This window comes from Psychrobacter piscatorii (assembly GCF_043641605.1).
GTDB lineage: Bacteria > Pseudomonadota > Gammaproteobacteria > Pseudomonadales > Moraxellaceae > Psychrobacter > Psychrobacter piscatorii_C.
This window is the reverse complement of record NZ_JBHZRK010000008.1, coordinates 115344-159886: the sequence shown is the minus strand read 5'-3', so window position 1 is coordinate 159886 and position 44543 is coordinate 115344. Positions and strand designations below refer to the sequence as shown.

General features: G+C 44.2%; 42 protein-coding genes and 1 tRNA gene (1 of these 43 only partly in view). 17 read left to right on the top strand and 26 right to left on the bottom strand.

Annotation, left to right across the window (positions count from 1 at the left end; all coding sequences use genetic code 11):
- Positions 1-125: 125 nt before the first annotated feature.
- Genes ACHUET_RS09340 through ACHUET_RS09325 form a run of 4 tightly spaced genes read right to left on the bottom strand, consistent with a single transcriptional unit; the run spans position 126 to position 2166 of the window.
- On the bottom strand, positions 126-446 hold the full coding sequence (locus tag ACHUET_RS09340; RefSeq protein WP_290164890.1) for a hypothetical protein: 321 nt from the start codon (positions 444-446) through the stop codon (positions 126-128).
- Between the two features lie 10 nt (positions 447-456).
- Positions 457-747, bottom strand: a complete 291-nt coding sequence (locus ACHUET_RS09335) for a hypothetical protein (RefSeq protein WP_394212349.1) — start codon at positions 745-747, stop codon at positions 457-459.
- Positions 734-1939: an Arm DNA-binding domain-containing protein gene (locus tag ACHUET_RS09330; RefSeq protein WP_394212347.1), complete on the bottom strand. Its 1206-nt coding sequence runs from the start codon at positions 1937-1939 to the stop codon at positions 734-736. The genes ACHUET_RS09335 and ACHUET_RS09330 overlap by 14 nt, the downstream gene beginning before the upstream one ends.
- A gap of 11 nt (positions 1940-1950) precedes the next feature.
- Positions 1951-2166, bottom strand: coding sequence for a hypothetical protein (locus tag ACHUET_RS09325; RefSeq protein ID WP_075107543.1), 216 nt, complete (start codon positions 2164-2166; stop codon positions 1951-1953).
- A 117-nt stretch (positions 2167-2283) separates the two neighbouring features.
- On the opposite strand from ACHUET_RS09325, the gene ACHUET_RS09320 reads away from it, so the two are divergent.
- Positions 2284-2511, top strand: a complete 228-nt coding sequence (locus ACHUET_RS09320) for a helix-turn-helix domain-containing protein (RefSeq protein ID WP_102093774.1) — start codon at positions 2284-2286, stop codon at positions 2509-2511.
- 230 nt (positions 2512-2741) lie between these two features.
- Here the strand turns inward: ACHUET_RS09320 and ACHUET_RS09315 are convergent.
- Positions 2742-2818: transfer RNA gene (locus ACHUET_RS09315), tRNA-Val, on the bottom strand.
- A gap of 313 nt (positions 2819-3131) precedes the next feature.
- Here ACHUET_RS09315 and ACHUET_RS09310 point away from each other — a divergent pair.
- Positions 3132-4109, top strand: coding sequence for a glutathione S-transferase family protein (locus tag ACHUET_RS09310; RefSeq protein WP_394212345.1), 978 nt, complete (start codon positions 3132-3134; stop codon positions 4107-4109).
- 123 nt (positions 4110-4232) lie between these two features.
- Here ACHUET_RS09310 and hemB read toward each other — a convergent pair whose 3' ends face one another.
- The 5 genes from hemB to ACHUET_RS09285 form a co-directional block, all read right to left on the bottom strand.
- Complete coding sequence (gene hemB, locus ACHUET_RS09305) at positions 4233-5240, bottom strand: porphobilinogen synthase (protein WP_394212343.1); 1008 nt, start codon at positions 5238-5240, stop codon at positions 4233-4235.
- Between the two features lie 251 nt (positions 5241-5491).
- A complete protein-coding gene (locus ACHUET_RS09300; protein ID WP_394212341.1) occupies positions 5492-7300 on the bottom strand; it encodes an efflux transporter outer membrane subunit in 1809 nt (602 codons plus the stop codon).
- Positions 7300-10527, bottom strand: coding sequence for an efflux RND transporter permease subunit (locus tag ACHUET_RS09295; RefSeq protein WP_394212340.1), 3228 nt, complete (start codon positions 10525-10527; stop codon positions 7300-7302). Before ACHUET_RS09295 ends, ACHUET_RS09300 begins: the two co-directional genes overlap by 1 nt.
- A gap of 35 nt (positions 10528-10562) precedes the next feature.
- Positions 10563-11963 carry an efflux RND transporter periplasmic adaptor subunit gene (locus ACHUET_RS09290; RefSeq protein ID WP_075107547.1) on the bottom strand — a complete coding sequence of 467 codons (1401 nt, stop codon included), beginning with the start codon at positions 11961-11963 and terminating at the stop codon, positions 10563-10565.
- 834 nt (positions 11964-12797) lie between these two features.
- A complete protein-coding gene (locus ACHUET_RS09285) occupies positions 12798-13823 on the bottom strand; it encodes a polyprenyl synthetase family protein (RefSeq protein WP_394212338.1) in 1026 nt (341 codons plus the stop codon).
- A gap of 568 nt (positions 13824-14391) precedes the next feature.
- Between ACHUET_RS09285 and rplU the strand changes: the two genes are divergently transcribed.
- From rplU to lolA, 3 genes are all read left to right on the top strand, one after another.
- Positions 14392-14703, top strand: coding sequence for a 50S ribosomal protein L21 (gene rplU, locus ACHUET_RS09280; RefSeq protein ID WP_058025937.1), 312 nt, complete (start codon positions 14392-14394; stop codon positions 14701-14703).
- 91 nt (positions 14704-14794) lie between these two features.
- Entirely contained in the window at positions 14795-15052 is a 258-nt protein-coding gene (gene rpmA, locus ACHUET_RS09275) for a 50S ribosomal protein L27 (RefSeq protein WP_058025936.1), read from the top strand.
- A gap of 506 nt (positions 15053-15558) precedes the next feature.
- On the top strand, positions 15559-16206 hold the full coding sequence (gene lolA, locus ACHUET_RS09270) for an outer membrane lipoprotein periplasmic chaperone LolA (protein WP_463556444.1): 648 nt from the start codon (positions 15559-15561) through the stop codon (positions 16204-16206).
- Between the two features lie 168 nt (positions 16207-16374).
- Here the strand turns inward: lolA and scpB are convergent, their stop codons facing one another.
- From scpB to mrdA, 9 genes are all read right to left on the bottom strand, one after another.
- Entirely contained in the window at positions 16375-16986 is a 612-nt protein-coding gene (scpB, locus tag ACHUET_RS09265; RefSeq protein ID WP_394212333.1) for an SMC-Scp complex subunit ScpB, read from the bottom strand.
- A 70-nt stretch (positions 16987-17056) separates the two neighbouring features.
- On the bottom strand, positions 17057-17896 hold the full coding sequence (locus ACHUET_RS09260) for a segregation and condensation protein A (protein WP_394212332.1): 840 nt from the start codon (positions 17894-17896) through the stop codon (positions 17057-17059).
- Positions 17897-17901: 5 nt separating this feature from the next.
- A complete protein-coding gene (locus ACHUET_RS09255; RefSeq protein WP_394212330.1) occupies positions 17902-18513 on the bottom strand; it encodes an O-methyltransferase in 612 nt (203 codons plus the stop codon).
- Between the two features lie 27 nt (positions 18514-18540).
- Positions 18541-19626, bottom strand: a complete 1086-nt coding sequence (locus ACHUET_RS09250) for a tryptophan--tRNA ligase (protein WP_394212328.1) — start codon at positions 19624-19626, stop codon at positions 18541-18543.
- Between the two features lie 116 nt (positions 19627-19742).
- Positions 19743-20831 (bottom strand): lysophospholipid acyltransferase family protein, encoded by a 1089-nt coding sequence (locus ACHUET_RS09245; RefSeq protein WP_394212327.1) that lies wholly within the window; start codon positions 20829-20831, stop codon positions 19743-19745.
- A gap of 392 nt (positions 20832-21223) precedes the next feature.
- Positions 21224-21610: a 30S ribosomal protein S9 gene (gene rpsI / locus ACHUET_RS09240; protein WP_058025929.1), complete on the bottom strand. Its 387-nt coding sequence runs from the start codon at positions 21608-21610 to the stop codon at positions 21224-21226.
- Between the two features lie 10 nt (positions 21611-21620).
- Positions 21621-22049 carry a 50S ribosomal protein L13 gene (gene rplM / locus ACHUET_RS09235; protein ID WP_201598506.1) on the bottom strand — a complete coding sequence of 143 codons (429 nt, stop codon included), beginning with the start codon at positions 22047-22049 and terminating at the stop codon, positions 21621-21623.
- 253 nt (positions 22050-22302) lie between these two features.
- The gene (gene rsmD, locus ACHUET_RS09230; RefSeq protein ID WP_394212325.1) at positions 22303-22989 is read right to left on the bottom strand and encodes a 16S rRNA (guanine(966)-N(2))-methyltransferase RsmD; all 687 of its coding nucleotides are present in this window, start codon (positions 22987-22989) and stop codon (positions 22303-22305) included.
- Between the two features lie 88 nt (positions 22990-23077).
- Positions 23078-25063 carry a penicillin-binding protein 2 gene (mrdA, locus tag ACHUET_RS09225; protein ID WP_394212323.1) on the bottom strand — a complete coding sequence of 662 codons (1986 nt, stop codon included), beginning with the start codon at positions 25061-25063 and terminating at the stop codon, positions 23078-23080.
- A 493-nt stretch (positions 25064-25556) separates the two neighbouring features.
- On the opposite strand from mrdA, the gene ACHUET_RS09220 reads away from it, so the two are divergent.
- The 6 genes from ACHUET_RS09220 (at position 25557) to adk (ending at position 32582) form a co-directional block, all read left to right on the top strand.
- Entirely contained in the window at positions 25557-26891 is a 1335-nt protein-coding gene (locus ACHUET_RS09220) for a DUF445 domain-containing protein (protein ID WP_394212362.1), read from the top strand.
- A 303-nt stretch (positions 26892-27194) separates the two neighbouring features.
- Complete coding sequence (locus tag ACHUET_RS09215; RefSeq protein WP_394212322.1) at positions 27195-29225, top strand: heme lyase CcmF/NrfE family subunit; 2031 nt, start codon at positions 27195-27197, stop codon at positions 29223-29225.
- Between the two features lies 1 nt (position 29226).
- Positions 29227-29877 (top strand): DsbE family thiol:disulfide interchange protein, encoded by a 651-nt coding sequence (locus ACHUET_RS09210; RefSeq protein WP_394212321.1) that lies wholly within the window; start codon positions 29227-29229, stop codon positions 29875-29877.
- A gap of 65 nt (positions 29878-29942) precedes the next feature.
- Positions 29943-30431, top strand: a complete 489-nt coding sequence (locus ACHUET_RS09205; RefSeq protein WP_394212360.1) for a cytochrome c-type biogenesis protein — start codon at positions 29943-29945, stop codon at positions 30429-30431.
- Positions 30428-31708: a c-type cytochrome biogenesis protein CcmI gene (gene ccmI, locus ACHUET_RS09200; RefSeq protein WP_394212319.1), complete on the top strand. Its 1281-nt coding sequence runs from the start codon at positions 30428-30430 to the stop codon at positions 31706-31708. Before ACHUET_RS09205 ends, ccmI begins: the two co-directional genes overlap by 4 nt.
- 217 nt (positions 31709-31925) lie before the next feature.
- Complete coding sequence (adk, locus tag ACHUET_RS09195) at positions 31926-32582, top strand: adenylate kinase (protein ID WP_394212318.1); 657 nt, start codon at positions 31926-31928, stop codon at positions 32580-32582.
- A 177-nt stretch (positions 32583-32759) separates the two neighbouring features.
- Here adk and secB read toward each other — a convergent pair whose 3' ends face one another.
- The 4 genes from secB to rsgA all read right to left on the bottom strand — a co-directional run bounded on the left by secB (position 32760) and on the right by rsgA (position 35682).
- On the bottom strand, positions 32760-33218 hold the full coding sequence (gene secB, locus ACHUET_RS09190; RefSeq protein WP_394212316.1) for a protein-export chaperone SecB: 459 nt from the start codon (positions 33216-33218) through the stop codon (positions 32760-32762).
- A gap of 182 nt (positions 33219-33400) precedes the next feature.
- Positions 33401-33664 carry a glutaredoxin 3 gene (gene grxC / locus ACHUET_RS09185; protein ID WP_238036782.1) on the bottom strand — a complete coding sequence of 88 codons (264 nt, stop codon included), beginning with the start codon at positions 33662-33664 and terminating at the stop codon, positions 33401-33403.
- A gap of 297 nt (positions 33665-33961) precedes the next feature.
- Positions 33962-34417, bottom strand: coding sequence for a rhodanese-like domain-containing protein (locus tag ACHUET_RS09180; protein WP_223333057.1), 456 nt, complete (start codon positions 34415-34417; stop codon positions 33962-33964).
- Positions 34418-34578: 161 nt separating this feature from the next.
- A complete protein-coding gene (gene rsgA, locus ACHUET_RS09175; RefSeq protein ID WP_394212314.1) occupies positions 34579-35682 on the bottom strand; it encodes a ribosome small subunit-dependent GTPase A in 1104 nt (367 codons plus the stop codon).
- Positions 35683-35902: 220 nt separating this feature from the next.
- Here rsgA and orn point away from each other — a divergent pair, with 220 nt between their 5' ends.
- Positions 35903-36490, top strand: a complete 588-nt coding sequence (orn, locus tag ACHUET_RS09170) for an oligoribonuclease (RefSeq protein ID WP_394212312.1) — start codon at positions 35903-35905, stop codon at positions 36488-36490.
- 118 nt (positions 36491-36608) lie between these two features.
- Here orn and ACHUET_RS09165 read toward each other — a convergent pair whose 3' ends face one another.
- Positions 36609-37478 carry a UDP-2,3-diacylglucosamine diphosphatase gene (locus ACHUET_RS09165; protein ID WP_394212310.1) on the bottom strand — a complete coding sequence of 290 codons (870 nt, stop codon included), beginning with the start codon at positions 37476-37478 and terminating at the stop codon, positions 36609-36611.
- A 99-nt stretch (positions 37479-37577) separates the two neighbouring features.
- Positions 37578-38093: a peptidylprolyl isomerase gene (locus ACHUET_RS09160; RefSeq protein WP_058025915.1), complete on the bottom strand. Its 516-nt coding sequence runs from the start codon at positions 38091-38093 to the stop codon at positions 37578-37580.
- 314 nt (positions 38094-38407) lie between these two features.
- Here ACHUET_RS09160 and ACHUET_RS09155 point away from each other — a divergent pair, with 314 nt between their 5' ends.
- The 5 genes from ACHUET_RS09155 (at position 38408) to ACHUET_RS09135 (ending at position 43916) form a co-directional block, all read left to right on the top strand.
- A complete protein-coding gene (locus tag ACHUET_RS09155; RefSeq protein WP_394212308.1) occupies positions 38408-40147 on the top strand; it encodes a glutamine--tRNA ligase/YqeY domain fusion protein in 1740 nt (579 codons plus the stop codon).
- 196 nt (positions 40148-40343) lie between these two features.
- A complete protein-coding gene (locus tag ACHUET_RS09150) occupies positions 40344-40895 on the top strand; it encodes a TFIIB-type zinc ribbon-containing protein (protein ID WP_319050636.1) in 552 nt (183 codons plus the stop codon).
- Positions 40896-41119: 224 nt separating this feature from the next.
- Entirely contained in the window at positions 41120-41758 is a 639-nt protein-coding gene (locus ACHUET_RS09145) for a peroxiredoxin (protein WP_201598466.1), read from the top strand.
- Between the two features lie 222 nt (positions 41759-41980).
- Positions 41981-42643, top strand: coding sequence for a glutathione S-transferase family protein (locus tag ACHUET_RS09140; RefSeq protein WP_394212307.1), 663 nt, complete (start codon positions 41981-41983; stop codon positions 42641-42643).
- 334 nt (positions 42644-42977) lie between these two features.
- Positions 42978-43916: an META domain-containing protein gene (locus tag ACHUET_RS09135; protein ID WP_394212305.1), complete on the top strand. Its 939-nt coding sequence runs from the start codon at positions 42978-42980 to the stop codon at positions 43914-43916.
- A gap of 143 nt (positions 43917-44059) precedes the next feature.
- Here ACHUET_RS09135 and ruvC read toward each other — a convergent pair whose 3' ends face one another.
- Positions 44060-44543 carry the 3' portion of a crossover junction endodeoxyribonuclease RuvC gene (ruvC, locus tag ACHUET_RS09130; protein ID WP_071001968.1) on the bottom strand. 101 nt of this gene lie beyond the right edge of the window, so only the last 484 of its 585 coding nucleotides appear in the window; its start codon lies off the right edge, out of view — the gene reads right to left on this strand; it ends in the stop codon at positions 44060-44062.

Sequence of the window (44543 nt, the reverse complement as noted above, 5' to 3'; positions counted from 1 at the left end):
AAAGGACTGAGTCCTGTGCAATACAGAACTCAGTCCTTGGGGTAAACTAAACCGTCCAAGTTTTGGGGGGCAGTTCACTTTGAGCTGAGGCTTTTTTGTTTTTTTGATTCTAACTATTTCAAGATTTACCTACCTAGGACAAACTGTCCACCAGAAAAGCTAATACACCCCTCACAAAACCAAGAGTTCAATCTCCTTGCATGAGGAATATCTGCTGGGACATCTAATTGATAGGGACGACCACAGTATTCACAGTGTACGTCATCTAAATAAACCTGACATTTTGCAAGTGTAGCAAATAAAACATCAGTCTCCGTGTTGTGTTCATAACAAAGCAGTTCTAAATGCGCTATATAATCACTGGGCGACACATAGGACCAATACTCATGGCACAAACGCTTTGCTGTATCCTCTAGAGCTGAATCAAAGACGAAGTTCATGCTCATAATACCCTCCTTAGTATCCATAGCCAGTTTGAGGTAGAAGCTCGTAGAGCTCACTCTGTAGCTGACTACACATATCATCAAAGACATAGTCGAGATTAGTTTCTAAGCGCTTCTGTACCCATATGCGCAGTGCCGTATGATTATCAAAGCAACTATCAATACTTAGGAACCTAGCCAAACCAGTACCTGACTGAATACAGAGCTCACAGATAAGGTAGTTAGCAATATTATCTGCACCATTACTGACATAGCCACTAGGTTTAAACGTCGCATGCAGCTTATCGTAATCAATCATCTTCATGGTGAGCCCCCTTATCGGTAGATACTTGAGCAATCTGACTGCGATTGACCAATGCTTCAAATGCACTACCATCCTGGCGAGTCATATTCGGTACGTAACGGCTATACGTGTTGAATAGCATCTTGGTTGTAGAGTGTCCCATTTGACTGGCAATCCATTCAGGACTTTCGCCAGCAGCTAACCATAGCGTTGCTGCGGTATGACGAGTCTGATAAGCATTACGCTTTTTGAGACCCAAAATCTTAAGAGTAGGGTGCCAAACACGTTTGTTCACGTTGTTGTAATCAAGTGGTTCACCCGTATGCGCGCAAAATACATAGTCAGATCGCTTATAAGTGATAGCCTGCTGTTCCTTCAGAGCATCGTAGACCCAAGGTGACATTTGAATCGCACGGTAAGACTCTTGAGTCTTAGGAGGAACAATTTTGCCTTTGACATAAGCTTGTTTGATCACAATCTCACGTCGATTAAAATCAATGTTCTCCCACGTCAACCCATCAATCTCACTCGTACGCATACCTGTAAAAAAACGTACCAGATAATAATTGCGATAGTCTGCTCTCACCCCATTAATAAACGTCCAAACCTCGTTCAGTGTGAATGGTTGAATATCTGTTTTGGGCTGTTTGAGCGCATTGATATCGTAATAAGGATTATCAAACTGATAGCGTTTAGCTGCTTCTTTTAGTATCATACCTAAAGGTACCATGATCGAATTGATGCGTGCCGCTGACAGATGTTTGTTAGCTTTTCCGTAAGTCACTTTGGCGAGGGATGAACGGAAGGCTAATACATCTGTCTTTTTTATGAGATGAATGGGCTTAGACCCAAACTTAGCAATCAAGTACATATCAATAATCTCCTTTATTTTGCGCTTGTAAGTATCACGCCATTCAATTTCTTTTTCAGAAAACCATAATTTTGCAAACTGTTCAAAAGAGGGCGTATCGGTACTAATGCATTCCTTGCGATCATTTAACGCTACCATCTGTGCCGCTTTATCGCTTTTTGGAAAGTACTTAGCGTAGTTGAACAGTCCTAAGATGATTTCTGCTTCCATCTTCTCGATCACTTTTTCAAGCTTCTTCCGATTGGCTGGTGTGTCTGTCAGGTTTGTCTTCTCCCGACAGCGTATACCCATATAGTAAAAATCTACAACAAGCTTGCCGTATCTACTTCTGATACTAGCCATTCTATTTCTCCTTATTGAAGTGCCATGGCATTGACGCTACCGGCGATACCAGTGCGCATATCTTTTTCAATCTCCTCCCAAATATACAAAATCTTACGACCACCAAATGGACGTATGTAATGAATACCCTCGATAAGCACACTATCCTTGAGTTCATTGCGGATAGTACGAGGGTTGTATTTGATAAGCTCAGAAAGCTCTTGGGTAGTTAGGTAGGTATGTGACATAATATGTTCCTTATATAAAGTTTAACCATAATGGTACTTTTAAATACCATAGTTGTAATTTACCATAAATTTATAACTATGCAAGTATTTTTTATAATTATAATTGGAGTTTTTAAGATGATAGTTAACCATCTCCCAACTTTGTTAGCTGAAAGAAGGCTAAAAGTAGCGGATGCCGTACGAGCAACAGGAGTAAGCAAAACGACGTTGCATAAGATATATAACGATCAATCATCTAGAATTGATTTTGATACTATAGATAAGCTTTGTGAGTATTTAGAAGTAGAGGTAGGAGATATTTTTGAATATGTAAAAGAGGATAAAGAGAAAAACACTAAGAAATAGGTTCTAGCTTAGAGTTTGAAGTAGAGGTCAAAAAGAGGGTTTCAATTTTAATAGTTTTTAAGGGTCGGTCACGTTTTGGTCACCATTTGGTCACCGTCACTTTTTTAAATGATTTAAATCTGATTGTATAATCATGACTATGAGTCGATGAAGACAAGTATTTTCCGCTACAGCCCATATTTCACGGACAAAAAAAAAGCCCCAATCTTAAGATTGGGGCTTTTCGAATCTGGTAGGCGTAATCGGATTCGAACCAACGACCTCTACCATGTCAAGGTAGCGCTCTAACCAACTGAGCTATACGCCTATTTAGGTTGAGCATTTTAGCAAGTTTCTCAGACTTTGCAAGCCTTTTTTATAATAATTCTATTTTATTATCATAATATTTTATGTTGCGCGCCATTATCAAATATTGCAGTATGCTTTTTATGTATGTTTTCTAAATATTTAATTTAACACGTTTAGTTTTTATTGTTAATAATAGGGTGAAACCTAATGGATCAGCGCCTATAACTGGTATTATATCTCTCTAACAAATGCGATGGTCATAATAGCAATGACGCAAAGTCATTCGTATTAAACAAGTATTTAATGAAAACTAGAATTAGTCGGAGGATAACATGGGCTTATTGGTAGATGGTAAGTGGCAAGATAAATGGTACGACACGGAAGAAAATGGTGGTCGATTTGAGCGTGAAGATGCCGGGTTTAGGAACTGGGTAACGGTAGATGGCAGTGCAGGGCCTACAGGTGTTGGCGGATTTAAAGCTGAACCCGATCGCTATCACCTATACGTATCGCTAGCCTGTCCTTGGGCACACCGCACTTTGGTTTATCGTAAGCTCAAAGGTCTAGAAGACATCATTCCGATATCTGTGGTCAACCCTTACATGGGAGAGCACGGCTGGACGTTTACGGAGGGCGAGGGCGTGATTGCTGATCCGCTTATCCATGCAGATTATGCTTATGAGCTTTATATTAAAGCAAAACCCAACTATACGGGACGAGTTACTGTTCCGATTTTATGGGACAAAAAGACCAATACGATTGTGAGTAATGAGTCATCAGAGATCATTCGTATGTTTAATTCAGCTTTTGATGAGGTTGGCGCACTAGCAGGAGATTTTTCGCCAGCATCGTTATTGCCAGAAATCGATGACATTAATGCGTTTGTCTATACGACGATTAATAACGGTGTGTACAAGGCTGGATTTTCGACCACACAAGAGGCTTATGAAGAGGCGGTGATTGAGCTGTTTGCTGCATTAGATACACTGGAAGCACGTCTGGCAGATAAGCGTTACCTCACAGGGAGTACTATCACCGAAGCTGATTGGCGACTATTTACCACATTAGTTCGTTTTGACGCGGTTTATGTTGGGCATTTTAAATGCAACCTGCGCCGCATTATCGACTATCCAAACCTGTGGGGCTATCTGCGTGATCTATACCAAGTACCAGGTGTCGCTGAGACGGTGAATATGGCGCACATCAAGCAACATTATTACACCAGCCACGCCAATATCAACCCCACTCGTATCATCCCTATTGGCCCTGCTATTGATTTTACGACAGCACATCATCGTGATCAGCTATAGACATGTTTGCTTTATACATGTGAGTGAGAAAGGCTCAGTATAAATGTAGTATCAATAAAAAACACCCCAGCGACTATGAAGCAGCTGGGGTGTTTTGCGATGTAAAAGGTATTTTAATTGATATTAAGCATTGTTTAGCTGACGGGCTGCCTCTAACGCAAAGTAAGTCAAAATACCGTCAGCACCAGCACGGCGGAAACCAATCAGAGATTCTAAAATCACAGCATCACTGAGCCAACCGTTCTGGATAGCAGCCATGTGCATGGCATATTCACCAGAGACTTGATAGGCAAAGGTTGGTACACCAAAGGTGTTTTTGACTTCACGGATGAGGTCTAAGTATGGCTGACCGGGTTTGATCATGACCATGTCAGCGCCTTCATTGATGTCCATAGCCACTTCATGCAATGCTTCTGCACGATTGCCAAAGTCCATTTGATATTGTTTTTTGTGCCCGCCTTTTAAATTGCCAGCGCTACCAACAGCATCACGGAACGGACCATAGTAAGCAGAGGCATATTTGGCTGAGTAGGCCATAATCGCGGTATTAACAAAGCCTTCTGCTTCAAATGCATCACGCATGGCTTTGATACGCCCATCCATCATGTCACTAGGAGAGATGATGTCAGCACCAGCACGGGCATGCACAAGGGCTTGCTTGACCAATACTTCGGTGGTGGCATCGTTGATCACATAGCCACTGTCGTCGAGCAGACCGTCTTGACCGTGTGAGGTATAAGGGTCTAGTGCGACATCAGTCATGACGACCATCTCTGGTACGGCATCTTTGACCGCTTTGACTGCGCGTGCGGTAAGACCATCCTCGTCGTAAGCAGCTTTGCCATCAGGGGTTTTTAATGCGTTGTCAATGACAGGGAAGATGTCGATGGTAGTGACACCCTCTGCCAAAAGCTCTTTGGCATAATCAATAAGCAAATCGATTGATAAACGCTCAACGCCCGGCATGCTCGAGATCGTCTCGCGCTGATTTTCGCCTTCTAATACAAAGACAGGCGCGATAAAGTGCTTAGGATGTAGTTCGACTTCACGAATCATTGCTCGTACATTGTCGTTATAACGTAGACGACGCAAACGAGTGGCGGGGTATTGGCGGTTAAACGTATAGCTCATAATAATTCCTTACTATCATTTTAATAGTTATGGTGTTGCTCGAGTGAAAATTATTTTATAAGTCATTTTTTATAGCGTCATGCTTTATGGCATTGGCTTCTCAAAAAAGCGACTTATAAAGCGATTTTACTATAACTAAAAGGTTCAAAATAAAGCAAAAAGCCCTACCAAGTTAAGTCGGTAGGGCTGATGATACTTATCGACTATCAACGTGAAGATACGATTACATCACGAGATTATGAACCCATCACTTAAGGCTCAACAATCTGTGTGACAGGCACTTGCTCAACGCTCGCATCATTGAAGCGAGTCTCTTCAGTCACCACACCGACAGCTGCATCTTTTCTACCATCATCATTCACATCGACGATGGCAGTGGGTTCAAAAGTGGTGGTTTTTGTCGTTTGAGATTGCTTGATTGCTAAAGCCTCTTGTGGAGACACAACAGGTGCTGAGCCAGCTGCTTGAATAGCATTTGTTGCTTTGGCTTTTGCACTTTTGGCAGATCCAGTGACGATTTGGGCTAAGTTGGTGTGCTGCGGTACAGGAATCACTGCTGGCACATCAAGGTTAGCACCGCCACCGAGGGCTTGATACAGCTCAACTTGACTGGTGATTTTCTGTAGCTCTAAATCCAATATACCTTGCTGAGTAGAGAATAGAGAACGCTGAGCATCAAGTACGTCTAGATAGTTATCAAGACCGGCTTTGAAGCGGGCATCAGCAATTTGATAAGTCTGCTCAAAGTTATCTTGCAAGCGATACTGCGATTGTAGCTGCTCACCCAAAGTAGCACGCGTAGCCAGTACGTCTGACACTTCACGGAAGGCGGTCTGAATAGCGCTCTCATAACTTGCCAATGTTTGCTTGCGTTCGATTTGCGCGACATCGTAATTGGCATCCAAGCGACCAGCATCAAAAATAGGCACGCTAATGTTAGGACCAAACGACCAACCAACCGCGCTGTTTTTGAACAAATCGCTCAGGCTGCTACTACTCACACCAACGCTACTGGCAAGGCTGATCGAAGGATAATAAGCAGCACGAGCCACTTCGATATTGGCACCAGCCGCTTTTAGGTTATATTCTGCTTGCAACACATCAGGACGGTAACGTAACAGCTCGCTTGGCAGTCCTGCGCTAAATATCTTCTGAGTCGTGATATTGCTGACCGCAGGCGTTGGGATCAGCTCATTTGGTATAGCGCCGCCCACCAAGTACTGCAAGGCATTGCGTGACTGCAGAATACTGCTTTGCGCACGTAGTACCGCCAGCTTAGCATTTTCAAGTGACGCGCTTGCTTGTAGTGACGGTAGCTTGGGATCAATACCTGCCTCAAAGCGCTTATTAGCAATAAACAGGGACTGCTCTCGGCTCTGGACGGTGGCTTCTGCCAATTTTAACTGTGCCAAACTATAGCTGAGATTGGCATAGCTTTGGGCTATATTACTAATCAGGCTGATCTGGGTGGAATCTTTGGCAGCAGTGGTTGCCAAGAAGCTTTGCAGCGCTTGATCTTTTAGGCTGGCTATTCGACCCCAAAAGTCTAGCTCATAGCTGGCAAGACCAAGCTGTACGTTATAGCTGCTGTTTGGGCTAGTGCTGACACGGTTCTGTGCCTGACGAGTATAGCCTGCGCTGCCGTTGATGGATGGGGCGTCATTGATATCGGTGATTTGATATTGTGCGCGTGCTTTTTCAATCGCCAAACGCGCACTTTCAAAGTCTTTGTTCTTCTCAAGACCTAGCGCAATCAGCCCTTTTAAGCGTTCATCGCTATAAAAGTTCTGCCAACGCTGGGCAGCAATACTTGGCTGCTCAGGAGTGCTGATTGTTTCCTCATCGAACGCACCGTAGGTCTGTTCCATGGGGATATTTGGCTCTGCTAGGACAGGACTCATATCCGCTTTTGGGATGGTGTTACAAGCTGCCATGCTCATTGCTAAGGCAGTCAGACCTAATAGGCGACTACCATTTTTGCGCAAGCGTGAGATAGCTGGCTGTGCAGCAGATACTGGTACTGCTGCTGAGTTAGTGATAAACATATTGTGAGCACTCATTATCTATTGTCTCCAAGGCTTGCAGGCTGATAGTTATCAGAAGGCATTGGGTTGTGCGAGTCAGGCGTACCGTTGCCATCATCTCTATCGTTTGGCTTGTTGTTCTCATACTTGTGCGGGAACGCGCTACGCACCCAGATATAGAACATAGGAATAAAGAAGATGCCTAATAATGTGGCAGTGATAACACCACCGACAACACTGGTACCGATAGCGTTCTGACTGCCTGAACCTGGACCATTTGCCAAGAATAATGGCACAACACCCAGTCCAAAGGCAAGTGAGGTCATAATAATCGGACGCAGACGTTGACGTGCGGCTGTCATAACAGCCTCTCTGAGACTATAACCTTCCTCTTGGTGTTCTTTGGCAAACTCGATAATCAAGATGGCGTTTTTGGCAGACAAACCAACGACGGTGAGTAGACCCACTTGCAAGTAAATATCGTTGGCAAAACCACGTAGCCACGTAAATATCACCGCACCCAATACCCCAAGTGGAATGACCAATAGGACAGAGAAGGGGATCGACCAGCTTTCATATAGTGCTGCCAAGCATAAGAACACGACTAGGATTGAAAGCGCATAAAGCATCGGCGCCTGGGCACCTGATTTTTGCTCTTCCAATGACATACCCGTCCACTCGTAACTGATGCCTTCAGGTAATTTGTCTATCATGGCTTCCATTGAGCTCATGGCTTCACCAGTACTCAAGCCTGGGGCTGCGCTACCTTGGATATTCATTGATGGTAAGCTGTTATAACGAGTAAGACGCGGTGAGCCTGACTGCCATTCACTACTAGAGAATGCATCGAATGAAATCATATCATTCGTCTCGTTTCGTACATACCACTTACCGATGTCATCAGGGTTGGTACGGCTGCTGGCTTCACCTTGTACATACACACGTTTGATACGGCCACGATCGATAAAGTCGTTGACGTAGCTTGAGCCCCACGCGGTCGAGATGACGCTATTGATGTTACTCAATGATAGGCCATAAGCGGCCGCCTGCTCTTGGTTGATGTTGACCTTGAGCTGTGGTGAGTCTTCTTGACCGTTAGGACGCACACCAGACACTTGATCGTTCTGTGCTGCCATCCCTAAGAGCATGTTACGGGCTTCAAGTAACCCTTCGTGTCCGAGGTTACCACTGTCCTGAAGCATCAAATCAAAACCACTGGCATTACCAAGCTCAGTAATTGCTGGCGGTACAATGGCGAATACTTGTGCTTCATTTATCTGAGTAAAGAAATAACCCATCGCGCGACCAGCAACGGCTTGCGCTGTGTTTTCATCTCCCGAGCGTTCCTCCCAGTCTGATAAGCGCACAAACGCCAGACCCATGTTTTGACCTTGACCGGCAAAACTAAAACCAGCAATGGTAAAGACAGACGCAATGTTGTCAGTCTCTTGAGTATCATAATAGTTTCTAACTTTATCCAGTACGTCTTGCGTCTCATCTAATGTAGAGCCCGCCGGAAGCTGAACCAAGGTAAACATAATGCCCTGATCTTCTTCTGGTAAAAATGAGCCTGGAATACGTAAGAATACAACTGCCATGATGCCAATAATGGCTGCATAGCCAATCATGTAAAGCCATTTAAAACGAATACTCTTGCCGACAAAGTTTTCGTAAGAGCGGCTAAGTTTGAAGAAGCCACGGTTAAACCAACCAAAGAAACCTTTTTGTTTTTCGGTACTGCCTTTTTCGTGACTTTTGCCACGTTTTAGCAAGGTCACACATAGCGCAGGCGTAAAAATAAGCGCGACCATGGCTGATAGCACCATGCTGGTAATCAGCGTGATGGAGAACTGGCGATAAATCACCCCTGTTGAGCCACCAAAGAACGCCATTGGTATGAATACTGCGGATAAGATAAGCGCGATACCAATAACGATCTTACTAATTTCACCCATCGACTGGGTAGTCGCGTCTTTGATAGAGATATGAGGGTCTTCTTCCAAAATACGCTCGACGTTCTCTACCACAACGATCGCATCATCGACCAGCAGACCGATGGAGAGTACCATAGCAAACATGGTCAATACGTTGATGCTAAAGCCCGCAACGTATAGCACCGCAAACGTACCTAATAGGACAACAGGTACCGCAAGCGTTGGAATGATGGTTGCACGCCAGTTTTGTAAGAAAATGAACATGACGATAAAGACCAGCACGATCGCTTCGATAAGCGTTTTTACCACTTGTTCGATAGATAGACGCACAAACGGGGTGGTGTCATAGGGAACAACCGAAACCAGACCTGATGGGAAGTTTTGCTCCAGCTCTGCCATCCGCGCACCAACAGCCTCACGAGTTTCAAGCGCGTTGGCACCACCAGCAAGTGAGATACCTAGGCCAGCTGCTTCTTGTCCATTATATAAGGACACAACGCTATAGTTTTCACTACCGATTTCGACGTCTGCTACATCACCTAGACGTACTTGCGCACCAGAGACATCAGTTTTCAGCAGAATGTTTTTAAACTCTTCAGGCGTTTGTAGATAGCTTTGGACAGTAACGGTTGCGTTGATGACCTGTTGATCGGTATCGGCAGGTGCCTGTCCTAACTGACCAGCGGATACCTGAGCATTTTGCGCTCGTATCGCATTGACGATATCAGATGGCACCATGTTATAACTGCGTAGGCGTGCAGGATCAAGCCAAACGCGCATGGCATAAGTAGAACCAAAGACCTGAACTTCACCCACACCTTCAACACGACTGATCGAATCGAGAACATTTGAGTTGATATAATCGGCAATATCGGCCCGATCCATACTGCCGTCTTCAGAGACAAAAGCCTGTACCATCAAAAAGCTACTGGATGATTTGTTGACGTTGACACCTTGACGCTGTACTGATTCAGGCAATGAGCTCATCGCAGCTTGCAGTTTGTTCTGTACTTGTACTTGTGCCGTATCAGAGTCCGTACCATTTTCAAAAGTCAGCGTGACTGATGCACCACCATTCGAAGAGCTCGATGATGACATGTACATCAGGCCATCTAGACCTTTCATACGTTGTTCAATGACCTGTACAACGGAGTTTTCAACGGTTTGCGCATTAGCACCAGGGTAGCTTGCACTGACCGAAATCGTCGGTGGCGCAATACGTGGATACTGTTCAATCGGTAGGTTAAGAACCGATAACACCCCGATGAGCATGACCAAAACAGCCAGCACCCAAGCAAAAATAGGGCGATTAATAAAAAAACGTGACATAGTATATCCCTAAGTCTTCTGGTCTTTGAATGGAATTAGTTAGCAGCGGCTTCTGTTGATTTTTCACTAGAAGTGGCATTGCTAGCTGGCTTTTTATCCATTGTTTTTGCAGCTTGCTGCGGCGTCTTAGCATTGGGTGCACTTTGTGCAGATGGCGCTGGATTTGCGCTCTCTAGTGGCTTGGCAACCACCTCTTGCTCAGGTTTAACCTTGGCACCGCCTATCACAACTACTTTGTCACCTGCTTTTAAGCCATCAGTGACAACCCACTGACCATCATAAGTACCGTTGATAGTGACTGGACGTACTTGAATCTTGTTGTTTTCATCAACGATATAAACTTGCGTCTCGCTCTTAGGCGTACGCGTGACAGCACTTTGAGGAACTAGTGCTGCGTTGGTAATGACGCTTTGAGTTAAGCGAGCTGTCACGTACATACCCGGTAGCAAAATATTGTTGCTGTTTGGGAAAATCGCACGCAAGGTAACCGCACCTGTTGACTCATCCACTTTTGCTTCAGACAGTGCAAGCTTGCCACGCACGGGATAGACTGAACCATCCTCTAGCACCAACTCAACTGAGTTCATGCCTGGCTGAGCTGAGCCGTCTGCTATTTGCTGACGTAGCTTGAGCAGCTCAGATGATGACTGACTGATATCAACGTAGATAGGGTCTAAGCGCGAAATGGTAACCAAAGGATCCGCCTGACCGGCGCTAACCAGCGTACCAGCAGTTACGCTTGAGCGATCCGTACGACCGGTGAGAGGCGCACGCACGATAGTACGGTTCAGATCCAATGTGCTAGCATCAAGACCAGCTTGCGCGGTTTGAATGCCTGCTTTTGCGCTTTCGATACCCGCTTGTGTCTGACCGACAGCAGCTGCGGCACTTTGCACCGCTGCCTGCGCGGTACGTACGGCAGTTTGAGCTTGCTCATACTGCTGTTGTGAGATGGCGTTGATACTGACCAAGCCTTGCAAACGTTGTAAGTCATTTTGCGCCTGAGCCAATGACGCTTGGCGGCTGGCAAGCTCAGCTTTTGCATTGGCATTATTTGCCAATGCTGTCTGGTAGTTCGCCTGTGATTGCTGTACGGCGGCTTGGCCACTGCTTACCGAAGAGGCATAGTTATCAGTATTAATGCGATAAAGTGGCTGACCTTTTTTGACATTGCTTCCCTCACGGAATAACACTTCGTCAATGACGCCATTTACTTGTGGGCGGACGTCGGCAGTTTGATAAGCTGCAGTACGTCCAGAAAAAGTCTGTACTTGGGGGATGGTGTCGAGAGTGACAGTCTGAACGTTGACCACCGCAGGCGGCATTTGCTGCTGTGCGGCTTGCTCACCAGCGGCGTCATCGTTTTTGTCACAGCCAACCAGTACAGCTCCAGATAGTACAGATGCTATTACAAGCGCAAGAGTAGAGTGCTTCATCAATGTCCTCGGCAATAGATATAAAATAACGACAGTATAAAAAGTTAAACAATAAATTTTGATGTACGAACTATCGAGGGTCTACTTATTCTGCACATTCATGCCAGTACGGCATACTCAACCTTTGAGTCAATGGATTTAATAAAAATCGCTAGTAAGGCAGCCAGTAGCGAGTTTGATTGAGACGCGATTTGGTAAATGTGATATTAGAAGTGTAGGCAGACCACAAAGTAGGTTAGTAAATTTAAAGAGTTATTATAAACTATTGGGGTAACCCCACAGTCAAGTGGTTCACGATAGGAAAGCTGACAAAAACTGACCGCACTGTGCTCGCTGAGTAAATAAAATCCCGCCATAGTAACCGCTACACCAACTAGCAGCTAATAAGAAGACATACAACCTACTATCGAAATTTATTGTAATTTTTTGTTATAATCGTAAAGCCTTAGTAGTATTAAGGTCTTAAAACAGCAGAAAACCTGCTTTGTAAACAATTCAACAAATTTATCAACCCCTAATTATGACCTTTAAAATATAGCGACTTAGAGCAGTCAGTAGCCTCTAATGAGCGTGGTCAAATATCATCCAACCTTCAAAAATCCTTACATGATTATAGTACTGCAAAGATTTATAAAACTTAAAGAAAGGTAACTATTTAACTGGTACGTTGGTTTTGAAGAGAATAGGTTTTTGAAGAGTGGCGCTTTTAAGTTATGGGATTGCTGTTCATTGATTGCTAAAAGCACTGCTAAAAAATGAGTCGTCTTAATCAGCTGGTTGTTTTAATTAGCCGATTGTCTTAATTAGTCGATAACACAGACGACTCATATTTAATTATACCAATCGTGCGCTAGCAAGCTCAGTCAATTGATACAAACCTGTACGATAGCGATTGTCAGGCAGTGTGCTGAGGGCTTGTTGCGCCAGTTTGGTTTCTTCCAACGCGCGTTGCTTACAATAATCTAATGAGCCTGAGCTACGTACTAACTCAATCAGTTGCTCAGCATTTGGTGTTTTACCCGTTTGCACAGCGATTCGTAGCTGCTCATAACCTTCGTTGTCACTGTCTTTTAGTAGTTCGAGTGCCTTGATAGTTGGCAGAGTAGGTTTACCTTCTGCAAGATCATCGCCTAGGTTTTTGCCCATTACGTCGCTATCGCCACTATAATCAAGGATATCATCGATAATTTGAAACGCATTACCAAAGTGCTGCCCAAAGTCGCCTAATGCGGCCATATATTCTGTTTTGTCTTGCAAAATAGCAGCACCTTGAGTCGCCATCATAAACAGGCGTGAGGTTTTGCCATCGATGATGCGCAAGTAGTCGTCTTCTGTTGCGGCAGGATTGTGCTGATGTTGTAGCTGCAATACTTCGCCTTCAGCAATATCACAAGTACCATCAGAGAAGACTTGCAACAATGGCAAGCTCTGAAAACCAACCAAAAGATTAAAAGCACGGGCAATCAGATAGTCACCGACCAATACAGCGGTGGCATTGTCCCATGTGGCGTTTGCCGTCGGCTTACCACGGCGCTGTCCTGACTCGTCGATCACATCGTCATGGACTAAGGTTGCAGTATGTAGCATCTCAGTAATGGCTGCTAGGTGCATCGCTTTTTCTGATGGATTGTCGTCAAACATACGGGCACACAATAGCGTAATCAGCGGGCGCATACGCTTACCACCGGCATTGATTACATGCTGAGAGACGCTCATGACGAGCTGTACTTTTGAGTTGAGACTACCAAATACTTGCTTGTCCATCACCTCAAAATCATTGGCCACGATACTTTGAATATCAGCATAGCTAGGGGTTGATTGCGGAATGGAATCGTTGTTACTTAAAGAGGTAATAGTCATAATAAATAGTCATATTGATAAGAGTAAAGAGAGTTTTTATAACCTTGACTTCATTTATCTATGGGTAAGGTATGGTTTCGCTTATCATAGCATAGCTGTCTCTGAAAATTGTTGGTTAAAGTACATCACAAGGGTAGCTCAGAGTTAGCTTGTGCGCCTATTATCATGCATAGAAGGCAGTACAAATTAATGAAAGCATTCAATAGTTTGATGGTAAGACTGTTAATTTACCACGAGGTTTTGTCGTCACATAAATGATAGATAAAAGGCTGTAAGTAACTGATTATATAAGTTATAATAGCCCCCATTAGGCTCAAGCCATCATTTATAACCATTGCTATGCTGCTTTTATCAGTATTGTCGTCTACGACGGTTTAATAACTTGTAGCGTATATGACAATGCAGATGATGGTGATTTAGTGTAACCACCTTGCAAAAACAAGACGCGCGGCTTGCTTTTATAAGCAAAAAGCCGTAAAATCTTGCCTTTAATTTTTCCCTGTCGTGTTCGTCGTAAAAGCGTTGGTATAACATCAGCCACGGCACACGGGTTAAACGGAGTCATACAATGTACGCAGTAATTAAAACTGGTGGTAAACAGCACCGTGTAGTCGTCGATGAATTGCTTAAAGTTGAATTGCTAAAAGCAGAAAAAGGCGAGACAATCAAATTTGAAGACGTGTTGATGGTTGTTGACGGCGATGACGTCAAAATCGGTCAGCCTGTTGTTGATGGCGCTAGCGTAGAAGTTGAAGTTGTTGAGCATGGTCGCGGCGAAAAAATCCGTATCATCAAGCACAACCGTCGTAAGCATTATCACAAAGAGCAAGGTCACCGCCAATGGTACACCTTGTTAAAAATCAAAGCCATTAATGCCTAATTACCCGTTTAGCAATGTTTGCTAAATAGCGCACTAAATGCTTAAGAGTTGTCGCATAAGCGATAAGTCACATTAACAAGGAGATTTTCTCATGGCACATAAAAAAGCTGCCGGTTCGAGCCGTAACGGTCGTGATTCAAACCCAAAAATGCTAGGCGTAAAAATCTTTGGTGGCCAAGCTATCACAGCTGGTAACATCATCGTTCGTCAACGTGGTACAGAATTCCACGCAGGCGAAGGCGTTGGCATGGGTCGTGACCATACTTTATTTGCACTAAATGATGGTGTTGTAAAGTTTGAGACCAAAGGTAAATTTAACCGTCGTTATGTAACGGTTGAAAACGCATAATTATCCGTTTAAATCATTTTATTTTTTGAATAAAATGGTTGGATAACTAAAAAGCCCTTACTGCCTGATGGTAGTAGGGGCTTTTTACGTCTATAAGAACTTATCAATTAATATTGGCTTTTGTTAGAGATTGGTTTTTGTTAGAGGTTTGGTCAGCAATTTTATATAGCATAAATACTCGTCACACTTGGCTCACTGGTTTTTTATGAGCACAGCGTTAATAATTTATCATGATAAATGCAAACTTTTACCGTGTAACTGTCTTGGTTACAAGTGTGTATGGCAGGCGTAGTAATGATTGCAAATCATGACTAGGCGCGTAATAAAAAAACTGGCACACTGTTGCCATTGCTGATTGATACCTGTTTTATAATGGTGAGATCGGCATCAATAGGAAAAATTTTAATAAGCTATTTTATTTTTAAGCAACTATTTTTAAAGCGATGATGCTTTTTTAGAGAGGATTACTGATGACTTTATCTACCAAAAAATCGACCAAACAAAAAATGATGACTGGTGCTTTAGCTGGTGTTTTAATGACGTCACTCGGCGTCGCAGCGCCTATGATAGCATTAACTCAGTCTGCTACCGCAGCGCCTGCTGATAATATGACAGCGGCCAAGCGCCTGAATAAATTACTGACCAATACCAAAAGCATGACAGCCAATTTTAGCCAGACCACCAAAGGCGCTAGTAGTGGTACGTTTACAGGCTCTATGAGTGTCCAACGTCCTAATAACTTTCGCTGGGAAACCAAGTCACCATCAGATCAGCTGATCGTTGCCAATGGTAACTCTATGTGGATCTATGACAAGGATCTAGAGCAAGCGACTAAACAAAATGTGGATAGCCAAGTAGGCAATACGCCAGCACTGTTATTATCAGGCGATCCAAGCAAGATTGATCAAAACTTTAAAATCACTCAGCCATATAGCAATAAGAACTACTATGTGTTGTACCCAAAATCTGATAATGCCAGCTTTAAGAGTCTATCAATGAGCTTTAGCGGCGGTAAACCTGTGATGATGGTATTGAACGATACGCTAGGTCAAACGACCTCTATTAAGTTTAGTGGTATCAAAATGAACCCAAGTATCAGTAGCAGTCAGTTTAAGTTTACTCCACCAAAAGGTGTTGATGTTATCAATCAATAAGGACTAGCTAATTAGTTATATTTTGCTATTTACCTAAGGTTGAAAGTATCTAAAATCGAAAGTATCTAAGATTGAAGGCACCTAAGAGTGATAGCCAAATAAAAAGGACAGATCTTATGCGATCTGTCCTTTTTTATGAGCGTAATGATAGTTTGGTCAGCAGAAAAATTAAGACATAGCTCGTATAGATTCCATATCTGGCATTGGGGGCAGCTCATCTAAATGACTCAACCCAAATGCATCTAAGAATTGTGCGGTGGTGTGAAGGAGCGCTGGGCGGCCTAAGGTCTCTTTGTAGCCTTTCTCAATGATCCACCCTTTATCAAATAGCTGGCGTAGTATATTGCTTGATAACGTCACACCGCGCACTTGCTCGATATCACTACGTGTCACGGGCTGTTTATAAGCAATGACGCTCAAAGTTTCAAGTAAGGCTTGGCTCAAACGCTCTTGACGCTGCGGAAAAACCTGCTGAATTAAGCCGCTATAGGCATCGGAAATTTGTAAGCGGTAGCCGCTGGCTGTTTCATGTAGGTTCAGCACACCAGTCTCTAACCGTCGCTCTAGCATCTCTAAGGCTTGCTTTAATGCCTTGCTAGACAATGACAAATGCTTCTTTAGCGATTGTGCTGTCAGCGGCGCCTCTGAAGCGTGTAAGAGCACCTCGATGCGCTTGCTCACGTCTTCAAGAGAGGTATGATTATCCTCAATAGAGGCAGTAGCAGCGGCACGTGTAGGTTCTGCTTTATCATGTTGCTTCGGGTCGTCAATATCTACCATCTAAAGTATGCTCTTATTTTAATATTATGTGTTCGATAACGGGCAAGCTAAGAAGTTAATGTAATACTTGCTATGCCAACCACTGTAGTGTCAGCTCTTGGGATTGATTGTCTATATCGGATGGATCGGTATCATGTTTCATTAGCGTGCTTACATCATTATCGGATTCTGTATAGACCACACCAACCAATTGCCGCTTAATCAGTTCAAGTACAGCGACAAAGCTCACGACCACGCCTATCTTACCCTGTGCTTTGTCTAGTAGCTCATAAAAGGAGCGGGCACCATCAGTACTCAGTTGCCGGCTAATACTAGCGATACGATCAGAAAGTGGTACGGCATCAGTTTTGATGGTATGCATTTGATAGTCTGGCTGTAGCTGCATTTTGAACAAGCTATCGATCAGCAGAGTAGGCGAGTAGCTAGGCAGCTCAGCATTCATAACGTCTTGACTGGGCATACTGACCATTGCTAAAAAAACATCACGCTCTAAGCGTACCAAATCATCTAAGCGCTGACTGGCCACTTTGATTTGCGCGTACTCTTCTAGGCGCTCAATCAGCTCGGCTTTTGGATCACGCTCGTCGGTTGGGGTGTCAGGAGTAGGCAATAGTAATTCGGTTTTGATTGCAATGAGCGTCGACGCCATTAGCAGATAATCGCCTGCCAATTCAAAGTGCTCAGTATCCAACTCACTGATATAAGCCAAATACTGCTCAGTAATGGGTAGAATCGGCATTTGCGTCAAATCAACGTTGTTTTTTTTGACCAAATACAATAAGAAATCTAACGGACCTGCAAATTGCTCTAGCCAAATCGCAAACGCTTGCGGCGGGACATAAAGATCGTCTGGTAGATGCTGTACTGGCGTCTGATAAATGCGCAGCGCAGTCGTGTTGGATGTATCCATAATACTTAATGTTCCTGGCGCACTGCCATAAATAGTCCAGCACCAACATCTAACGTATGACAAATATAACGAGAATCATTGGTGAATTCTGCCAAGAACTCGCTCACCTCATCACGATGAGAGATGACATTATCGACAATAAGTACACTACCGACGTCCAATGCGTTATGCAGACCTCGGATATAGTCAATATAGAATTGCCGCTCTGCATCCAAAAATACCAAGTCAAAGACATCTTCATTGCTATTTAAAAAAATAAAGGCGTCTTGTACGATTAATCTAACAGAGTCAGATAGCCCCGTATTTTGCAGATGCTGGCGAGCAGCATCACTGCGGCTTTTATCGATGTCTAACGATATAAAGTCATATTGAGCCTGATGCCGTAGACCATAAGCCAGCCATAATGTCGAAAAACCCGTTGAAGTACCAATCTCTAATACTTTATTTGGCTTGGTTATCGTAGCAATATTGGCCAAAAATTCAGCAGACTCTGGCTCTACATGGCGGTGACGATTGAGTCTGTCTACTTGCTTAGAATCATACGTACTGTCAGCCTTATATAAAGACTGGCAGTACGACAAAAAATGAGTACGCTCAAAAGACTTATGTACCGACATAAATTATATCCACCGATAACTTATGTGTTACTTAAGCTTGGCAAGTGGGCGGATACCAATAGCGCGGCGCGTCTTGTCTAATTGCTTACGACTATGGCGACGCGCTTTTTCTGCACCCATTTGTAGGATTTCTTCTAGCTCTTTTGGATTGGCCATGAGCTCTTCGTAACGCGCTCGGAACGGCGCAATCTCATCATTGATTTTATCAAATAGTGCTTGCTTAGCGTCACCCCAGCCAATACCTGCGGCGTATTGCGCACGCATATCAGCGATTTCTTCAGGCGTGGCGAATGCTTTATATATCTCAAACAGGGCAGAGTCATCAGGATCTTTTGGCTCATCAGGCAGCTGTGAGTTGGTGACGATTTTCATGATGGCTTTGTGCATTTGTGTTTCAGAGCTAACTTGCGGATTCGGCTCGCCAAACAATGGAATGGTGTTGCTATAACTCTTACTCATTTTGCGGCCGTCTAGGCCAGTAAGTAGTGGTATATCATTGTCTACCACTGCTGACGGTAGGGTAAAGAGCGTTTTATAACGATGGTTAAACGTACCAGCCATGTCACGTGCCATTTCAATGTGCTGGATTTGGTCGCGGCCAACAGGCACATGCGTGGCATTAAACATCAAAATATCAGCGGCCATCAATACAGGATAGCCAAACAAACCCATGTTAATCCCTTGATCAGCATCAACGTCTTCTTTTTCCATATTAGCATCGACTGCTGCTTTGTAGGCATGAGCGCGGTTCATGAGGCCTTTGGCACATGAGGAGCTCAAAATCCATGACAATTCTAGAATCTCAGGCACATCTGACTGACGATAAAAGGTCACGCGCTCAGGATCGAGACCACAGGCGAGCCATGTCGCGGCAATGGCTTTGGTTGACTCGTGAATGATCGCAGGATCATGGCAACCAATAATACTGTGATAATCCGCTAAGAAGAAAAACGCATCGTCATTGCTGTTTTGAATAGACTCGATGGCAGGACGAATCGCGCCAACATAGTTACCAAGGTGCGGAATGCCAGTCGGTTTAATGCCAGTTAGAATGCGCTTGGCTTCGGTTGAGTTATCAGAGGTTTGGCTGTCAGAAGTACGGTTGTTACTCATGAGAAATCCGTTATTTTGTTTATCAAATTATTATAAATGTATGATCAAAGGGTCAAAATACTAATCGCAAAGTATAGCAAATTTTTCAAGCTGTTTTCTTAGCAATCATCGTCTGCTTATTTGTAAATATCAGTACGACCATTTGGCCCATGTTTAAAGCGACGATGAAACCACATCCACTGAGTAGGGTCGATACGTATCAGTCCTTCTAAGACTTCATTAACCCGAGTGGCATCCGCAACCTCATCTTGACTTGGATAGTTTTCTAACTCCGGGGTGATGGTCAGGTGATAATGTGGGCGTTTGCCACGTGGTAGATTATCTGGTGTCTGCCGATAGGTATGTAGCGCCATCACGGCGGGCGGATGCGTTTTGCTGCCTAATTTTGCCATACGGCGTGATGCGGTAATCGTTGCTGCCGGCACCCCAAAAAATGGCGCCATGACCCCTTGTTTAAGACCATAGTCCTGATCGGGAGAATACCAAATCACATGACCTGCTTTGATAGAGGTGACTAAGCTACGCATATCACGGCTGGAGATTTGCTTACCAAATATATTGGTACGACCATTATAAATAAACCAATCGAGTAGAGGGTTATTCTGTGTACGATACATACAATCGACAGGGAAGAATTGCGCACACAGTAAGCCGCCCAGATCGAGCATCGTATAATGCGCACCCAATAGAATAACCGGACGCTGCTCGTTTTGCGCATTAACAAGATGCTGTAACCCCGAAATAGATACCGTTCTAGTAAATATATTTGGACGGAACCAAGCACATAGGGTTTCAAACACGCCAATACCTTGATTGACAAAGACTTGCTTGGCCATCGACTCACGCTCAGCTTCCGGCTTTTCTGGAAATACCAGCTTTAAGTTAATCAGAGTGTCACGCCTACGTGAGCCTACAGCGCTATAAATCAATATGCCGAGCTTACGACCTAGCCAAAATTGCCAGCGTAGTGGCAGATATATCATGGGTAATATCATCAAGAACAATAACCAGATCCCCCAATACTTTGGCAATAAAAACTGCCATTGAAAGGGCTTGTTTTCTGCTTGCGCGGTACGCTTTTGATTTTGCGTAATCGTTGGGGTGCCAGCAGGTATGGCAGGTGACTTAGTCGACTGCTTGGTACTAGGCGGTACGCTACTATTATTCGATGGTTTGCTGGGATCGTATTGTTCTGGCGCTTTCATAATATCCTTCTGCCACACCGTATATCACATTGCAGCTAATGATGAAAAGTTATTGATATGATGGGGTAGGCTCAAACGCTTTGCAAGTTAGAATTTTTAGAAGGTGTCTACTATGCAGTATCGATATGCATTACTTTTCTATAATGAAGTCTTAAAGAGAAATAGTGATAATAAGTGTCGCTATAGGGAGAGTCGTACAGTGAAAGCCGTTATATAGAAATAGCCACATGAGTAGTACGCCTTCAACAGATATAAAAAACCTTGAGACATAAAAAAACCTTATAAGCTGTGACCAGCTTATAAGGTTTTGCAAAACGCTTCTCTTACTTGAGTTTGCTACCATCGCTCCGAGAAAAAGACAACAGTAGCAAAAAGATAAGAAAGTGCTTTGATTAACGTTTTGAGAACTGTGGACGTTTACGTGCTTTACGTAGACCCAGTTTCTTACGTTCAACTTGACGTGAATCACGAGTAACAAAACCAGCTGCTTTTAGGGCAGGCTTCAAAGTTTCGTCAGCTTCGATCAATGCACGTGTGATGCCGTGGCGGATTGCGCCAGCTTGACCACTGATACCACCGCCTGCAACAGTGACATATAAGTCATATTGGTTAGCAGAGTCTAGTAGTTCTAATGGCTGACGAACAACCATGCGTGAAGTTTCACGGCTGAAGTATTCGTCTAATGGCTTACCGTTAACAACGATACTACCAGTACCTTTTGATAAAAAGACACGAGCAGTAGACGTCTTGCGGCGACCAGTTCCGTAATTGCGTTCCATAAGTATATCCTTAGATGTCTAGTTCTTTAGGTTGCTGTGCAGTATGTGGATGTTCAGTACCCGCATATAGTTTCAGCTTCTTGATCATCGCATAGCCAAGAGGGCCCTTTGGAAGCATACCCTTAACTGCTTTGTGTAGAACATCTTCAGGCTTATGTGCAATCAGCTTTGTGAAGTTGGTTTCTTTAATACCACCTGGGTAGCCGCTGTGACGATAGTACTTTTTGTCTTGCGCTTTCTTACCCGTTACCGCGATTTTTTCTGCGTTGATGACAACAATGAAGTCACCAGTATCTACGTGCGGAGTATAAGAAGGCTTGTGCTTGCCACGTAAGCGACTAGCGATTTGAGTGGCTAAGCGACCAAGGGTTTTGCCGTCAGCATCTACGACATACCAGTCATGGGTCACTTCAGCTGGTTTTGCACTAAGTGTTTTCATGATAAAACCTTAAAATTAGAATTCGTTGAGAGTTTAGCTGGGAACGGGGCTCTCAAAAAACAGACTGCACATTATAAGCAGTAGCGCCTACGCTTGCAAGCTGCATTGGGGTTTATTTTCGCCTTTATACATTAAACTGCAGCGTTTGGCCAGTTTTTAAGCGGTTTTAAACATTTTTACAGGTATTGAATGGTTTTACTAAATATTGCTTATTACACAATAACTAACGATGCTTTTAGATATTGCTGTGCAATTATGACGGTGACAGCTGATAAAGTCCAGCGACAACTTGTCCAACTTTGGTTTGTTTCAAGCATTCAAAGCGGATTGTCTGCTGAGTTGTCTCTAGTTGGGTGTCCCGATTTTCATTAAGCCTCTCTTCTAGTTGCTCAAGCTGAGGTGTTAAATCTTTATCCGCTTCTAAGTAAATCAGCGTTGATTGGTCAATCAATGCATTGGTAATCAACGCACTCAAAATAGGCTGCCATAGATCCTGAGCATAAGGTGGATCGATGAATACGATATCAAACGGGTGCTCGATCAATTGATTTTGACTCAGTATTTGCTCAGCCGTGCCAGTGATGACTTGATAAGTAGCCGGATCAAGGCGTAGCTGCTCGGCACTTTGACGCAGCATATTACTTTGCGCTGCATTGATTTCGATAAAAGTAGTATGCGCCGCACCTCGGGACAATGCCTCAAACCCTAACACACCGCTGCCCGCACAGCTATCGAGTACGCGTGCACCATGAATATCAGCCAGTAGCCAGTTAAATAATGTCTCTCGCAGGCGGTCGGGCGTTGGGCGTAGACCATCTGCATCGATGAAGCTGACAATACGGCGCTTGAACTGCCCGCCAATGATACGCACATCACCGGCTGCGGCACTTTTTGCTTTAAGGTTCTTTTTGGCTGCGCGCCCGCTTGTAGGTTTTTTCATGCTAGAGTCTCTTTTATTGTCTTTTTTCTGAGGCATCTCTACTTATTAGACATGACGTTAATGATTAGAAATGTCTATTAAAATGTCGCTATTCAGAGGTGGCTGCTGCTGTTTGTGCTTCTGCTGCTTCCTGTTCTGCTAACGCTTTTGCTTCTTTTTCACGCAATGCGTCTTTCATGGCTTTTTCAAAAGCCTTTTGACGCTTGATGACTTTGAGCTCATCGGCTGAAGGGGGCAATATCGGATCAGTTTTGCGTTGTAGCATCCAGTAATCAAATAGGGCACGGCCAATAGGAGCGGCGGTTGTACTACCACCGCCACCGTTTTCGACCAATACAGCAAGTGCAATCTGTGGATCTTCTACGGGCGCAAAGCCATTGAACCACGCATGATCCCAATGACGCTTATCGATTGCCGATTTATCATAGCGTTTGCCTTGAGCGATAGACTTCACCTGTGCAGTACCAGTTTTGCCAGCGATACGATAGCGCGGGGTATAGATGCCGCGACCTGTGCCGTTTTCTACCACGCTTTCCATCGCAGCATGCATACGTAGCCAGTCAGAAGGCTGACCGTTGTATTCAATTTTGCCATCCGGTTTGGTGATCACTTTTACCTCTGCCGCGCCGTCGCTGCTTTTTAGCAAATGCGGGGTAATGTGATTTCCTTTATTTGCGGTCATGGCTGTGGCGTTGGCAATCTGTAGTGGCGTTGCCAAGAAATAGCCTTGTCCAATACTAACAGAGATGGTTTCACCCGGTAGCCAGTCTTTATCGTAAGTGTCTTTTTTCCATTTTGGTGATGGCATAATGCCTGATTTTTCATTAGGAAGATCAATGCCTGTCTTGTCACCAAAGCCAAAGCGCACCATCCAGTCGTGCAGACGTTGAATACCCATCTCATAAGCCAGTTTGTAATAGTAAGTATCAACCGACATTTGGATAGATTTTTTCAAATCAACCGTACCATGACCCCCACGCTTCCAGTCACGGAATCGATGGCTGTCTCCTGGTAAACTAAAATAGCCAGGATCATAAATAGTACTGTTCCAATCTCGCAAGCCGTAGTGAATACCGCCTAGACCCTCAAATGGTTTGATGGTCGAGCCAGGTGGGTAAGTGCCTTGGAGCGCCCGATTATATAGCGGCTGATCAAGGTCTTCCCGTAGCGCATCATAGTCTTTGAAAGAGATACCTGATATGAAAGGGTTTGGGTCATAGCTTGGGTTACTGACAAATGCCAGCACGTCGCCGTTTTTGGGATCTATTGCGACGATTGCACCGCGGCGTCCGTCTAGCTGCTGTTGGGCGATCTTTTGCAGCCCATAATCTAAGCTCAACGTGATATCGTTACCAGAGGTAGGCGGTTTGGTATCTAATTGACGCAAAATATTGCCGTGAGCATCCGTTTCTACCGATTGGTAACCGGGCTGCCCAAGCAAAATATCTTCGTAATAGTCTTCAATACCAATTTTACCAATCAGATCAGTACCTGCATAGCGGTCCTTATCAATACGCTTAGACTCTTTATCGTTAATACGACCAACGTAACCGATCACATGAGCAAACAGCTCATCATAGGGATAATCACGCGTCAGCTTACTTTGGATAGAGACACCGCGAAAGAACGGCTTACGCTCACTAAATTGAGCCAGCTGTGCCTCTGTTAAGTCGATTTTGATGGTCACAGGGTCGTTTTTGTTTTTGCTCAAGCGCGCCAAAATATCTGTGATGTCTTCTTCTGTCAGATCAAAGATGGGGGCTAACAAGTTTAAGGTGCGCTCAGGGTTGTCAATCTCGTCAGGACTTAGCATAGCCGTAAAGACTGGCTGGTTATCCGCCAAAATGATTCCATTACGATCATAAATATAACCGCGGCTAGGTGGTGCAGATATGAGCTTGATGCGGTTGTTGTCCGCCTGCGTGGTGTACTTATCATGGGCATAGACTTGCAAATAACCATAACGCATTATCAGGCCGCCCAAACCCAGCAATATTAAAATCCCAAAGATAATAATACGGTTGGTAAAGGTACTGTTGACCTGTTCGGTATTGGGAGTTAGCGGTTTATTCATAGAAAATCAGAGCCCAATCGGTCAGTGAGTCAATAAAAGCAGGATACATGGGCGGGTTAGTTAACCAAAGTGCGGTGAGTCTAAAGGATAATACAAAGGATTTCAATCACATAGAGCTATATGATCTAAAATCAACGCGCATTGATTTGTACGTAGATGGTGTCTATCGTTTGACTACAAATTATAACAGAACAAATGAGAAGGCGCAGTACTCAGCCACTTATTTTGTTGTGACCATACGCTATATAAGCGATGAGCCATATTAATCCCTTTATTATCAGATGCAGGGCATGAAATGTGTCATCTTTAGTCACAACTTGCCAAGGGTCTACATGTGCTAATAAATGGCAAGTATGCTAAAATCAGGCGATTTATTTATAGCAGTTATTATGGGCAGAGCGTCTTTTTGAAACGTTCTAATTTTGCTAACGGCTTGTTATCGGTAACGACAATATTAGCAACGACAATCAACCTGTCAGGAACTAGAGAAGTCATGGACGTAAATTCATTGTGGCAGACGATAACTGAGCACCCAGAGTTTTTTGCCATGCTGACCATTCCACCAGTGACGGCATTCGTCACTTGGGTACATGTGTGGATGGCGCTCAAGATGCTGTTTTATCCGATTAAGTTTTGGGGTATTCGTATTCCAAACTTCCCATTCTTTGGGTTGCCGGGTATTGGCTGGCAAGGTATTGTCCCCCGTAAAGCGGGTAAAATATCGGGTGTTATCGTTGATCAGACATTGTCAAAGCTCGGTTCGCTGGATGAGTTTTTCAAAGCGATGGAACCGGAGCAAATGGCGCTATTTGTCACTGATACGGTTGACAAAAACCTTGAGCCGTTGATTGATGAGATTATGCTCGATCATTCACCCGCATTATGGGGTAACCTACCTTATGCCCTAAAGCGCCGTGTCTATGCCCAAGCCCATAAAGAGCTGCCTAGTATCATGCAGTCGCTGGTGACAGATTTGACTTATCATGTCGAAGATCTGGTCGATATGCGCAAGATGATCGTTAATACGATGGAGAACGATCGTCGCCTGATGGTCAATATGTTCTTAAAAGTCGGTCAAAAAGAAATCGATTTTATTTGGCATATCAGTGCTTTGATTGGGTTAGTGTTTGGTATTATCCAGATGTTTATATTTTTGGTGGTGCCGCAGCATTGGACTGTACCGTTTTTTGCCGCGATTTGGGGCTTTTTGACCAATTGGATTGCCATTTGGATGGTGTTTAATCCAGTGGAGCCGCATTTTATCCCGTATTTGAAACTTTTTTCGGTACAGAGCCGCTTCCCCTTTATCAAACCAGTCATGCCGCATATCGCAAGGTATTGTCTGCAAGGTGGCTTTATGAAGCGCCAAGAGGAAGTTTCGGAAGTTTTTGCTGAGATTGTGGTAAAAGATTTGGTTACTTTAGAGAACATCATGAACGAGATGATGTATGGTGATCGCTCAGCACAAACTCGTGAATTGATGAAATCACACCTATATACGGTACTAGAGTCACCAGTAATCAGCACGACATTACGTGTGGGATTGGGCCGCCGTGATTATGGGCAGCTGAAAAATACCATTATTGACAAATCGATTGTGGCAACGATGGTACCGCTGCGTGATCCTGAGCTCAATGAAAGTCGAGCCAGTAAAATATTTGGGCTGTTTCGCGATAGAATACGCGCGCTGACGCCGAATGAGTTTCAGAATCTACTGCGTCCAGCTTTTCGTGAAGATGAGATGACCTTGATTGTTTTGGGTGGTTTGACTGGATTTTTGGCAGGGTGGCTGCATCTTGTGCTAGTGTTCTTTCCCTCGATGCAGTAATACTGGTATTGTGAGTAATAAAACAATGATAAGTATTTTTAAATGGTAACAAGCAACAATATCTAATAGAGTTTGGACAAATAAAAGAATATAAAATAAACCACAATGAAGCATTTTGTATCAACCATTCAGATTGATACGTCACAATGATAGTAGCGGGTTTTAGGTGCTTCTACAGCTATCGAAACCTCAGTTTTTAACCGTAAACTATGACCGCATAAAGGACTATTTAGCGTTTGCCAGTGGCTCACAATGCCATCGGTGAACCCTTAATGGTATCTAAGGTAAACAGGGTTAGACCGTATGTTAATCACAGAATTGGGTTATTTTGCCTTGCTGGCCGCTTTTATACTGGCGATTTTGCAGGTGGTGCTACCAACCATTGGTGTCATGCGCGACCACGTCGCTTGGCAACGTCTAGCACCAAGTCTTGCATGGGCGCAGTTTGCGGCCATGGTCATATCATTTGCTGCACTGATGGCAGGCTTTTATTACAACGATTTTAGTCTCGTCTACGTCACTCAGCACTCCAATACGTTGCTGCCTTGGTATTACAAGCTGTCTGCAACGTGGGGCGGGCATGAAGGGTCATTGCTACTGTGGATGACCATTATGGCCACTTGGTGTGCGCTGGTGTCTTATTTTAGCCGCGGATTACCGCTGTCCATGCGTGCGCGTGTCCTTGTGATATTGGCAGGCGTGCAGATGATGATGCTAGCGATGCTGATCTTTACCTCGTCACCATTTGATCGTACCTTGCCCAATTTGCCAGTTGATGGCGCGGATCTAAACCCTGTCTTGCAAGATTTTGGTTTGATTATTCATCCGCCGATGCTCTACATGGGTTATGTGGGTATGGTCGTGCCATTTGCTTTTTGTATGGCAGCGTTGTGGGAAGGGCGTTTGGATGCGGTCTGGACACGCTGGTCGCGTCCGTGGGCGCTAGCGGCTTGGGGTTTCTTAACGGTTGGTATCGCACTTGGCTCATGGTGGGCTTATTATGAGCTTGGCTGGGGCGGCTGGTGGTTTTGGGATCCAGTAGAGAACGCCTCACTGATGCCATGGCTCGCAGGTACGGCATTGCTACATTCGCTTGCCGTCACTGAAAAGCGCGGTGTGTTCAAAGCATGGACGATCATGCTTGCCATTTTTGCCTTTGCACTTAGTTTGCTAGGCACATTCCTCGTCCGTTCAGGCGTTATTACTTCAGTCCATTCATTTGCTGCTGACCCGACGCGTGGTCTCGTTATTCTAGCCATTCTTGGCGTGATTATCGGCGGTGGTCTGCTGATGTTTGCGGTACGTGGTTGGCGTTTGACGGTTGAAAGCCAGTATCGACTGATCTCACGCGAGTCGTTCTTGGTGATTAACAACGTCATTATTTTGATTTCGACCTTGGTTGTCCTACTTGGTACGCTATACCCCATTATCGCTGATTCTTTTGGCTTAGGTCAGGTATCGGTCGGCCCTCCGTACTTTAATGCGCTATTTGTGCCATTGACATGGTTGCTGCTCATCGCGATGGGGATGGGCTCTAATATCCGCTGGAAACAAGACAGCCGCCCATTATTGGGTGCTGGCATGGTTATCGCTGTGAGCAGTCTGGTATTGGCGGCGATTATCGCTTATTTTACAAGTCCATCAGCGATGCTAAATATTGGCGTCACGTTGGCAGTGAGCTTTTGGGTACTCTTATGGATGGTGGTCGACTTTAGAGACAAAACCAAGAATGCACCGAGCCGTTTAAACGGACTACGCCAGCTGCGTCTAAGCTATTGGGGTCAACAAATCGCTCATATCGGGGTGCTCGTTGCGGTCATTGGTGTGGCATTTACCAGTACACTCAGTATTGAACGTGATGTGGCGCTGGGACCAAATGATAGTGTCAATGTCCAAGGTTATGACTTTACAGTAAAAGGTTTTAGCGAAGTAAAAGGCAGTAACTTTGACGCCACGCAAGCCGAGGTATCGGTGAGCAAAGACGGTCAAACGGTGACGACGCTACATCCTGAAAAACGTAACTATATTATCAGTATGATGCCAATGACCGAGGCGGCGATTGATGCCAGCCTTATGCGTGATGTGTATGTCGCACTTGGTGAGCCAATTGCTGAGGATAGCAACGAGTGGGCGTTCCGTATCTATGTCAAACCGCTGATTCGCTGGATATGGCTAGGTGCGCTTATTATGGCGTTTGGCGCATTGCTCAGCATGCTAGACAATCGTTATCGTATTAAGAAAACCAGAACACCTGCGCAAATCGCCGCCAAAAAATCAGGCTTTGCTACGGTTGCAGATTTGGAATCGCAAGCTATCAAGACAGGGGATCAGTAACATGACGACCTCAAACAATGCACCTGATAAACAGACTCAGCAAAGCAATAAGAATACCAAACGCAAAAAGTCACTCAAGTTAGGATTTTTGATTCCGCTGGTGATTTTCATTGGTCTGGTTGCCATGCTATACATGCGCTTGGGCAAACCGACGGATATCGTGACGAACACAGCACTTGAGCGTCCAGTTCCCGCTTTTGAGTTGCCATTGTTATCCGATACCAGTCGTATCGTGACCAATGATAACCTGCCTGATGAACCGTTCTTGATGAATATCTGGGGATCATGGTGTCCTACTTGCATCATCGAGCATCCTTTCTTAATGAAATTGGAGGAGCGCGGTGTGAACTTGGTAGGTGTCAACTACAAAGATGACATCGGTAATGCACTCGGATACCTGAACAAAGGCGGCGATCCCTTTTCGATGTCTATTCAGGATCTATCGGGGCAGTTTGCTTTAGATTTAGGATTAACTGGCGCGCCTGAGACTTTTGTCGTCGATGGTGAAGGGATTATTCGTCAGCATATTATCGGTGAGGTCAATGAGAGCAACTGGCAAAGCCGTATCGCGCCTTGCTTGATGGTGCTTAATAATGCCAATAATAATGGCGTTAGTTTAGATCCAAGTCAGGTTGAGGAGGCGTGTCAATGATAGCCTATCAAATAAAATCCGTTACGATAAAATTAGCAAGCTTGCTTATCGCTTGTCTATTCAGTATGGCCAGTTTTGCTGCCATCGACGTCTATGATTTTGACTCTGTACAACAAGAGGCACAGTATCGTGGCCTTATCGAAGAGCTGCGTTGTCCAAAATGTCAAAACCAGAATCTGGCAGGCTCTGATGCCCCAATTGCCCAAGACTTAAAGCAAAAAACCTATGATTTGGTCAAAGATGGTCGTAGCGATGGTGAGATTCGTGCCTATATGCAGGAACGTTATGGCGACTTTATTAGCTATAAGCCACCAGTACGTCCTTCAACGTGGATCTTATGGTTCTTTCCACCATTATTGCTCATCATCTTGTTAGTAGGTTGGTTTTGGCAAAGCAAACGACGTCAGCTTGTTGCCAGTGGTGCAAGCGGCATGACAGTAGATAGTACCGCTGAGGCGCTGTCTGTTGCTGAAAAAGCGGAGCTTGAGCGCTTATTATCACGTGTTGATAATAAAGACGATCATGATATTACACGCCTTGGGGACAAAAAATGACCATATTTTCTACGGTTGGCTTATTTATTGCGCTGAGCCTACTTACCGCCTTATTGCTTGCTGTTATTGCGATTAAACCATGGTTGAGAGCACCTCGCACGCATAGTAAGCCTTTGGACAATCAGCTATTAGATATCAACGTAGCGGTCTTTCGGGAGCGCTTAGCGGAGCTGAAAACAGATAAAGACAGCGGCATCATTGATGAGCATCACTATCAAAACCAAAAGCTTGAGCTTGAACGCCAGCTTTTGGATGCTCAGCGTGAAGTCGCGCCTATGGTCACGCCTGGTATTAAGAGTCGATTGATTATCGTCGTCTGGGTGCCTGTACTGTCTGCGATGGCGTACTTGATGGTCGGAGATCGCACGCCTGTATTTGAGCTTTGGGCAAGCGAAGACAAAGTAGGTCAAGTGGCGGATGACTTATTAACTGGCAAGATTGACCAGCCGCCTGCTTGGGCGATCGAAGATGGCAATCAGCTGATTAGTGCCATGCAGACCAATGTCTATCGCCATGCGTACGATTACAACCGTTGGATGCGCCTATCAGAGTTGTTCTTATCATTAGAGGCGACCGATTCAGCATTAGAAGCCTTATCACGTGCGTATCGTTTGTCGCCTGATAACGAAGAAATCGCCATTACTTACGCGCAGATTAATTTCTTTGCTAATAAGGGTCAGTTAGACGAAAATAGTCGCCGAGTGCTAGAAACGGTATTGGCCAAAAACCCACAGCATGAAGGCGCGCAAATGCTCATGGCAATGGGTGAGGCGCGAGCAAATAATTTTGATCAAGCACAAGGCTGGATCAAACGCTTGCGTGACAGTATTTCTGCCAAACCAGGCGATCATACGCAGGCGTTATCCAGTCTAGATGAACTCAGTGCCAATGTGACCATGCAGCAGCAACAAGCCTCTGAAGGTATCGAGGTGACCGTTAAGATCAACTCAAGCCTACTGCCACTGGTCAAAGCGGATGACGTGCTGTTTGTGGCGATTCGTGATGTGAATGGTGGCCCGCCGTTTGCGGCAAAACGATTGCCGATTACTGCCATAAAACAAGGTGAGGCGACTATTAGCCTAAGTGATCTTGATGCCATGATGCCAGAGCGTACCCTAGGATCTGCTCGATCTGACAAAGTACAGTTAGCTGTCATCGCTCGTATTAGCCATAGTGGTACAGCCATCGCAGAATCAGGAGACCTATCAGGCAATCCTGTGGTGATTAGTGCTGATCAAAACCAGGCTAATGTAGAAATTAATCAACAAATCCCCTAGTATTGGGATGTGTCATTGTCAGCATTTGTCGTATCAACGCTGTTGCCCACAAAACGGTGCAACAGTGTTATATGAACACCTAAGTCATGGCAACTTATGACCATAATCATGAAAATACTTGAGGTTTGCAAGGTCACAAGGTAAGGTATCTCTGCAATCCGCCAATCCCTAAGTTTTATTAATCCTAAAATCCCACTCAATTCAGGAGAATCGTGTAATGATGCGTATTATTTTGCTAGGTCCACCAGGCGCCGGTAAAGGTACTCAAGCCCAGTTTATTTCTAAAGAATATGATATTCCGCAGATATCAACGGGTGATATGCTACGTGCTGCTATCAAAGAAGGCAGCGAGCTTGGCAAAAAAGCCAAAGATATCATGAATGCTGGTGGTCTGGTGTCTGATGACCTCATTATCAATCTCGTAAAAGAGCGTATTGCAAAGCCTGATTGTGCCAACGGTTGTATCTTTGATGGTTTTCCACGTACTATTCCTCAAGCGCAAGCACTTGCCGATGCTGATGTTGCCATCGATCACGTGGTAGAGATCAGCGTACCTGATGATGAAATCGTGAGCCGTTTGTCTGGCCGTCGTCAGCACCCAGGGTCAGGCCGCGTTTATCATGTTGATTACAATCCGCCAAAGCAGGAAGGGATCGACGATGTGACTGGCGAAGCGCTTATCCAGCGTGAAGACGACCAAGAAGCGACCATTCGCGACCGTCTGTCGACTTACCATGAGCAAACATCTGCATTGGTTGGTTTTTATCAAGAAAAAGCCACAGAGGGCGCAGATGCACCAAACTACGATAAGTTTGATGGCACGCAAGACATCGAAGCGGTTAAGCAGCAGATTTTGTCTGCGTTAAAAGGCTAATGTTCGATTTTAGCTAATTAATTTAGCCAGTCGATATAGTCATTAAAAACCCTGTTTCATTACAGGGTTTTTTTATACCTCACAGAAAATACCCACAAAAAAACCGCTTACTCATTATAAGTAAACGGTTTTTTATCAAATATACGACTGATAAAGCTCATATATTTTAATTAATGCTTATGCGTTACCTTGAGCATCAACTTGTGCTTGCTGCTGGCTTTGTGCATACGCTTGATCAAAGTTCACAGGCGCAAGCAATAGCTGCGGGAAGCTACCACGCGTCACGATGTCGCTGATGATTTCACGCGCGTATGGGAACAGCACGTTAGGGCAGTATGCACCCAGGATTTGACCGATTTGATCTTCTGGAATGTCTTTTAACAAGAAGATACCTGCTTGATGTACTTCAGCAATGAATGCTGCTTCTTCAGCATTTTTTGCGGTTACGCTTACGGTCAAGATGATTTGATAATGATCATCATCCAGTTTTTCAGCGTTGCTAGACAAATTGATATCAAGCTCTGGGTTCCACTCTTTGGTGAATACGCTAGCGCCTGGTACTTCAAGTGACATATCTTTTACATAGATGCGTTCTAGTGCCAATTGTGGTTGTGCTTGTGCTTGTTCTTCAGCCATGATAAATCCTCTAAAATTAAATCAAGTGATGGGGCAAACGGTCATGTTAATAAAAAGTCATTGTAATATAAACTAAGCGTGTAGCTCGATATTTTTTTAACCTTACTTTTTATTACGGTTTCCAAGCTTGCCACTGTCTATCTTTACATAAATAAAGACAGACAGTAAAGCAAGGTAGCAGATTAACCCGCTAATAGCTCGTCAAGTTTGCCTTGCTGGTTCATCTGGTTGAGCTCATCAAAGCCGCCGACAAAGGTCTCACCAACGAAAATTTGTGGCACAGTACGGTAGTTATTGGTTTTTTTCATCAGTGCTTGACGATCTTCGCTGCTCATGTCGTGCATGCCGATTTCTTCGTAATCAACGCCTTTGGTTTTTAGTAGTTGTTTGGCGTTTGAGCAGTATGGGCAGATAGGGGTCGTGTAAACTTTAACAGATACAGTCATGGTAAATCCTTATTTATAAATTTATGAGATAACAAACCTATTATAGATAGCCTGATAAATTATCATAGTCTCAGTGTTGATAGAATCTGTTATCAATGAGTAAAGTGCAAATGTATTCGATTATGCTCATACTAAAGTGGGGATGAGCATGACAAATTCAAGCCGTTTTAGTTTAAAACCCTCGGCAGCAGTATAAACAGGATATAAAAAAAGACACCTAGTGATAAGGTGTCTTTTTATTTTGCTATCATTAATCAGATGCTGTTTTTAGTCAAAAGCTATATTTCAGATAATCTACTATTTGCTCAAGCTAGGCTTGGTCTTAGCTTTGTTTTTTGATTTGGCGTCTTTTACACCAACCAATGGCATACCAGCGCCTTGCCAGCCGCCAATACCGCCCTCTAAGCGATAGACACTGTCTTTACCAATCATCTGAATGGCTGCGCCTGCTTGTACGCCCATATCACAGATGATAATCACTGGCTGCTCAATCGCGCGAATCTCTGCTAAGCGGTCTTTGAGGTCAGTGAACGGTATGTTGCGGCTGCCTTGTATATAACCTGATTCAAACTTCTTCTTGGCGCGAATATCGATCAGCTGCGCGTTTTGAGAGTTGACCATCATGCCAAGGGTGTTGGGCGATATTTTTCTACCGCTACGTTTGTTTTCAATGGTAAAAAACAGGATAGCAAGTACGGCTAATATACCAAATAAAAACGGGTGGTTGCCCACAAATTCCAGCGCACGATCCAAACCATACCTCCAAAAAAATAGGTGTTCTATTGAGCTGAGAAGCCAGCCCAATGATATTGAACAAGGCGCTATTATACCGATAAGGTCATCTATAGTAAACGGGCGATGACACGGTCAATAATCAAGCCTGCATTTTGCCTTTGAAATGATGCTAACTGAACCTAGTAAGGCTTAGTATCAGCTTCCTCTCGTAGCGTCACAAGGTTTTCAACGCGGCGCTGTAATACAGTACCGTCAGCCACGGCTTGCCATAGTGCACAGCCTTTGCTGTTATGGGTGTGGCGACAGTCGCGGAATTGACAGTCGCCGGCCAGTGGCGCCAGCTCAATGAAGCCTGAGATGATGTCATCAGGCGTCAGATGCCAGATACCATATTCACGGATACCTGGGGTGTCCACGATGCCGCCTTGGGTGAGATCATCTGGATTGAATGGCAGTAGTCGACTGGTCGTTGTCGTATGTTGACCAAGCTTAGAGTTTTGCGAGATGATATTGACGCTTTGACCAGACTCTGGGAGTAGGGCGTTGATTAAGCTGCTTTTGCCAACACCAGACTGCCCTGCAAAGATGACCAGTTTTTTATCTATATAGCGTTTTAACTCATCAAGGCCTTCTTGTTCGTCACTCTCGGCGACGTTTTCAGGACAATCGACCGAAGTCAGAACACTTTCATAACCAAGTGCGGCATACTGTGCCAATAGCTCATTGGTATCGACGCCGTTTTCTTGAGCCAACAGATCAGCTTTGTTGAGGACAAGCAGTGGTTTGACACCTGCATGATGGCATACCACAAGATAGCGATCAATCAAGGTAGGCGCGGCAGCAGGTAATGGGGCAAAGACGATGGCCAGAATATCAACATTGGCGGCAACAGGTTTGAGCTTATGATAGCGGTCAGGGCGAGAAACCAATGAGGTACGAGGTTTGACGGCTTCGATACGGCCAAAGCCTGTGTTGGAGTCGGCACTCCAGCGCACTTGGTCACCAGCGGCTAGCATCGGCAAGTTAGTGCGTACATGGCAGCGCCAAATATCGCCGAGCTCGAGCATCTGCCAAAACGGCTCAGGATCATCAGGTGCAGTCTCTGGCTGCTCAGGTATTACAGCTGGCAGGCTTGTGACTTGTACTTCTAGTTGCTTACCGTAATGCGCCATGACCACACCATCCATCAAGCTATCATCAATACTATCTTGATTGGACAGCTGCTGCTTGTCGATGCGACGAATCTGTTGTTTGGTCAGTTTGCGTTGCCGGATTAATGCCATGGGTTTTTGACCTATTATAAAAATATTGCTAAGTGTAGCGTGAAAATTTGCTAACATACAGCCTAAAGCGTCTGCGGCAGACAGTGGTTTTGTAATATTGTACGACCCTGTAGGTTTTCTGAACCAAGTAGCATGTTGCAATACTGTCTGAGCACGAGTGTCTACGTGTAATACGTTTTTTAAAATTGTTTTTCCAAAATTATGAATGATAGGATATTTTATGGCTACCGGTGACCATCCCAATAAGATTAAGATCAAAAATCAAGGCAAAAAAGGGCTGGTGTGGATTGATTTAGAAATGACCGGACTTGATACCTTAAACGATGAAATTATCGAGATTGCCACCGTCGTGACTGATGAAGATTTGAATGTGCTTGCCGAAGGGCCTGTGTTTGCGATCAAAGTATCGGATCAAGTCCTAAATAAAATGGATGACTGGAATACCAAGCAACATGGCCAGTCAGGATTGGTCGATCGTGTGCGCCGTAGCACAGTGACATTGGCTGAAGCGGAAGCTGAGACCATCAAGTTTCTAAATAAATGGGTCGATAGTGGCAAGTCACCAATGTGCGGCAACTCTATCTGTCAAGATCGTCGATTTATGGCGCGCCAAATGCCAGAGCTTGAGCGTTTCTTCCATTATCGCAATCTTGACGTGTCATCAATTAAAGAGCTTTGTTTCCGCTGGCGTCCTGATATCTTAAAGAACTTCGAAAAAGGTGGTAGTCATTTAGCCCTAGATGATATTCGTGACTCTATCCGTGAGCTAAAGCACTACCGTCAGCATTTCTTTAAGCTAATACCTTAAATAGCTAGCAAGCGATAAGCTATTTAAAAGTGTAGTAAAAGAATTGTAGTAAAAAACAAAAGGGTCTGTTGATATTTCAACAGACCCTTTTGTTTTTTAGATAGATTCAACGATAAAATCAAACAAGCATTGTAAACTCAAACAATTCAAACCCAGCATCATTATTGCTTAAATCGTTACTACTAAAACCGTCATTTGAATGCTCGTCATCTGTCACTGCACCAATCACTGCACTGACTTTAGGCTGGCGTGTGTCGGTATCTAGCAAGCGCCAATCACCAAGCACATAGCGTTTTTTGTCAGCGGTGACGTGATGGATATCTGGGCGATGGGTATGTCCGTGCAGTAGCGCATCGCTAGTAGTAATGGCTTGACGTACGGTCTCATCATTCACATCCATGATATAAGCCGCTTTGTTCGCATTGTTTTGCTGGCTTCTTTTACGCATGTTGTCTGCGATGGCTAAGCGTTTTTCTAATGATTTATTAAGCAAATACCACTGGGTCAGGCGATTGCGCATGATTTTACGAAAGAGTTGATATTTTTTATCATCGGTGCAGAGTGCGTCACCGTGCTCTAAGCGGTAAGTTTGTTGACCGACAGGCAAAGTATATGGCTCGCTTATCAGTTCACCGCCGAATAGATTACAAAATGGCTGTCCTAACAAAAAATCACGGTTGCCGTGCATGACCAATATCTCGCAACCATTGATACGTAGCTGTTTGAGCTTTGCAATCAACGGGGTTAGCCAATGTGCTATCTGCTCGTTTTCTGACAATGATAAATACGTATCATCACCTAGCCATACCTCAAACCAATCACCCAATATAAATAGGCGTTTGAGCGCTGGCAGGGCAAGACAGTCATCGAGCAGAGCCAAAAAAGCCTGCTCTAAGGCAGGCTCCTGAGGCGATAAATGCAAATCGCTAATCATTACTTGCCGCACTTGATGAGGGCGGGTCGTGATTAAATGATCAAAACGCTGCATTTATCTTTATCCTTATCATATAACAGGCATTACCCAATGAAATTTATTGAATAATGCTTGTCAGTTTGCAGTTACTAATTTGCGGTAACTGAATAACGATTACTGAGTAATGATGGTCGCTGAGTTGATAACGACAGGCTCTTTTGGCACATCAGCATGCATGCCGAAACGACCAGTTGGTACGCCTTTCATTTTTTCGATCACATCCATACCGCTAGTGACTTTACCAAATACAGTGTAACCCCAACCTTGCATATTTTTGCCAGAGTGGTTTAGGAAATCGTTGTCTTTTACGTTGATGAAAAACTGGCTAGTTGCTGAATGCGGATCTTGGGTACGCGCCATTGCGATAGTACCTTTGTCGTTTTTCAAACCATTATCCGCTTCGTTTTCGATAGGCGCGTTGGTTGGTTTTTCATTCATCTCAGCATCCATTCCGCCGCCTTGAATCATGAAGCCATCAATAATGCGATGGAAAATCGTACCGTCATATTGACCAGATTTTACGTAGTTCAAAAAATTTTCTACGGTCTTTGGTGCTTTTTCTTCGTTGAGTTCGATAACGATCGCACCCATATTGGTGTCAAGTTCTACTACTGGTGGCATGTCTACCATTGGATATTCCTTTTTGATTGCAGCGCCTTAAATGACGCTGTCAAGTGGTGGTTAAAAATTGGTGGTTAAAAAGTTACGGGTAGTCTAACGGCTTTTTTATCCCGTGTCATGTATCAGGCTGTTAATGCGTTTGCAAAAGCTGATAGAATAACGCAACTTTAGCCATTTTTGATCAGCTTTGACAAATTTTGATAATGCGGTCGCGTTATCTGAGTTTTTATATCCCAATTTATTTTAATAATTTATTTTGAACGTTTTGTGATGCGTGATGGCACGTATTACAAATTGACAATTTGCGTTAGGAGCAATACCCGATGAGTGAGCACTCAAGCAACAATGCACAAAAAGACGAAGCAAAAAACGATTTTATTCGTAATATCATTCGTGACGATGTCAATGCGCAAAAGTATGAGCAAATTGTCACACGTTTTCCGCCTGAGCCAAACGGCTACTTGCATTTAGGTCACGTAAAATCTATCTGCTTAAACTTTGGTGTGGCCAAAGAGTTCGGCGGTGTGTGCAACCTGCGTTTTGATGACACCAACCCAACCGCCGAAAAGCAAGATTTTATCGATAACATCGAAAATGATGTGAAGTGGCTCGGTTTTGAGTGGGCAGGTGAGGCGTATCACGCGTCAAGTTATTTTGACCAGTTACATGCATGGGCAATACAGTTGATTGAACAAGGCGATGCCTATGTCGATTTGCAAACGCCTGAGCAGATTCGCGATAACCGTGGTTCATTCAATGAAGCGGGAAAGCCATCTCCGCAGCGTGATGCCAGTGTTGAAGAAAACCTAGCGCTGTTCAATGATATGAAAGACGGTAAGTACGCTGAAGGTAAGGCGGTATTGCGCGCCAAAATCGATATGGCCAGCCCAAATATGAATCTGCGTGACCCTGTCATCTATCGCGTGATGCATCAGTCTCATCATCAGACTGGTGATAAATGGTGCATTTATCCAATGTATGACTTTGCGCATCCACTCTCTGATGCGCTCGAAGGTATCACCCATTCATTGTGTACGCTTGAGTTTGAAGACCATCGTCCATTCTATGATTGGGTTATCGCGAAGATCGGTTTTGACGTACCGCCGCATCAGTACGAGTTTAGCCGCTTAAATGTGGATCATACATTGACCAGTAAGCGTAAGCTTAAGCAGCTCGTCGATGAAGGCATCGTCAGCGGTTGGGACGATCCCCGTATGCCGACTGTCGCTGGTATGCGCCGCCGTGGTTATACGCCAGAGGGCTTGCGTGATTTTTGTGAGCGTGTGGGCGTGACCAAAGCAGATAGCGTCGTTGATTTTCGCTTATTGGAATTCAGCGTCCGTCAGTCATTAGAGACGACAACTGGTCGCGGCATGGCGGTACTAAAGCCGTTAAAAGTGACCATCACTAACTTCTCTGATGCCGTCAGCAGTTGGGAGTCGCAAAAAGCCGATAGCGTTAATGCCCGTTTTGACGATGCGACTCAGACGCTTTGGTTGACGCAGCCGAACCATCCTAACGTCGATATGGGTGAGCGTGAGATTCCGTTTACCGAGACTTTATATATCGATCAAGGTGATTATGAGATTGAACCACCAGCAGGTTATAAACGCCTATCACCAGAAAAGCCAGAGATTCGTTTGCGTAACACCTACGTGCTAGCCGTCACTGAGCATATCACTGATGAAAATGGTAATGTCGTTGAGCTAAAAGCGACAATTGATCCTACTACTTTGGGCAACAACCCTGAAGGGCGTAAGGTTAAAGGCGTGATTCATTGGGTATCAGCCAGTCAAGGTGTACCAGCGACCGTGCGCATGTATGAGCAGCTATTCAGTGCTGAAGATCCAAGTAGCGTCGCTGATGTCCATCAAGCGCTAAACCCTGACTCGCTCACTGAGCTAAATGCAGTGGTTGAGCCATCTTTAGCCAATGCTGACGCTGGCACGCGTTTCCAGTTTGAGCGTGAAGGGTACTTTATCACCGATAGCGAAGATCACAGCACGGATAAGCCAGTATTTAACCAAATCGTTAGCTTGCGTGATAGCTATAAGCCAGCGTAATCCATATTGGCCCAGTCTCTAAAATGTCATTGCTAAAATGATGTTTTGAAATAATACTGAACAATAGTAGTTTGCAAGCAAGCCCATTTCTAGTACGCTAGGGATGGGCTTTTTTGTGAATAATTATAAATCTACAGACAGTGCTTATTTGTGAGTTATCAAACATGCCCTAAACTTAACTTTAAAAGAGGATGTTATGAGTTTAAATTGCTATAAATGTACTAACCAAAGCTTATCACCGACTAAGCTTGATGATACCCTGTCAGCTTTGGGTTGCGAATCCTGCGAAGGGACTTATCTCGATTTACTAAGCTATCGTACTTGGCTTGAAAACCATCCCGCTGTCAATAATGCGAATGAGACCTTAGACGCTTTTAGTGCGGATGAATTAGACAACACAGATAATGCGCTCATCTGTCAACGTTGTCGTAAGTTTATGCTGAAATATCGCATTAACAATGAGCATAAAAACACCATTAACGTTTGCCACACTTGTGATGATGTTTGGTTAGACCGAGGTGAATGGTCATTACTCAAATATCTAAACATGCAGGATAAACTCACCGCGGTAATGAGTGAGCCGTGGCAACAGCAATTAAGAAATCAAGATCGCGATCAGTCTTTTAAAAAACTTTATCAGCAGAAGTTAGGGACAGACTTTGATAAAGTTGAAGGTTTTGCGACCTGGTTGAGTGAGCATCCACAAAAGAGTGATATTCAGCACTATTTGTCACAATATAAACCTTAATCGGGCTATTATAGAACTGACCCAGATTCTACGTTCTCCGATAGTTTAGAGTGGAATAACCGCATTACAATCCGTCACAAGACATTCATAACCAGTTTGTTACTATAAAGTCAGTTTTTACGGATGTGCTTTGCATTTTTATGGCGAGCACGTCGATGATAATAATAGAGCGCGCGGCCGATGGGTCAATACGAGCGTTCATCAACATAGCTAAGGAATAAAGCATGGCACATTTACGTTTAGGCGATACCGCACCCAATTTTGATGCGACAACCACAGAAGGTGATATCAATTTTCACGAGTGGGCAGGTGATCAGTGGGTGGTTTTTTTCTCGCATCCAGCAGATTTTACGCCAGTATGTACCACTGAGCTTGGTCGTGCAGCAGCACTGAATGGCGAATTTCAAAAGCGCAATGTGAAACCGATCTGTATCTCTGTCGATAGCTTAGAAGACCATAAAGCGTGGGCGAGCGATATCGGTGAGACTCAGGGCACAGAGATGAATTTCCCAATTATCGCTGATCCTAATAAAGAAGTCGCTGAGCTATATGACATGATGCACCCTAATGCAGATAGCACACATACAGTACGTAGCGTTTTCATCATTGATCCAAATAAAAAGGTGCGTCTAACGCTGACGTATCCGGCCAGTTGTGGTCGTAACTTTGATGAAATCATCCGTGTTATTGATGCACTACAACTATCGGATGAGTATAACATCGCAACGCCTGTAGATTGGAAGGACGGTGATGACGTGATCATTCCACCAAGTGTCAAAAACGAAGATATTGCTGCCAAATATCCAAAAGGTCATAAAGAAATCAAGCCGTACCTACGTACGACACCAGCCCCTAATAAATAACTGGACTGGTTGCATAAATATGATTAAATAAAGCCCCGTGACTTAAAGTTATGGGGCTTTTGCTATTTTCGGTTCATGAGTAATAAGCCTTTGCCATGACGGTCAGAGTAAGCTATAACTGTGGTATGGAGTATCAATAGATTGGTGCTCATCAGTACCACCATCATAATAAAGCGTATCAGCGCTAAATTTCTATTCAATCATTCTTACAAGGAGTTCATCATGAAAAAACTATACGTCACCCGTACAGCACCCAACCCGCGCAAAGCCCTTATCTTATTGGCATCAAAAGGTATCGATGTTGATGATATGGATGACATCGATGTGATTGATATTGATTTTGCCAAAAATGAGCAGATGTCAGACGAATTTACCAAAATAAATCCGATGCAGACAGTCCCTGTCTTAACACTAGACGATGGCACCGTGCTCAATGACTCACAAGCAGTCTGCGAATATCTGGATCGCGTCTATGGTGAGCGTTCGGTCATGGGTAATGATGTGGTACAACGTGCCCAGGTTTGCTCTATGCGCCGTATTGCTGAGTTTGAAGTAATGTACAATTTGATGCTAGCATTCCAGCACAGTCACCCGTCCAAAGCACAGCGTGTTGAACAGGTACCAGAGTTCGTCGCACCATCAATTGCTCGAGCTATCAAGGCAATGGGGTATTTTGAGACAATTTTGGAGGGTCGTGAGTATCTAGTGGGTGAGCAATTGAGCTTTGCTGACATCGTGCTGTATTTAGGCTTAGATTTTGGTAAAGTGCTCAAAGTTGATCCTAATGAGCAAGGCAAAAACCTAGCCCGTTTTTATCAAAAGATGAATGAGCGCTTCAGTATTAAAAATATGGCTAAAGCTAAGCCTGCAGAAACCAATGATTAGATAAAAAGATACATCGCAAGCTCTATTGTTTTTAGCTGCTTGCTCATTAAAGATAATATCGGGGATAGCTAATATGTATTAGCTATCCTTTTTTCATCCACGAAATTAGTGATATTAGATAGCAAAATAATAAAAGAATTTAAAACATAATAAAAATCAACATTTTATTACATAAGCTAATAATGCTCGGTCTATAGTGGTTAATCTAACGTGATTATAATAATGATATCCCAGAACGGTTAATTAAATATTTCTTCAGAAGGTGCAGGCCCAGCAAGTATATAGAAATAAGTAATCGAGAAAATTGAGATACGCTTACTAAGAGGTTCGTAATATGGTAGGTAGAGCCAAAAAATCAGCACGGACAACGTTTTTATTGCCCAGTATAGTGGCGGCAAGCTTGATGCTGAGCGCTTGTCAAAAAGAAGACGCTTCTAATGAAAACGAGATATCAGGTACATCTGACATTACTGAAACCGAAGATGCATTATCCAGTGCAAACCTTTTGACCGATAACGAGCCAGCAATGGATGAACCTGGCTCTACCAAACTAAGTGCTAAAGAGAAGCTCGTAACCACCTTATTCCATCATCGCTGGACATTAATGGGTGCAACGGGTGCCAATGAACAGCCTATACCTGAGTTTGCGGATATCAATAGTCAGGTGACCTTAGTGTTCAATCAAGACACACTCAGCTACAGCGTTGGCTGCAATATGGTGAGCGCTGCTTATGAGCTACAGGGACATGCTTTGAGCACTGAAGAAGTCATGAGCACCAAAATGTCTTGTAGCGATCTTGATATGGCAGAAAACACATTAAATACGTTGATGCTAGGTAGCAGTGAATTAAAAATGGAGCAAGGTGAAAGTCCAGTATTGACCCAATTTACTGACGACGATGTGACTTTGGTTTGGAGTGGTAAACTCACACCTCAAGCGAAATACAACAGTAAGGGCAAGACATTATTTTGGGCAGTGAATGCTAAAGAAGTCAATTGTGACATAAATGGTGAAAAGCAGTGTCTCCAAGTTAGGCCCATCACTTACAACGATCAAGGTGTCAAAGTTCGTGAAGGGAAGTGGAGAGTATTTGCAGGAGAGATAGATGGCTACCAGCATGACGGTATGCATGAAGAAGTATTACGATTACAGCGCTACCGATTAGAGACTAACGAATTAATAGAAACAGACGAAACAGCAGAAAATGATACTGACGATGAAAAGTATGCATATGTGCTCGACGCTGTCATTGAAAGTGCAGTTGTAGAGTAGTCCGCTGTAATGTCGTCTTCCAAAAGATAAAAGTGACAGGGCTTGTACTCATAAAAAAACACGCATCCAATGGCGTGTTTTTTTATTGTCTCACTATTTTAATGCTTATTGGTTTTAAAGCTTGTCTGCTTTAACGCCTATCTTTAACGCAAGTTACCCAAATCTTCCTCGGTCAAACGCCAACGACCCTTTTTCTTAGAGCCACCGCGTCCTCGCATAGAGCTATTAAGTAGTATTTTATTCATAGAATGGCTGGAGTGCGCATGACAAATAGCGCAGGCAAGACCATCGGCTGCATCTTGCTGTGGTACGACTTCTAACTGTAGTATGCGGCAAACCATTTCCTGTACTTGCTCTTTAGCAGCAGCGCCATAGCCACACACGGCTTGTTTGATTTGCCGAGCAGTATACTCTGATACTTCTAAATCCAAGGCGACCATCGCTGCAATCGCTGCGCCTCGTGCTTGCCCAAGCTTAAGTGCAGAATCAGGGTTTTCTGCCATAAAGACTTGTTCAATAGCCGTATAGATAGGCTCGTCAGCGTATTTCAAGTGATGCTGGGTGATGCGGGTCAATCCATTAAAAATACGCTTGAGGCGTTCAGGCATCTCTTTGGTATCTGTGCGA

Coding starts and splice junctions, on each gene's coding strand:
- ACHUET_RS09340 (WP_290164890.1), bottom strand. CDS start 446: ATGAGCATGAACTTCGTCTTTGATTCAGCTCTAGAGGATACAGCAAAG.
- ACHUET_RS09335 (WP_394212349.1), bottom strand. CDS start 747: ATGAAGATGATTGATTACGATAAGCTGCATGCGACGTTTAAACCTAGT.
- ACHUET_RS09330 (WP_394212347.1), bottom strand. CDS start 1,939: ATGGCTAGTATCAGAAGTAGATACGGCAAGCTTGTTGTAGATTTTTAC.
- ACHUET_RS09325 (WP_075107543.1), bottom strand. CDS start 2,166: ATGTCACATACCTACCTAACTACCCAAGAGCTTTCTGAGCTTATCAAA.
- ACHUET_RS09320 (WP_102093774.1), top strand. CDS start 2,284: ATGATAGTTAACCATCTCCCAACTTTGTTAGCTGAAAGAAGGCTAAAA.
- ACHUET_RS09310 (WP_394212345.1), top strand. CDS start 3,132: ATGGGCTTATTGGTAGATGGTAAGTGGCAAGATAAATGGTACGACACG.
- hemB (WP_394212343.1), bottom strand. CDS start 5,240: ATGAGCTATACGTTTAACCGCCAATACCCCGCCACTCGTTTGCGTCGT.
- ACHUET_RS09300 (WP_394212341.1), bottom strand. CDS start 7,300: ATGAGTGCTCACAATATGTTTATCACTAACTCAGCAGCAGTACCAGTA.
- ACHUET_RS09295 (WP_394212340.1), bottom strand. CDS start 10,527: ATGTCACGTTTTTTTATTAATCGCCCTATTTTTGCTTGGGTGCTGGCT.
- ACHUET_RS09290 (WP_075107547.1), bottom strand. CDS start 11,963: ATGAAGCACTCTACTCTTGCGCTTGTAATAGCATCTGTACTATCTGGA.
- ACHUET_RS09285 (WP_394212338.1), bottom strand. CDS start 13,823: ATGACTATTACCTCTTTAAGTAACAACGATTCCATTCCGCAATCAACC.
- rplU (WP_058025937.1), top strand. CDS start 14,392: ATGTACGCAGTAATTAAAACTGGTGGTAAACAGCACCGTGTAGTCGTC.
- rpmA (WP_058025936.1), top strand. CDS start 14,795: ATGGCACATAAAAAAGCTGCCGGTTCGAGCCGTAACGGTCGTGATTCA.
- lolA (WP_463556444.1), top strand. CDS start 15,559: ATGATGACTGGTGCTTTAGCTGGTGTTTTAATGACGTCACTCGGCGTC.
- scpB (WP_394212333.1), bottom strand. CDS start 16,986: ATGGTAGATATTGACGACCCGAAGCAACATGATAAAGCAGAACCTACA.
- ACHUET_RS09260 (WP_394212332.1), bottom strand. CDS start 17,896: ATGGATACATCCAACACGACTGCGCTGCGCATTTATCAGACGCCAGTA.
- ACHUET_RS09255 (WP_394212330.1), bottom strand. CDS start 18,513: ATGTCGGTACATAAGTCTTTTGAGCGTACTCATTTTTTGTCGTACTGC.
- ACHUET_RS09250 (WP_394212328.1), bottom strand. CDS start 19,626: ATGAGTAACAACCGTACTTCTGACAGCCAAACCTCTGATAACTCAACC.
- ACHUET_RS09245 (WP_394212327.1), bottom strand. CDS start 20,831: ATGAAAGCGCCAGAACAATACGATCCCAGCAAACCATCGAATAATAGT.
- rpsI (WP_058025929.1), bottom strand. CDS start 21,610: ATGGAACGCAATTACGGAACTGGTCGCCGCAAGACGTCTACTGCTCGT.
- rplM (WP_201598506.1), bottom strand. CDS start 22,049: ATGAAAACACTTAGTGCAAAACCAGCTGAAGTGACCCATGACTGGTAT.
- rsmD (WP_394212325.1), bottom strand. CDS start 22,989: ATGAAAAAACCTACAAGCGGGCGCGCAGCCAAAAAGAACCTTAAAGCA.
- mrdA (WP_394212323.1), bottom strand. CDS start 25,063: ATGAATAAACCGCTAACTCCCAATACCGAACAGGTCAACAGTACCTTT.
- ACHUET_RS09220 (WP_394212362.1), top strand. CDS start 25,557: ATGGACGTAAATTCATTGTGGCAGACGATAACTGAGCACCCAGAGTTT.
- ACHUET_RS09215 (WP_394212322.1), top strand. CDS start 27,195: ATGTTAATCACAGAATTGGGTTATTTTGCCTTGCTGGCCGCTTTTATA.
- ACHUET_RS09210 (WP_394212321.1), top strand. CDS start 29,227: ATGACGACCTCAAACAATGCACCTGATAAACAGACTCAGCAAAGCAAT.
- ACHUET_RS09205 (WP_394212360.1), top strand. CDS start 29,943: ATGGCCAGTTTTGCTGCCATCGACGTCTATGATTTTGACTCTGTACAA.
- ccmI (WP_394212319.1), top strand. CDS start 30,428: ATGACCATATTTTCTACGGTTGGCTTATTTATTGCGCTGAGCCTACTT.
- adk (WP_394212318.1), top strand. CDS start 31,926: ATGATGCGTATTATTTTGCTAGGTCCACCAGGCGCCGGTAAAGGTACT.
- secB (WP_394212316.1), bottom strand. CDS start 33,218: ATGGCTGAAGAACAAGCACAAGCACAACCACAATTGGCACTAGAACGC.
- grxC (WP_238036782.1), bottom strand. CDS start 33,664: ATGACTGTATCTGTTAAAGTTTACACGACCCCTATCTGCCCATACTGC.
- rsgA (WP_394212314.1), bottom strand. CDS start 35,682: ATGGCATTAATCCGGCAACGCAAACTGACCAAACAACAGATTCGTCGC.
- orn (WP_394212312.1), top strand. CDS start 35,903: ATGGCTACCGGTGACCATCCCAATAAGATTAAGATCAAAAATCAAGGC.
- ACHUET_RS09165 (WP_394212310.1), bottom strand. CDS start 37,478: ATGCAGCGTTTTGATCATTTAATCACGACCCGCCCTCATCAAGTGCGG.
- ACHUET_RS09160 (WP_058025915.1), bottom strand. CDS start 38,093: ATGGTAGACATGCCACCAGTAGTAGAACTTGACACCAATATGGGTGCG.
- ACHUET_RS09155 (WP_394212308.1), top strand. CDS start 38,408: ATGAGTGAGCACTCAAGCAACAATGCACAAAAAGACGAAGCAAAAAAC.
- ACHUET_RS09150 (WP_319050636.1), top strand. CDS start 40,344: ATGAGTTTAAATTGCTATAAATGTACTAACCAAAGCTTATCACCGACT.
- ACHUET_RS09145 (WP_201598466.1), top strand. CDS start 41,120: ATGGCACATTTACGTTTAGGCGATACCGCACCCAATTTTGATGCGACA.
- ACHUET_RS09140 (WP_394212307.1), top strand. CDS start 41,981: ATGAAAAAACTATACGTCACCCGTACAGCACCCAACCCGCGCAAAGCC.
- ACHUET_RS09135 (WP_394212305.1), top strand. CDS start 42,978: ATGGTAGGTAGAGCCAAAAAATCAGCACGGACAACGTTTTTATTGCCC.